Origin of the sequence: Rathayibacter sp. AY1A7 (assembly GCF_002930845.1) — a bacterium.
Classification (GTDB): Bacteria; Actinomycetota; Actinomycetes; order Actinomycetales; family Microbacteriaceae; genus Rathayibacter.
The window spans coordinates 113459-168451 of the sequence record NZ_PSTL01000003.1; the positions used below are offsets into that span (position 1 = coordinate 113459).

The following is a 54993-nucleotide window of genomic DNA, read 5'->3' on the forward strand; positions in this document are numbered from 1 at the left end:
TCCGGGTCGCTGCCGAGGAGGCGCTCCGCGAGCTCGAGCTGCAGCGCGATGACCTGGAGGTGGTGGCCCTGGAGGTCGTGCACGTCGCCGGCGAGCAGCAGGCGCTCCTGGGCGGCGGCGAGTCGGCCCTCGGCGGCGCGCGCCCGGTCGAGCTCGCGGACGATGTCCCACCACCACAGCGCGCTGACGACCGTCAGGGGCAGCAGCGTCGCGAACAGCAGGAGGGTCGAGAGCGCGGCCGACGCGTCCGGCGCCGCTCGCGTCTGCTCGAGCACCGCCGCGACCGCGAGGACGATCGTGCAGAGCACCATCACCCGGAGCCGCACCCCGCTCTGCCAGGGCAGCACGGCGACCAGGGTCGCGGCGAGCGAGAGCCCGAGCGCGAGGCTCCCGGCGGCCGTGCCGGTGAGCGCGGCGGCCGCCACTCCGAGGCAGAAGACCAGGGTCGGCACAGCCCGGAGGCGCACCGGGCCCTCGCGGTCGGCGCGCCGGTACGCGAGCGCGGTCGGCGAGAACACCGCGACCCAGGCGGCCGCGCCCAGGAAGTAGGCGCCCTTCCGCCACTCCTCGGCCTCGGCGCTCAGCACCGCCACGGACCAGACGGCCAGGACGATCACCACGAAGGAGGCGGCCGACGCGAGGGTGTACCACCAGGTCACGGCGACGCCGCGGCCCGCGCGCACGGGCGGATCCGCCTCGGTCGAGTTCACCATGCGGCCCAGGCTACGACCATGACACTTGTCACCCCTCGGGCCGCCGATCCTCCCGGGACGCGGTGACCCGGCGGCACTGCCGCGTCGGGCGCGGACACGGTCGGATGGAGGAGTCCCGAGAGCCGGGGCCACGAACCGGAAGGCACGACCATGACGATCATCAGCGACGCGATCCTCGGATTCCAGGACCTGATCGGCCGCGTTCCCGAGCTCGTGCAGCCCCTCGTCGTCGCCGCGGCCGGGGCCGTCCCCTTCATCGAGGGCGAGGGAGCGGCGAGCATCGGGATCATCGGCGGCATCCACCCGGTCGTCGCCGGGCTCGCCGGGGCGATCGGCAACTTCGTCTGCGTGGCGCTGCTCGTGCTGCTGGGCACCGGCGTCCGCTCGGCGATCACGGGCCGCTCGGAGGCGAAGCGGACGACTCCGCGGCGCGAGAAGTTCCAGCGGGCCTTCACCCGCTACGGCGTCCCGGGCGTGAGCCTGCTGGGGCCGCTGCTGCTCCCGACGCACTTCACCGCGGTGATGCTGGCGGGCGCCGGAGTCGGCCGCGGGCGGATCCTGCTCTGGCAGGGCGTCGCGATCGCACTGTGGACGACGGTGCTGACGGTGATCGTCGGGCTCGCGGTCTCGGGCGCGACGCGGGCGGGCTGAGCGGGCCGGACTCGGTCCTGAGGCGTGCGACCCCGGTGGCGCAGAGGCGTTCGCGCCATCGGTCAGTGCCGGATGCGCCGTCCCGGTCCGCCGTCCGGGTCCGTCGGCCCGGCGGACTGCAGGTGGGTGTGCAGGCGGATGAGGGTGTCGCGCAGCCGGGTCTTGACGGTGCCGAGCGGGATCGACAGCTCCTCCGCGATCTCGGAGTGGCTGTACCCGCGGACGTAGGCGAGGTAGAGGACGTCGTGGTGGATGGCGGCGAGCTGCCGGATCGCGCCGGCCGCGGGCGCCAGGGCGAGCCGGACGTCCGAGCGCTCCCACTCGCGATCGCGCGGCCGGTCGAGGACCGTGTACTGCAGCTCCCGGCGCCGCGCCGACCGGTCCGCACGGGCACGGTCCACGGCCCGGCGGTGCGCGACCTGGGCCAGGAAGGCGAGGACGGGACGTCCCGGGTCGAGCGAGCGCGCAGTGCGCCAGAGCTCGAGGTAGACCTCCTGCGCGACCTCCTCGGCGGCGGCGCGGTCGTCGAGCACGGCGTCCGCGACGGAGACGACCCTGCCCGCGGTGAGCGAGTAGAGCTGCCGGAAGGCGGTCCGGTCGCCCGCGCAGACCCGCAGCAGCAGGGCCGCTGACCGCGCAGGGCCGTCCCCGGGCTCACGCCGCTCGCCCGTCATCGTCGACACAGGGCTCAGCCTGGCACCGCGGACGCGCTCCTCCCGGGGTTACTCCCTGTGAGGTGGCCCCCGTTAGAGGCTCACTTTCACAGGAGTCCGCCGATGCGCGCCGCACGCCCGCCGATGCGCGGCCCCGGTCGCGCACGGGCCCGTGCGGCGGCGTCGACGGACTCGGCCGCCCGTCAGGCGGCGACGCGCGCGTTCGACTGCGCGAGGAGCGCGACCGAGCGCAGGCGCGCCTCCGTCTGCAGCGACGCGTGGGCGACGATGACCTCGTCGGCGTCGGCGGAGCGGGCGAAGTCGGCGGTGTAGTCGGCCACCTGGTCGCCGGTGCCGACACCGGTGTAGGTGGTCATGCTCGCGACGTGGGCGCCGATCGGGGCGCTGAGCAGGGCGTCGAGCTCCTCATCGTCGAAGGTCTGGCCGACGGGGATCTGTCCGCTCTGGCGCAGCAGCATCATCAGGCGGGCGCGCTTCATCTGCGCGAACTGCTCCTGCGCGTCCTCCTCGGTGTCGGAGGCGATGGCGTTCATCCCGGCGATCACGTAGGGCGCGTCGAGCTGCTCGGAGGGGCGGAAGCCGCGGCGGTACTCCGCGACGGCCTGGTGCAGCGCGTCCGGAGCGAAGTGCGAGGCGAACGCGTACGGCAGGCCCAGAGCGGCCGCGAGCTGCGCGCCGAAGAGCGAGGAGCCGAGGATGTAGAGGGGGACGCGGGTGCCGGCGCCCGGCGTCGCGCTCACTCCGGGGATGCGGGACTCGCCGGCGAGGAACGCCTGCAGCTCCAGCACGTCCTGCGGGAAGCGCTCGGAGGAGTCGGGGTCGCGGCGGAGCGCGCGGAAGGTCGCCTGGTCGCTGCCGGGGGCGCGGCCGAGTCCGAGGTCGATCCGTCCCGGGTGCAGCGTCTCGAGGGTGCCGAACTGCTCGGCGATGGTGAGCGGGGAGTGGTTCGGCAGCATGACGCCGCCGGAGCCGAGGCGGATCGTGGAGGTCTGCGAGGCGACGTGCGCGATGAGCACCGAGGTCGCGCTGGAGGCGATGCTCGCCATGTTGTGGTGCTCGGCGTACCAGACGCGGCGGTAGCCGTTCCGCTCGGCCTCCTGGGCCAGGGCGACGGAGGCGGCGAAGCTGTCGCGAGCGGTCTCACCGGGGGCGATGGGGGCGAGGTCGAGGATGGAGAGGGGAACGCTCATGGTGAGGGCAACGCCCGCGACGGCTCCGGTGTTCCCGTCGCGGGCGCCTTCCTCACGCCTCGGGGATGTCGCGGCCGTACGCCTCCAGCGTCACGGCCTCGGGCTCCGGTCCGCCGCGCACGCCGGCCTCGAGGGCGTCGATGCGGGCGAGCTCCGAGCCGGAGAGCGCGAAGTCGAACACGTCGATGTTCTCGGCGATGCGCTCGGGGCGGGTCGACTTCGGGATGACCTGGCGGCCCTCCTGCAGGTGCCAGCGCAGCATCACCTGCGCGGCCGTCTTCCCGTACTTGGCGCCGAGCTCGAGGAGCACCGGGTCGTCGAAGCTGCGGCGCGGGGAGTCGCGGTAGGCGGTGATGCCGCCGATCGGCGACCAGGCCTGGGTGAGGATGTCGTTCTCGCAGCCGAAGCGCTCGACCCGCCGCTGCTGGAAGTACGGGTGCACCTCGAGCTGGTTCACCGCGGGGACGACGTCGGTCTCGGCGAGCAGGCGGGTGAGGTGCTCGACCATGAAGTTGCTCACGCCGATCGCCCGCACCCTCCCGTCGGCGAGCAGCCGTTCGAGCGCCCGGTAGGCGTCGAGGGTGCGGTCGAAGGCCTCGGGCAGGGCCTGGTGCAGGATCAGCAGGTCGATCCGCTCGACGCCGAGCTTGCTCGCGCTCTTGTCGAAGGCGTGCAGCGTCTCGTCGTAGCCGTAGTCGCTGATCCACACCTTCGTCTCGAGGAAGACGTCGTCGCGGCCGGCGATCGCCTCGCCCACCTCGCGCTCGTTGCCGTAGGCCGCCGCCGTGTCGATGTGCCGGTACCCCGCGTCGAGCGCGGCGGCGACGGCGGCGCGGGTCTCGTCGGGCGGAGTCTGGAAGACGCCGAGTCCGAGGGCGGGGATCTCGACACCGTTGTGGAGAGTGAACGTGTTCATGAGCCCACGCTACGTCCGCAGACGCCGAGTCGCCCGAGAAGCCGCGCGCGACTCCTCAGGCGACCCCGTCGCTCCGGCCCTGCTCAGCCGTCGATCGGCAGCAGGATCCCCTTCACCGTCTCGTCCGTGGCGAGGAACTCCTGCACGGCCGGGTCCTGGAAGGCCTGGACGAGCTTCCTCACGTTCTCGGTGTCGCGGTACTTCGAGCCGATGGTGAGCTGCCCGGCGAAGTCGTCGGGGGCCTGCGGGGCGAAGATCTGCTGCTCGATCGGGATGCCGGCGGCGAGGTAGTACTCGGTGTAGCCGACGGCCGCGTCGAGGTCCGGCAGCGCGCGCGACTGGGCGGCGAAGTCGAGCAGCGTGAACTGCAGGTTCTTCGGGTTCTCGGCGATGTCGTCCTGGGTCGCGGTGCCCGGCTCCGTGCCCGGCTTCAGCGTGATCAGGCCGGCGTTCTGCAGCAGCCAGAGGCCCTGCGCCTCGTTGGCGGGGTCGGAGTAGAGCGAGACCGTGCCGCCGTCGGGGATCTGGGAGACGTCGGAGTACTTGTCGCTCCAGAGCCCGAAGCCCCAGCGGAAGACGGGGGTGGCCGCCTCCTCCTCGAAGTCGGGGTTGGCCTCGAGCACCTGTCCCAGCCAGAGCTTGTGCTGGTAGACCGTGGCCGCGACCTCGCCCTCGCTCACCGCGCGGTTGATGGTGTTGCTGTCCGAGAGCCCCTTGAAGGCGACGGTGATGCCGTAGCGCGGCGCCACCTCCTTCGCGACGAAGTCGACCAGGGCCTGCTCGGAGGCGTTGCCCTCGGCGGTCGCGACGTAGAGCGTCGCTCCCTCCTGCTCGTTGGCCGAGACGGCGGGGGAGAGGAGCGGGACGGCGATCGCGGAGGCGACGCCGACCACGACGACGGCCGCTCCGGCGATCCAGGGCCAGCGGCGCTTCTTCTTGAGATCGAATCCGAGGTCGTCGGGAGTGGACATGGCGGTGCCTTTCGAAGAGGGGGTGCGCGGGCGCGCGGGAGGGGCGCCCGAGGGCGCAGGAGGAGGAGTGGTGGTTCTAGACGGCGGCCGCGACCCGCGGCGCTCGCCGCGAGCGGGAGGCGCCGGGCGTGGTCGCGCGGACGAGGGCGTCGCCGGTGAGCTGCACGGTCGCGACGGTGGCGACCAGGATCACGATGGTGGCGAGCATGACGGTGGTGTCGAAGCGCTGGTAGCCGTAGGTCACCGCGACGTAGCCGATGCCGCCGGCGCCGATCGTGCCGGCGATCGCCGAGTACTCGATCATCGCGATCGTGTTGATCGTCAGGCCGCCGATGATCTGCGGCACCGCCTCGCTCAGCTGGGCGGTCCGCACCACCTGCAGCCGCGACGCTCCGGAGGCGCGGGCGACGCGGGTGAGCGAGAGCGGCACGCTGCGCAGCGCGTTCTCGACGATGCGGGTGAAGAAGGCGATCCCCGCGATCGACATCGGCACGACGGCGGCCGCGATCCCGATGTTGGTGCCGGTGATCAGGCGCGTGAACGGCATGATCGACGCCATCAGGATGAGGAACGGCAGCGAGCGGCCGACGCTGATGACGGCGCTGAGCACCTGGTGCGCGGCCCGGTTCTCGGCCAGCCCGCCCGGAGCGAGGTTGTGCACGAGAGCGCCCAGCGGCACGCCGACCAGCACCACGATCGCCATGACGATGCCGACCATGATCAGCGTCTCGCCGAGCGCCGGCAGCACCAGCGCGGGGATCTGCTCGAGCGGGACCTTGTTGTCGAGGTGGAGGATCACGCCGCCACCTCCTCGGCGAGGACGCGCACGCCGGCGGGCCGGACCGACAGGCCGAGCTCGGCCGCCGCACGGGTGAGCCGCGCCTCGTCGACCGGGCCGAGCCCGATCGTCGCGTGGCCGACCGCCTGCCCGTCCACCGTCTCGATCGCCGCGCCGAGCAGCGCGACCGGGCCGACCGCCTCCGCGAGCCGGGTGACCCAGTCGGTCGGCACTCCGGAGCGGGAGTAGCCCACCACCCATTCGCCCAGACCCGGGCCGGGCGCGACGGAGGGGCGCACCGGGTTGAGGGCGAGGCCGAGCGGGGACGCGGGGTCGCGCAGCAGGTCGACGAGGCGCCCCGACTCCACGATGCGGCCGTGGTCGAGGCGGGCGACGGAGTCGGCCACCTGGCGCACCGTCTCCATCTCGTGGGTGATGAAGAGGATCGAGAGGCCCAGGTCGTCGCGCAGCTCCTTCAGGAGCGTGGTGATCGCGGTGGTCGAGGCGGGGTCGAGGCCCGAGGTGGCCTCGTCCGAGAGCAGCACCGAGGGGCGGAGGGCGAGCGCGCGGGCGATGCCGACGCGCTGGCGCTGACCGCCGGAGAGCTGGTGCGGGTAGTAGCGCGCGCGGTCCGAGAGGCCGACGCGCTCGAGCAGCTCCGCGACGCGGCGCTTCGTCTCGGCGGCGGTGACGCCGAGGTACTCCAGCGGAAGGGCCACGTTCTGCTCGGCCGTGCGGCGGCTGAAGAGTCCGTCGGACTGGAAGACGGTGCCGATGCGGCGGCGGGCGACGCGCAGCCGCTCCTCCGAGAGCTGCGAGAGCGCCTCCCCGTTGACGACGACCGTGCCCGAGGTGGGCCGTTCCAGGAGGTTCACGCAGGCGGCGAGCGTGCTCTTGCCCGCACCGCTCGGGCCGACGACGGCGAAGATCTCGCCGGTCGCGACCGAGAAGTTTAGGCGGTCGAGCACGGTCGCCGGACCGTACGACTTGCTGAGCTGCTCGAGCCGGATCATCGCGTTCCTTCGGACGGGTCGGGCGGCCGCGGCCTCTCCGCGTCGTCCCGGACACGATGATGGAGCACCGCGGGCCCGCCCGTCCCGGCCCGCGTCGCCCGGCGTAACCCTTCGTCGCCGGGCGTAACAGTGCGCGGGGCGGAGGGGGTCGCGGCCGCGAGACGCGACAGGACCGCCGCGGCCGGCAGCACGCGGGCTACCGTGACCGGATGCAGCCGAAGTGGGAGTCGACGACCATCGAGCGCGCCTTCGACGAGGGGTGGTCGGACGAGCCGATGGGGACGAAGGAGAAGTTCTGGCTCGTCGCCGACGGCGATCTGTGGCTCTTCAAGTTCGCCCGCCAGCGAGGAGACGAGACCCGCGGTGAGGACTGGGCGGAGTGGGTGTCGTTCCATCTCGCGCGGATGCTCGACGTCCCGTGCGCGGAGATCCGACCTGCGACGGTGGGCGGTCGGCGCGGAATCATGTCGAGGAACGTCATCGAGCGCGAGCAGATGCAGAGCCTCGAGATCGGGAACAGCCTGCTGCGCCACTCCGATCGCCACTACGACCACGCTCGGAGGCGGCCAACGACCGCTACACCGTCGATGCGGTGAGACGTGCTCTCGACGGCGTCGACGCTCCTGCAGGCTTCGACGCCGTCGCCGGACTGAGCGGTTTCGACGTGTGGGCGGGCTACCTGCTGTTCGATGCCTGGGTAGCTGGACGGGATCGACACGACGAGAACTGGGCCGTCATCGCCGGACGCGGTCATCGGACCCTCTCGCCCTCGTTCGATCACGGCAACGCCCTCGGATTCCAGGAGACCGAGGAGAAGCGCGCCGCCTGCCTCGCCGATGAGGCTCTCTTCGACCGGTGGGTGCGGAGAGGAAGGAGTCACCATTTCGCCGGGAGACCGCTGCTGGTCGACCTCGCAGCGGAGGCCCTCGCGGCGGCCTCTCCGGAGGCGCAGGCGTTCTGGCCTGCTCGGCTCCGAGCGGTCGATCCCTCTGCGGTCCTCGAGGTCCTCGCGGCGGTTCCTCCGACCCTGATGTCGGAGACGTGCGCTAGTTTCACGGAAGGACTGCTGGCAGCGACACGGAGGAGGATCCTCGATGACTCTCCTCGTTGATCGACCGGCGCCGCGTCCGACCCCTGGTGTCCGCGAGCTGCTGCTCGTCTGGCAGAACCCTCGTACTCGCCGGTTCCTCCGCGCGGCGGTGCTGTCCGTCGGGGTCGACGGCTTCCTCTTCCGGTACGAGCCGGCGGCTGTCGCCGACGAGGACTTCTTCCCGCTCGCGGAGTTCCCCCGTGTGGACGCGGAGTACCGGAGCTCGTCCCTTCCGCCGTTCTTCGCCAACAGGGTGATGTCGTCCGAGCGCGGCTCGTACGAGGAGTACCTGGGGTGGCTCGGTCTCGAGGCGGCGTCCCCCGACCTGCCCGTCGAGATCATGGTCCGGACCGGCGCGGCGCGAGCGACCGACACCTTCCATGTCGTGGAGAAGCCTCTCCGCACCGCGCAGACCCTCATCAGTCGTTTCTTCGTGTCGGGAGTCCGCCATCGGGCCGAGCTCCCGCTTCCGGTGTTGCCTCTCGAGCAGGGCGACGGGCTGGTCCTCGTGCCCGACGCCTCGAACCTCCGCAACCCGGAGGCCTACGAGGTGGCCTCGGTGTCCGGCGAGCGGATCGGATGGGTGCCGGACTGGCTGTGCGGTGAGGTCGCCGCGCTCATGGCGTCCGGATGGGAGGTCGAGGCGATCGCCGAGAAGGTGAACCCCGAGGCCCCGTCCCACGTCCAGGTGCTCTGCCGGATCACCGCGACCCTGCGTCACTGAACCCGCTCCCGCTCAGCTCGCGGCGGCCGCCGCGCGGGGGCTCTCGGCGCTCGCCGCGCGGGGGGCTCTCGGCGCTCGCCTCGCGGTCGAAGCGCTCGCGGCTGAAGACCTGGTCGGCGGTCGTCAGAGCGAGGCCGATCACGCCCGCCAGCTCGCCCAGGTCCGACGTGTGGATGGTCAGGTGCCGCGTGGCGAGCGGGTGGGTGCGCAGGTAGACGCGCTCGCGCAGGCCCGACATCAGCACCTCGCCGCAGTCGCCGAGCTGGCCCGAGATCACGATGGTCCGCGGGTTGAGGATGTTGACGAGGTCGGCGACCGCCTCGCCGAGGACGCGGCCGGCCTGGCGCACCGCCTGGGTGGCGCGCATGTCGCCGCGGAGCACGCGGGCCGTGACGTCGGCGACGTGCTTGATCGAGGGGTCGTCGGCCGAGAGGTCGCGGACGAGGGCCCAGCCGCTCGCGTACGCCTCCACGCAGCCGGCGTTGCCGCAGCGGCAGGGCAGCGGATCCGCGTCGACCGTGCCCGTGACCGCGCGGGTGTGGCCGATGTCGCCGGCCGCGCCGACGGCTCCGCGGATCGTCGCTCCGTTGAAGACGAGGCCCGAGCCGATGCCGGTGCCGAGCTTCAGGCTGATCAGGTTGTCGGAGCCGTGGTGGCGCGACTCGGCGAGGGCGCGGGCGTTCGCGTCGTTCTCGATGACGACCTGCACGCCCTCGTACGGCTCGGCGAAGTAGCCGGCGATGTCGAAGTCGTCCCAGCCGGTCATGATCGGCGGGTTGCGCACGCGCCCGGCGGCGAACTCGACCGGCCCCGGGACTCCGACGCCGATGCCGGCGACCGCGTCGCCCTGCTGCAGCCGCTCGAACGCGGCGATCACGAGCGAGAGCACGGCGTCCGGTCCCTCCCAGACGTCGACGACGCCGCTCTCGTGCCGGAGGGGGGTGCCGCGCAGGTCGCAGGCGGCGGCGACGAACCCGCTCGCCCCGATGTCGGCGGTGAGGAACACCGTGCCGACGAGGTTCATCGCGAACATGCTCGAGGGGCGCCCGCCGGTCGACTCGCCGCCGGTGGTGGGGGCGATCAGGCCGAGCTCCACGAGGGTCGCCAGGCGCTGGTTGACGGTGGAGCGGGAGAGCCCCGTCTGCTCCATCACCGCGTTGCGCGAGACCTCGCCCTGCTCGCGGAACAGCGCGAGGACGTCGGCCACGTGCGAACCGGCCTCGCCGGTGGAGTACCCCGTCATCGCTCCCCCTCTTGTCACGGTCAGCGTACATGCCTGCCGACGGGAAACCTGAAGTTCCCCGACTTTCGTATTGCGGTAACGCGAAAGCCCCGGTAGTTTTCACACACCGGCACGCAGTGGTGCCACTGATCCTCAAGGATGACGATGAACCGCACAGCACGCCGCCTCCTCCCGGTTCTCGCACCGGTCGGCGCCCTCGCACTCCTCCTCACCGGCTGCGCCTCGGGTGGCGACACGGCCGCCGGCGGCTCCGGATCGACCAAGGTCGCCGCGGTCATCAAGGGCCTCGACAACCCCTTCTTCCAGGCGATGGAGAACGGCATCGAGGACACCGCGAAGGACGACTCCGTGGACGTCTCGGTGCAGGCCGCCGCCGACATCGGCGACACCACCGGCCAGGCCGACAAGCTCACCACCGTCGCCGGCCAGGACTTCGGCTGCCTCATCGTCAACCCGATCAGCGGCACGAACCTGGTGCAGGCCCTCGCCTCCGCCACCGGAAAGACGATCGTCAACATCGACAGCCCGCTCGACCCCGACGCGGTCGAGGCCGCGAACCTCGACGTCACCACCTACATCGGCACCGACAACGAGGCCGCGGGCGGCAAGGCCGGCGACTTCCTCCTGCAGCAGCTGCCCGCCGGCTCCGAGGTCGCCGTCATCGGCGGAGTCTCGGGAGACGTCACCAGCGCCGCCCGCGTCGACGGCTTCACCGCCGCGATCGGCTCCGACCTCACTGTCGTCCAGGAGGCCGCGGCCGATTGGAAGCGGGAGGTCGCGCTGACCAAGGCGACCGACATCCTCGCCGCGAACCCCGACGTGAAGGCGTTCTTCGCCGCGAACGACGACATGGGCCTCGGCATCGTCAAGGCCGTCGAGAACGCGGGCCTCACCGGCTCCGTCCAGGTGGTCAGCGTCGACGGCAACGAGGACGCGCTGCAGTCGGTGAAGGACGGCGGCCTCACCGCCACCGTCGCCCAGTACCCCTACGCGATCGGCCAGCTCGGCGTGCAGGCGTGCGAGGCCGTCGGCGTCGGCGAGGAGATCCCCGCCGAGATCGAGTCGCCCACCGCGCTCGTGACCTCCGAGACCGCGGAGCAGGCCCTCGGCGCCTTCCCCCAGCCGTTCGAGGAGTTCGACAACCCGCTCGCCGCGCTCGTCCCCGGCAAGTAGGACCTCCCGCCCATGGCAACCCAGGAAGCGACCATGACCTCAGTCACCGCCCGCCCCCCGGCCAGCGCCTCCCCGCTGCTGGCGAACCTCCGTCAGCTCAGCTTCTGGGCCGAGAACGCCGCACCGATCGGGCTCGTCGCCCTGGTGATCGTGTTCTCGATCGCGACGCCGACGTTCCTCAGCCTCGGCAACATCAAGGCGATGCTCGTCGCCGCCGCGATCCTGGTCATCCTCTCGATCGGCCAGTCCTTCGTCATCACCACCGGCGGCATCGACCTCTCGATCTCGGCGACGATGACCGTCGGAGCGGTCGGCTTCGGCATCGGCTGGAGCGCCGGCTGGGGCTTCTGGCTCTCGGCGCTCGCGGCCCTGCTCTTCGCGGGGCTGATCGGAGTGATCAACGGCTTCCTGATCGCGAAGGGCAAGGTCACCGACTTCATCGCGACACTGGGCACGCTCTCGGTGGCGACCGGCCTCGCGCTGATCGTCTCCGACGGCAAGCCGATCACGGTCGGCAGCCCCGAGCTGCTCCGCCTCACCACCGGCTCGATCTGGATCATCGGCTACCCGATCATCCTGGCCGCGGTCATCGGAGTCGTCGCCTGGGTCGTCATGTTCCGCACCCGCTTCGGCCTGCACGTGCAGGCGGTCGGCGGCAACGAGGAGAGCGCGGTCGCCAACGGCATCAAGGCCGGACGCGTGCGCATCGCGGTGTACATCATCGCCGCCGTCCTCGCAGGAGTCGGCTCGCTCCTCCTCGTCGCCCGCGTCGGCGCCGCGGAGCCGGCCATCAACACCCAGTACCTGCTCAACTCCATCGCGGCCGTCGTACTCGGCGGAGTGAGCCTCACCGGCGGCAAGGCCAAGATCGTCGGCCCGATCATCGGAGCGTTCCTCCTGACCGCGCTGACCAACGGCCTGACCCTGCTCGGCGTCTCGCAGTTCTACCAGCCCCTCGCCGTCGGCCTGGTGGTCGTGCTCGCCGCCCTCATCACCCGCTACCAGAAGAAGTGAGCCCAGCCATGACCAGCGACATCCTGCTCGAAGCGCGGGACATCAAGAAGTCCTTCGGCGGCGTCCACGCTCTCAAGGGAGCGTCGATGTCGATGCGCCGCGGCGAGATCACCGCCCTGATCGGCGACAACGGCGCGGGCAAGTCCACCCTCGTCCGCTGCCTCTCCGGGGTGCACCCCGCCGACTCCGGCACCATCACCCTCGACGGCGACGTGGTGCACTTCACCACTCCGCTCGGCGCGCGGGACGGCGGCATCGAGACGGTGCACCAGACCCTCGCCCTGGTCGAGGACCTGACCGTGTGGCAGAACTTCTTCCTCGGCCGCGAGCTCACCAAGGGCGTGCCCGGGGTGCGGTTCCTGGACCGGACGCAGATGAAGAAGACGGCCCAGGAGCTGCTCGGCGACCTCGCCGTGAACGTCCCGCCGGTCACCAGCAAGGTCCGCCGCCTCTCGGGCGGCCAGCGCCAGGCGGTCGCGATCGCCCGGGCCGCGGGCTGGGGCAGCAAGATCGTGATCATGGACGAGCCGACCGCGGCGCTCGGCGTCCAGGAGACGGCGCGCGTCGAGAAGATCATCCTCAAGCTGCGCGACGCCGGAGTGGCCGTGCTGCTGATCAGCCACAACTTCGACCAGGTGATGCGCCTGAGCGACCAGGTGTGGGTGATGCGCGCGGGCCTCGCCGTCGCCGGCCGCCGCACCGCCGAGACCAGCGGCGACGAGCTCGTCTCGCTGATCACGGGCGCGAAGGCCGCCTGATGCGCCCCGAGTTCCTGCACCGCGGGAGCACGGAGCGCTCGTCGCCGATCGGGGTCCACGCGGGCCTGCTCGTCGGCGACTGGACGCCGGAGTCGGGGCGCCGCGCGATCGGCGCCGCCGCCTCGATCGGCGCCGCCGCCTCGATCGGCTTCGACCTGATCGAGATCCCGGCTCCCGACGACCCCGACGCCTCCGCGTGGACCGCCGACCTGCTCGACGAGCACAGGACCGACGCGGTCGTCTCGCTCGCGCTGGACGCCGACTCCGACATCACCGACCAGGCCACGGCCGGCCGCGGCGAGGAGCGGCTCCTGGCGGCCGTGCGGTTCGCCGAGGCGATCGGCGCGCGGTACGTCGGCGGAGTCACCTACTCGGCCATGCGCAAGTACGAGCACGCGGCCGACATGGCTGCCCGCTCGCGCTCGCTCGACGTGCTGCGGAGGGTCGCCGCGGCCGCCGCTCCCGCCGGCGTCGTCGTCGGAGCGGAGTACGTGAACCGCTACGAGAGCAACCTGCTGAACACGGCCGCCCAGACCGCCGCGTTCCTCCGCGAGCTCGACGCGCCGAACGTGCTCCTGCATCTCGACACGTTCCACGCCCACCTCGAGGAGGTCGACCTCGCGAGCGCCGTCCGCGACGCCGGCGACCTGCTCGGCTACCTCCACGCCTCCGAGAACCACCGCGGAGAGCTGGGCACCGGGAGCACCGACTGGACCGGGCTCGCGGCGGCGCTCGCCGACTCCGGCTACCGCGGACCGCTGACCCTCGAGAGCTTCTCGCCCGCCGTCCAGCCCCCGGCCTCGGCCGAGGGCATGGGCCTCTGGCGCGAGCTCTGGCACGACCCCGTCGCCCTCGCGACCTCCGGCCACGCGTTCCTCGCGGACCTGCTCGACACCGACCCCGCGGCCCGACGCCGCCCCTGAACCTCTCGAACCAAGGAGCACCACCATGACCACGAACCCTCTCGGAGTGCACGCCCTCGTCTTCGCCGGCGGCACCACCCCCGACGAAGTGACCGCGACGATCGAGCAGACCAAGGCGGCCGGATTCGACCTGCTGGAGCTCTCGCTGCACGACGTGCAGAACCTCGACACCGCCTCCGCCCGCGCCGCACTCGAGGCGAACGACCTCGGCATCGTCTGCTCGCGCGGCCTCGCCTTCTCGGCCGACGTCTCCAGCGACGACCCGGAGGTGGTGGCCCGCGGCGCGAAGCTGCTCGCCGACTCCCTCGAGACCACCCACGCGCTCGGCGGCACCCACTTCACCGGCGCCCTCTACAGCGCGCTCGGGAAGTACAGCGCGCCCCTCTCGGCCGCGGGCCGCGCGAACGTCGTCTCGGTGCTGACCGACCTCGCCGCGGAGGCCGCGACGAAGGGCATGACCCTCGGCCTCGAGATCTGCAACCGCTACGAGACCAACGTCATCAACACCGCCGCGGACGCCCTGCGCCTCGCCGACGACATCGGCGCCGACAACGTCCTGATCCACCTGGACACGTACCACATGAACATCGAGGAGGACGACTTCTTCCGCCCGGTGCTGCTGGTCGGGGATCGTCTCGGGTATGTCCACATCGGCGAGAACCACCGCGGCTACCTCGGCAGCGGCCACCTCGACTTCACGACGTTCTTCCACGCCCTCGCCGCGATCGACTACCGCGGACCCATCACCTTCGAGTCGTTCTCGTCGGCCGTCGTCTCGCCGACCCTCTCGAACGACCTCGCCGTGTGGCGGAACCTCTGGAACGACGGCCCCGCGCTCGCCCGCCACGCCCACGGCTTCCTGGTGAACGCGTTGGAGAGCAGCCGTGGCGAGGCCTGAGACCGAGGTCGCGCCCGACGCGGTGCGGCCCGGCCTCGACGAGCTGGCCGGGCGCGCGCTCGCGCTGACCTCGCCGGGCCGCCGCGCGATCGTCGCGATCGCCGGCAGCCCCGGGGCCGGCAAGACCACGCTCGCCCGGGCCGTGGTCGCCCGCGCGAACGAGCTCGCGGGGGAGGGGACCGCCGCCTTCGTGCCGATGGACGGCTTCCACCTCGCCAACGCCACGCTCGACGAGCTCGGCCGCTACGACCGCAAGGGCGCCCTCGACACGTTCGACGGCTGGGGCTTCCTCGCCCTGGTGCGGAGGCTGCGCGCCGAGACCGACCACGTCGTCTACGCGCCCACCTTCGAGCGCACCGTCGACGAGGGAGTGGCCGGCGCGCTGGCCGTGCACCCCTCCGCGTCGCTCGTCGTGCTGGAGGGCAATTACCTCCTCGTCGACGAGGGCCCGTGGGCGCTGCTGCGCGCCGAGTTCGACGAGGCCTGGTTCTGCGCGACTCCCGAGACCGAGCGCTTCGAGCGCCTGGTCGACCGCCACGTCTCCTTCGGCCGCGCCCCCGAGGCGGCCTCCGCCTGGGCCTCCGAGGTCGACGGGCGGAACGCGCTGCTGATCGAGGCCACCCGCGACCGCGCCGACCTGATCGTGTCGGGGACGGCGGCGGGGGTGGTCTGACGCCCGATGTGGCGTAGGAGCGGTCCGCTTCGGGGCGCGACCTCGGCTCTCGGGCGGGTCCGGCCGGTCGATCGGTCGGACGACGGAGGACCCGTCGCCCGGCGGATGCGGTCTCGACGGGTCGGGCGCCAGGCTCGAGGGATGGACGACTCGACACGGAACTCCACGGAACAGCCCTCTCCCACCACCCCGCCGGCCGTTGCGCGCCCCGGAGCCGGGCAGCCGCCCCTCCCCGTCGCTCTCCTCCTCCTGCTGCGGCGGAGCGACGGGCGGCCCGCGGCTTCGTCGGGCGCTCTCGACACCGTCCTGGCCGCTTCCGTCCTCGCGGAGCTCTCCCTCCAGCGGCGCGTCGAGGTGGACGCCGGAGTCGTCGCCCTCGGGCCGGAGCGGTCGGCGCTCGGGGACGCCGTGCTCGACGGGGCACTCGGGTGGATCGCAGCGGAGCGAGCATCGCGCAGCGTCTCCTGGTGGATCGCCCGCCTCACTCGGAGGGAGCTGCATGCCGCCCTCCTCGAGCGGGTCGCCGCCGTGGAGCCGGCGGAGGACGAGCGGCTGCGGATCCGGGTCGCCGAGGTCCTCGCGGCTCGGACGGCGCCCCTTCCGTCGGACGCGGCGCTCATCGGCCTGCTCGACGCGGCCGGAGCGCTCTCGCCGAGGCCCGGCATCCCGGACCGGCAGGCGATCCGGTCGCTCGCGGCGCAGCACTGGGCAGGGCCGGCGGCCGCCGCCGTCCTCGCGGGAACCGCCGCGAGCGTCACGGGAGCCGCGGTGATCGCGGCGACGACGACGGTCACGATCACCGGCATGTGATCCGACGCGTGCGACTCGCTGAAGCCGCGCGCCCCTACTCCGCCGGGTAGTCGGGCGCGACGAAGACGCAGAACGAGTGGCCGGCCGGATCGGCGAGGACGTGGAGCGCCTCCTCCGGGTCGTCGCTCCTGTCCTCGATCAGCTCGGCGCCGAGGGCGAGCGCCCGGGTCTTCTGCCGGTCGAGCTCGTCGGCGTCCGCGACCATGAAGTCGAGGTGCAGCTGCTGCGGGACGGGCCCCTCCGGCCAGGTCGCGCGCGGCAGGGCGGCCACCCGCTGGAACGTGAGCTTCGCGCCGTCGGCGGTGACGATCGCGACCCACTCCGCCTCGTCGTCCGAGCCGTCCGCGGGCGGCTCGTCGCCGGGGCGGTACTCGCCGCCGAGCAGGGCGAGGTAGAAGGCGGAGAGGGCGCGGGCGTCCTCCGTGTCGAGGACGACCTGGCGCAGGCGCATGCGGGCAGGGTACCGCCGGACAAGCAGTGGAGGGGGGATCACGTGCTGTGCGGATCGGCTCCGGGAGCCGGGCGTCCGTGGGTAGCGGCCCGACGTCGGCTGAGAAGGGGGTCCCTGACCCGACACGGCAGGCAGGCCCCTCTCGGCCGAGGTCGTGCAGCTCTCCGACCGCGCCGCCCTGCCACTCCGCGCCCGCTTCCTCAACCCCTCCCGGCTCCCGGCCTCGCGCCAGGGCACGGCGCGTACTGTGGCCGCTGACTCACGACGGCTACGAGGGAGACACCATGACGGAGCAGATCGGAATCCCCGAGGCCGCGGCGCTGGGGAGCGAGCAGCGGAGCATCGCGATCCTCGGAGCGGGCGGCGACCTCACCGAGCGGCTGCTGCTGCCGGGCCTGGGCCGGGTGGCCGAGCTCGCGCGCGACCTCGAGCTCACGCTGATCGGCGCGGCGCGCACGCCGCAGACCGACGAGGAGTGGCAGGGCCTCGTCCGCCGCAGCCTCGAGGCGGCCGGAGTCGCCCCGCACACGGTCGAGGCGCTCGCGTCGCGCGCGCGCTTCGTCGCCACCGACGCCTCCGACCCGGAGCAGCTGAAGGCCCTCCTCGACGCCTGCCCGTCGACCCCGGTGCTCTACGTCGCCCTGCCGCCGACGATGGGGCACAAGGTCGCCGCCTCGCTCGCCGAGCTCGACCTCCCCGAGGAGCTGGTCGTCGCCATCGAGAAGCCGTTCGGCGAGGACCTCGACGACGCGATCGCCCTCAACGCCGCGTTCGCGAAGGTCCTCCCCGAGAGCCGCCTCTGGCGCATCGACCACTTCCTCGGCAACGCGACCGTGCTGGGGATGCTGGGCCTGCGCTTCGGCAACAGCCTGCTCGAGGCGAGCTGGAGCGCCGAGTGGATCGAGAAGGTCGAGATCGTCTACGACGAGACGCTCGGCATCGAGGGCCGCGCGGCCTTCTACGAGAAGACCGGCGCGCTGCGCGACATGCTGCAGAGCCACCTCCTGATGGTGCTCGCGCTGACCACGATGGAGCGCCCCGACGAGGTCGCGCCCGACGAGGTCCACGCGCGCATGGCCGAGGTGCTCGGCGCTGTGCGGCTCTGGCGCGACGACCCCTCCTCCGCCCGCCGCGCCCGCTACACCGAGGGCCGCGTCGACGGCCGCTTCTTCCCCTCCTACGTCGACGAGCCCGACGTCGACCCCGAGACCGGCACCGAGACTCTCGCCCAGCTGCTGCTCCAGGTCGACACCCCGCGCTGGGCGGGCGTCCCCTTCGTCCTCCGCTCCGGCAAGGCGATCGGCGACCCTCGCCGGGAGGTGGCGATCCACTTCCGCGCCGCCACGCCCCCGCGCGGCCTGCAGGCGGCCGAGGGCGACGCCGGGACGGTCCTCCGGATCGGCCTCAAGGGCGGCGACGTCAGCCTCGACCTGGTCGTGAACAGCGCCGACGAGCTGACCGATCTCGAGCGCACCACCCTGACGGCGCAGCCCGGCGCGGCTACGCTCGACCCCTACGCGCACGTCCTCGCCGGGATCCTGCAGGGCGACACCCTGCTCTCGGTCCCGGGCGACGTGGCCGAGCAGTGCTGGCGCATCATCACTCCGGTGCTCTCCGCCTGGGCCGCGGGCGACGCTCCGCTGGACGAGTACGAGGCAGGGAGCGCGGGGCCCGAGGGCTGGTGAGCTCGCGGTGAGGCGCGCGGGCTGAGGCGCCGGCGCGTGGCGTGATGCGGGGTCGGGTCCGCCGACGCCGGTCGCGTCGCCTCCGGCCCGGCTCCTGCGACCATTGCGGACGGCAGGGCGCGCAGCGCCTCGAGCCGATCCGTCACGTCCACCCCGTCGCGGCGCAGGACCGCGAGCGCGAGCAGCTGCAGCACGAGCTGCGTGCCCTGACCGGTCTGCGCGACGAAGGCGGTGTCGAGGGCGAGCGCGAGCGGTCCCTCCTGCTTGAGGGTCACTCCGACCACGGCGGCGCCGCGCTCCTGCGCCCACTCGCCGGCCCGCACGGTCTCGGGGGTCTCGCCGGTGCCCGAGAGCACGACGACGAGGGCGCCGGGGCCGACCGAGGCGGGCGCGCGGAAGAAGAACTCGTCCGAGTTGTAGGAGGCGGCGGGCGTGATCGCGGCCGTGTCGAGCAGGTACTGAGCGGCCTGGACGCCCATCAGCGATCCGCCCGCGCCGACCAGGAAGACGCGGTCGACCGCGGGGAGGGAGGCGACATGGTCGTCGATCCGGCTCCTCCCCTGCCGGCCATCGGCACGGCGGACGTCGCCGGGGAGCGGAACCTCTGCGCCACTGACCGCGTCGGGGCGACCGGATGGATCGCCGGCTGCGCGGGAGTGTCGCGGCGCTCTCGGTGCCGAGGTCAGACGGGGCTCGGCTCGACCGCGCCGACGTCGCGGTCGTATGGCGCCACTCCGGGCATACCCGTATGCTGTCACGCATGATAGATGGAGTCGGGGCACAGCTTCGAAAGGGCGTAGCCGAGTTCTGCATCCTGGGGCTGCTCGATACCGTTCCCATGTACGGGTGGGAGCTGTCCACGCGCTTGCAGGAGGTCGGTGTGATCGGGAGCATCGGCACCCTGTACCCGCTCCTGGGTCGGCTGCGGGACCGAGGCTCGATCACCGCAGTCGTCGTCCCGAGTGCGCAGGGTCCAGCTCGGAAGTACTACTCGTTGACCGACGTGGGGAAGGTCGAGCTCGGGCGGTTCAGGGCGGAGTGGCCGTCCTTCGTCGGGCAGGTGAACGAGACGATCGGAAGGGGAACGTCATGAGCACGACGACATCGCCGGCGGCGGCGCGCTACCTCGAGGAGCTGAGGATCGCATTGTCCGGCGTACCCGCCGACCTCCGGAGTGAGATCTGGAGCGGGATCGCGGAAGAGCTGGACGGCCTCGACGACGATGCCGCCCGTGAGCGGATCGATGAACTGGGAAGTCCCTCTCGGATCGCGCAGGCCGCCGGCGGATCGCTCGCTGGGGGCGGCGGGTCGATCTTCGACCGCCCCTGGTTCGCCGTCGTCGCCTCGCTGGTCTTCGCCTTCGGCTGGCTGGTGATTCCCGGATTCGGCTGGCTCCTCGGCGCCGTCGCGATTCTCCTCTGCTCGTCCTGGACCGTCTCGCAGAAGAGGAGGGCGCTGGTGATCCCCGTCGTCGCTGCCGTGGTGGTCGGCGGGGCGATCGGGCTCTACTACTGGCTGTCGGCGATGCCGAGTTCCGGTATGACGACGTGGACGGTCCTGGCTGGTGCGTGGCTGGTCGGGGGTGGCACCAGCCTTGTTCTCGGGACGCGACTGTGCGCCCGCTTCGTGAGGAGGCGGCGGGCGCACAGCGCGTTGGAGTGAGCCGGATGAGCTCTGCTCGTCAGCTCCAGCTCACCGTCGCGGCTCCTCCGGAGACCGTCAGGCGCAACTCGAAGGTCGTGTTGTAGGGGACGCCGCACATCTGCGCGTTGATGAGCATCTGCGCGCGGTTGGCGAGCGGTCGGCCGAGGTAGTTGAGCGACGAGCCACAGGCTCCCCCGATCGTCCAGGCCGGGCCCCACGGGTTGGCGGTCACCGTGTTGCTCGACAGGTTGTAGGAGGTGTAGAAGCTCATGCTCACCAGTCCGACCCAGGTGTCGATCTTGCAGCCGTTCCGCGCGGACCCGCTCACGGAGCACTCGCTGATGCCGCGCGTCTTCACGTCGGCGCCTTCTCCTCCGATGCGGACGACACTGACGGATCCGTCCTCATAGGTGGAGATCGTGTAATCGCCATCAGGACGCTTCTCCTCGACCACCTTCACGGTCGGGTTAGCGCTCGACAGCGAGTCCCACGCCTCGCCGGCGAGGTACGCCTCGACCAGGTCGTCCTGCGTCTCGGAGGGAACGCCGTACTCCGAGAGGAACTCGCGGGCGATGACGACCTCCGAGTGCTCGGCTTCCGTGCTCGCGCTCGCAGGCGCGGCTCCGGTGAGAGCGAGTGCGAGGACGGCGATCCCCGCCATCAGCTTGGATCTGAATCCAGACATGAGTGTCTCCGTTTCTTGTTCCGGGTGGAACATTGCGTGACAAGGTACTGATGGCGTGCACAGGCGGCCAAGGCTTCGGAGTACGGTGGCGCGTTCGCTGCGCCACAGACGCGATTCTCGCCGCGCCGTGTGCCGGCGCGCGGGGGTCCTGTGCCAGTTCGTGCCGCGGTCCCGTCCGTCTCCGTAGGCTCCGACGCATGTCTGATCAGGTCCAGGCCGGAGTTCAGCACGGAAATGTGCGGGGGATTCTCGCCCGTCGGTGGTTCGCGGTCGCGGCCTCCCTGGTCTTCGCCTTCGGCTGGCTGCTGATCCCCGGAATCGGCTGGCCGATCGGCGCCGTTCTGGTCCTGTGGAGCTCGTCGTGGACCGCCGCCGAGAAGAGCTCGGCGCTCACGATCCCACTGGTCGCGGCCGCGCTGGTCGGCAGCGGCGTGGGGCTCGTCTTCGGGCTGCGCGCCGTGCCGAGTTCGAGCATGACGATCTGGACCGCGGTGTGTGCCGGGCTGCTGGCGGGAGGCGTGACGAGCGTCGTTCTGGGGGTCCGGCTGTGCGCCCGGGCACTCCGCAGGCCTGCAGCGTCGGGCGACCGCTCGCTGTCCGGGGCGGCCCCTGCGCCTCGCGCGCACGACGTCAGCTGACGGGAGGGGGCGTCGGCTCCTGAGGGAGGCCGCCCTGTCTCAGCCGAGGTCGTGCGCACCCCGGCGGAGGCGAGCGCCTCGACGGCTCGAAGGGCGCAGGTCCGCCGGCGTTCTCGCGCGTCGGCAGGTCCCGCTCAGCGCCCGCCGGCCCCGCTCGCGTCGTAGCGGAGCCGCACCAGCTCAGAGCCCGGCAGAACCGTCGCGTCGAGGAGGCGCAGGCCGTGCTGCGGCGCCCCGGAGTAGAGCGGCGTCCCGCCGCCCGCGAGTCCGGCGCCGACGAGGACGATCAGTTCGTCCACCAGGCCCTGCGCGAGGAGCGGATTCCAGGTGGTGCCACTGCCGAACATCAGCAGGTCGCCCCCGTCGCCCTGCTTGAGCCGTCCGATCTCGGCCGGACCCTGCTCCCGTGGCACGATCCGCGTCGTGGCGGCCCACGGCGCCTCCGGATCGAAAGCCAGGGAGTCGCTGATCACCAGCGCGTCGAGCGACGTGACCAGCCGTGCGGTCTCGTGCTCCCGCTCGCCCGCCGTCCCGTCCGCGGCGACGGCGCTCCAGCTGTCCCAGTTGTCGCGGAACCAGCCGCCGCCGTAGACGAGCGTGCCCGCGCGGCGCAGCAGCTCGAGGTTGTGGTCGTTGAACGCGTCCTCGAACGGCAGCGCCGAGAGGTCGTGCCCGGGCCCCTCGAAGCGGCCGTCGAGCGAGGTGAGGACGGAGACGACGAGCCTGCTCATGCGGGGGATGCTACTCAGGCGGGGGTGCCGGGTGAAGGGGTGCGACCGTGCCCCGCACCCCTCCTCACATCGCCGCCCCCAGCGCGTCCCGCAGCGTCGCCCGCGCCCGCGCGTGCCGGCTCCGCACGGTCGCGGCGCGGAGGGACAGGATCTCGGCCGCCTCGGCGAGGGAGAAGCCGTCCCAGTAGACGAGGGAGATGATCTCCTGGTCGACGGGCTTCAGCTGCGCGATCGCGGCGCGGACGTCCTCGGCCGCGTCGTCGGCGGGTGCGGGTGGGGTGATGCGGAGCTCCTCCGCCAGCCGCTCGACGAGCGCGCTCCTCCGGGTCGCGGTGCGGCGCTGGCCCGAGAGCACCCGCCGTGCGACGCCGAACGCCCACATCCGCGCGCGCGTCTCGTCCTCGGGGATCGACCGCTCCTTCCGCCACAGGATCAGGAGGGTGTCGCTGAGGAGGTCCGCGGCGTCCTCGGGGCTCGCCGTCCGCCGCGCGAAGTAGCGGAGCAGGTCCGGCGCCTCCCGCTCGACCAGGGCCGTGATCTCGGCCTCGCGGTCACGCGCGGGGGAGCGGACGACGCTGCGGGCCAGGGACGGTGCCGCCTCGCCGGCGCTCATCACAGCTCTCCCGTGCAGTCGGTGCTGCCGCCCAGGCCGCCGTCGCCCTCGACGATCACGCCGTCGGGGATCGTGTCGAGGATGTGGTCGTCCGCCGCGGTGATCCAGGCGCGCCAGCGGATCGTCTCCTCCGAGAGGCCGGGGCCGTCGCTGTTCATGTCCGAGGCCAGCCAGGCGGGGTCGGTCGTGTAGGCGAGCGCGTCGTCGTGGATCCGCTGGCCGATGCCGTTCCAGTCCTGCGCGCGCAGGTAGTCGGTCGCGGAGGTGGTGACCTCGCGGTAGTCGATCTCGCCGTTGAAGTAGTCGATCGAGCACGACACCGCTGCGCCGGAGTCGGTGGTGTAGCTGATCGGGATCGTGAAGTCGGGGACCGAGCGGACGTCGGTGCCGGCGCTGGTCGCCAGCACGAGACCCGGGACGAGGAGGACGGGAGCCGCCAGCCACCACGCCCTCGACCGCGCGGGACGGCGGGGCGCGCGTTCGCGGGTCTCGGCGATCACGCTGTGCAGGGCGGTGCGGACACCGGGCGCCCGGTCGTCGGTCGCGGGGTCGCTGCGGGAGAGCAGGTCGTCGAGTGTGCGTCGCGTCATCGGGTCCATCCTTCGTCGGTCGGGCGTCTACCGAGTACGTGGCCGGGTGGGGCCCGAGCGTTGCACGGGACCTGACGGGAGGAGTGAGCCGAGCCGGTCGCGCGCGCTCACTTCTTAGAACTCCTTCGCGAGGACCCGTCAAAAGGCGCCATATTCGGCTTCACCCCGGTCCTTTTCTCATCGGTTATGGCCCCGACAAGGGGGGCTCACTTCTCTATGGCGAGAGGGAGGCCGACCTATACGTTCATCTTCGGAAGCCCGCGGGGAATGCGTGCTCCCCTCCGGAGTCTGGGGCCTCCGCACTCGCTGCGACATCCGTGTCGTTCGTCGTGTCGACGTTTCGCTCATCTCCACGATCGACAACACGACTGAGAAGCAGAACCATGGCTTTCACGACCCGGCGGCGCCGCCACTCACGGCACCGAGCGCCGTCGCGCCTCGGAATGCGGGCCGTCGTCTTCGCGACGATCGGCGCTCTCCTCGTCGGCTCGTGGGGGCTCGGCGACGTCTCCGCCTCGTCTCCCGCTCAGGCCGCGAACCAGGCGGATCCGGTCGCCGCCGACGCCCCCGCCCTTCTCCCGACGCCGGTCGCACCGACACCGCCGACAGCCCCCGAGGCCGATCCGGCACCCGCTCCGTCGGCACCCACTCCGTCAGCGTCCGCCCCGTCGACGTCCGCCCCGCCCGCACCCGCCGAGGCCGCGGAGTCGCCGAGTGCCACGGCGGAGGAGCCCGCTCAGGACGAGCCCGATCCCGCAGCGCCCCGCGGCGCCGCAGAGACGGAGCAGCCCGTCGAGCCGGCGCCGGCCGGGTCGGCGCCCGCTCCTCCGGCGGCCTCGGACGACGATCAGGAGTCGGACCGCGGCCCGCCCGCGACGGCGCGAGCAGCGGGAGGCTTCTCCACGCTCGCGGCCGGCGTCGCCGAGGCCCCGCGGCAGGTGTGGACGGAGACCTTCGAGCAGGGCCTGACCGCCACCCCGAGCGCGCTCACCGCCTACGCGAACGGCCGCTACACGGCCGCCACCGGCTGGTCGACCGCCACGAACTGCACCGGCGTCCTGGTCAACTACACGGCGCCCTACCCCAACTCCGCCTTCTGCCCGACCCGGCCCCTCCTCACCGTCGGCACGGGATCGTCGGCCGCACGCGAAACCCGCCGCATGGCGGACGTCCTCGGACAGGTGGCGGCCGGAGTGCCGGGGTCCACCTCCAGCACCGCACCGGCCAACGGCTCGAACACCGGCACGCAGGCGAACCACGCCCTGGTCGAGTACCCGTACGCCGCCGTCACCGGCGGCACGACCGTCGCCCAGAGCGCCGCGGGGATCGGCGTCTCCGCGCCCGCCGCCCGCTACTACGCCGTCGGCATGAACGCCGCCGGCGGGCAGTGCGGGACGAACAACGCGTCCCTCTCCCTCAACCTGGTCTCGGGCGGGTCCACCGTCCTCACCGGATTCGCGGCACCGGTCGTGCCCTGCGCCGCGACCGGCAGCGTGTTCTACACGTCCCCGACCCTCCCGCTGGTCGGCGGGCTCGGCGCGCTCGTGGATCCCGCGCTCCCCGCCTCCGCCCGCGCCGTCGCCTACACCGGCACGAGCACCGCGCTCCTCACTCCGGCGCAGATCGCCGCAGCCCAGGTGCAGCTCGTGAACACGGTCACCGGCACGGGAAGCGCCTTCGCCGTCGACGACCTCCGCGTGCTCGACGTCACCCCCGCTCTCGACGCGGCCTTCACGCAGGCCGTGCCGACCGCGACGGTGCCGACCACGCTGACCTACACGGTCACCAACACCAGCGACCTCCTCGCGAAGGCCGACTGGCGCTTCTCGACCGCTCTCCCGGCCGGCCTCGTCGTGGCGCCGACGCCGGCCGTCGGCGGGTCCTGCACCGACGTCACCGGAACGGCGTTCGCCGTGACCGCGGCCGCCGGATCCTCCTCCGTCTCGACCCTCGGCGGCGACCTCGCCGCGGGCGCGACCTCCTGCACGATCTCCGTGGACGTGGTGGCCGCCGCCGCCGGGACGTACAGCACCGGGACCACGACTCCCACCGGCCTCATCGCCTCCGCCCCCACCTCGGTGACGATCCAGGCCGCGACGACCCTCACCGTCCGGAAGAACCTGCCGGTGCGCAGCGCCACGGGTGACCAGTTCACGCTCTCGGTGCGCAGCGGCACGACCGTCCTCGCGTCGGCGACCACCACGGGCACCGCCACCGGGATCCAGGCCGCGCAGATCAGCCGCCTCACCGTGCAGTCCGGAGCGACGTACACGATCGCCGAGGCGCAGACCGCGGGCGCGGGCCTGGCGTACTCCAACAGCTACGAGTGCTCGCGCGGCGGCACGGTCATCGCCTCCGGAGCATCCGCCGCCGGGTCGATCACGATCCCCAGCGAGGCGGGAGCGGAGGTGCTCTGCACCTTCACGAACACGGTGCAGACGCCGCGCCTGTTCTGCGACACCGGCCGCTTCTACTCCCTCACGGCGGCCGGCGCCCTGCAGCAGGCCGACATCGTCACGGGATCCCTGACCTCGATCGGCAGCTGGTCGGGGACCGCCGAGGCCAACGCGCTCGGCGTCGGCGCGAACGGCGCCTTCGCCTACGCGCTGGACCGCTCGTCCGACGCGACGGACGTCGACGCCGTCCTCAAGTGGACGCCGGAGGCCGGCTTCCAGAGGATCGCGAACAGCGCGTACACGACCGTGGCCGGCGGAGCGCAGGTGACCGGCAGCATCGTCGCCGGCGCGGTCGACCTCCGGACGGGCCGGTACCTGTTCGGCAGCTTCGCGAGCGGCCAGTTCTACATCTGGAGCTTCACGGAGGCCAACCCCGTCGCCACCCGGTTCGCCCTCGTCGGCTCCTTCCCCACCTCCGGAACCCCCAACGGCAACGGCGACATGGCGTTCGACGCTCGCGGCAACCTCTACGTCGTCGGCGCGGGCTCGGTCAACAACGCCAGCAGCGCCGCGATCTTCACCGTGCCGGCCGACGCCCTGGCCGCGGCGACCGGCGGCACCCTCCCGGTGAACACCTCGATCGCGAAGGCCGTGACGGGGACCGACGCCGCCTTCGCCAACATCAACGGCATCGCCTTCTCGCCGCGTGGAACCGTCTACCTCGCCAACGGCGACGTCGCCGCCGCGAACGGTGTCCCGGCCATCCCCGGCAGCGCGTACGAGTTCGACGCCACCACGTGGACCCGCGTCAGCGGCACGCCGCGCGTGAGCGTCAACGCCGTCGACCTCTCCGGCTGCTCCTCGCCGGCCACGATCACCGTGCAGAAGAGCGTGGTGGGCCGCCTGGCCGCGGCGGACCAGTTCCAGCTCACGGCGGCCGCCGGCTCTCCGGCGTCGCCCTTCGCCACGGCCACCACCACCGGCGCCACCACCGGCCGCCAGACCGCGCAGATCGGCCCCTTCCCCACTCCGATCAACAGCACGGTGACGGTCTCGGAGGCGATGGCCGCGGGCTCCGCCTCCCCGATCACCGCCTACACGAGCATCTACGAGTGCTACGCGGACGGCGTGCGGGTGAGCACGGGCTCGAACCCGACCGGGACGGTCACCCTACCGAACCGGCTCGGCGTCAACGTCACCTGCACCTTCTTCAACTCCCCGCGCCCCGCCTCCACCGTGCGGATCACCAAGACGATCCGGGACGCCTCCGGCACCACCCGCCCCGGCGTGGACTGGACCGTGGGCACGACCGCGACGGCCACCGCCGGCACCGTCGCCCTGCTGCCGGAGCAGTCGCCCCGCCAGCAGACGGACGCCGCGGGTCAGGCCGCCTGGACCGTCCTGTTCGGCACGGAGGCGTCGCGGGCGACGCTCACCGTCTCGGAGGTGCAGCAGACGGGCTTCGCGTTCGTCAGCGGCGCCTGCACGGTCAACGGCGCCGCACGGTCGACCACGTTCTCGCAGTCGGGGACCGTCATCAGCGCGAGCCTCACCGGCATCGCCTCCGCGGCGGTCGTCGAGTGCTCGATCGTGAACCGGCCCACGGCGTCCCTCACGCTCGTGAAGACGGTGAGCTCCGGCAGCGCGCTGCCCAGTGACTTCACGCTCAGCGCCACCGGCCCGACCGGCGCCCTGCCCGGCCCGACCGGCCGCGCGGGCTCGGCGGGCGTGTCGGCTATCCCCGTCACCCCGGGTGTGGCCTACCGGCTCGCTGAGACCGGGGGCCCCGCCACCTCCGTGCAGACCGCACCCTGGCAGTGCCGCACCGACACCGGCGCCGCCCTCACCGTGAGCGCGGCCGGAGACGTGACCCCGACGAACGGCGCCGCCGTCACCTGCACCGTGGACAACGCCAGCGCGACGATCACCCTGGTCAAGCAGGTCCTGCGCCCCCAGACCGGCTTCCAGGCGGCCGACTGGCGCGTCACCGCGACGCCCGCCGCACTGGCCGGAGCGACGCTCCCGACGGAGACCCGGGCCGGCGCGGAGTACGTCGCCGCGGGCAACCCGGCGAGCACCTTCGAGGTGCGACCGGGTCACGGCTACACGCTGTCCGAGGCGGCGACGGATCCGACCCGCCGCCTCGCCTACCAGGAACTGCGTCTCGAGCGCCTGACCGGGACGACGTGGTCCCCGGTCGCCTCGCGGACGATCACGGCCCCTACGGCCGGTCAGACGGCGGTCTACCGCTTCGTCAACGCCCCCGTGGACCCCACACGCCTGCCGCTGACCGGTGGCGCCAGCACCGACGCGTTCCTCCTGGGCGGGGGGTCGGTGCTCACTCTCGCACTCGGCCTCCTCCTCTGGGAGCGGCGCCGGAGGCTGCGAGGCCCCTCCCGGTGACGCCCCGACCGAGAGCCCCGGCGCTCTCCCGCAGACCCCTTCCCGCACACCTTCGACTCCACGACACCAGCACTCACGACCTCAGTAGGAGAGATCTCATGTCCCGCTCACTCACCAGGCGGCTCGCCGCCGCAGCCGGCGTCCTCGCGCTGAGCGCTGCGGCGGTCTTCACCGCCGTCGCGCCGGCGTCAGCGGTCACGCTGCCCGGCAACATCGACCCGACCATCAGCCGCACCCTCACCGTGCACAAGCTCGCGCTGGGATCCAACAACGGCCAGGCGATCGGCACCGGCCAGGAGATCACGGTCCCCGGCGATGCGCTGCCCGGAGCCGTGTTCACCGCCGCGCGCGTCCAGGGCGTCGACCTCACCACGCCCGACGGCTGGAACCAGGTCGCGAACCTGACCCCGGGCACCGCGGCGACCCGCGTCACCGCCGCCGACACCTTCACCGCCACCAGCGGCACGGACGGCGAGGCCGTGTTCAACAACGGCGCGAGCATGCCGCTCGGCCTCTACCTCGTGACCGAGACCCAGCTCCCCGCCGGAGCCACCAACGGCGCGGCGCCGTTCCTCGTCACCCTGCCGTTCCCGACGGGCCCGACCGGTGCGCCGGCGAACCAGTGGATCTACGACGTCCACGTCTACCCCAAGAACGCGGTCACGGAGCTCACCAAGACGCGCGTCCCCGCGGCGGCGAACTCGGTCGAGGCGCGCAACCCCGACCTCATCCGCTGGGCCATCGCCTCGGACGTCCCGGTGCTCGCCGCCGGTGACACGCTGGACGCGTTCACCCTCACCGACACGCTCCCCGCCGAGCTGACCTACCTGCCGACCGGACCGGCCGGCGTCGCGCCCACCGGCATCACGGTGACCAGCGCCGCGGGCACCGCGCCCGCACCGGCGTTCATCGCGAACACGGACTACACGCTCGGCTACGACGCCGCGACCCGGAACGTGACGCTGAACTTCTTGCAGTCCGGCCTCACCAAGCTCCAGGGTCTGCAGGGCGGCGTCGTCACCCTCACGGTGCTCACCCGCGCCACCGCCATCCCGGCCAACGGCATCATCACCAACTCGGCGACGAGCGTCGTGAACGGTGCCACGGAGACGGTCACCGGCAGCACCCCGATCGGTCAGCTGACCGTGTACGCCTACCAGAACAACGGCGCCAACCGCGTGCCGCTCGCGGGTGCGGTCTATCAGGTGTTCCTCACCGAGAACGATGCCAACCTCGGCCAGAACCCGGTGTTCATCAACGGCAACCAGAACTGGACGACCGGAGCGAACGGCATCGTCGAGATCCCGATCATCACGCCGGGCAACTACTACGTCCGCGAGCTGACCCCGCCCGCCGGATTCCGCCTGCCCACCCCGGCCCAGGTGCTGACGCAGGTCGTCGCCGGACCGAGCTCGGCCACCGCGCCGATCCAGAACTACGTCGAGTTCCTCCACACCCAGGTGCCGGCGTTCGCCCTGCCCCTCACCGGTGGCGGCGCGCAGTGGTTCACCCTCGGTGGAGGCGCGCTCCTCGCCCTCGCGATCGGTTCGGGCCTGATCGCCTCGCGCCGTCGCACCGCGCTGGCTGCTCAGACCGCGGAGTAACGTCACACCATGACGAAGTCGAATGCGGGGCACCCGTCGGGTGCCCCGCATTCCTCTGTCTCCAGCCCTTTTCCTCCGCGGAGGCAGCTCCACCGCCGGCCGCGCTGGCGGCTCCCGATCGCCCCGCTGGTCATCGCGCTCATCAGCCTCTCGGGGGTGGCGCTGCTGCTGTACCCCGTCGCCGCCAGCTGGCTCAGCGCCGTCGAGCAGGCGCGCGAGATCGACTCCCTCACGCAGGACATCACCGACCTCGGCGCCGAGACCCTCCGGCAGAACCTCGTCGAGGCCCGCGCCTACAACCAGAGCCTCAGCGGAGGCGGCGCGGCCGTCGCCGCGAACGAGCGCCTCCCCCTGGCCGACGACGAGCAGGTCGCCGACCGCGAGCGCTACTCCTCCCTCCTGCGCGGCGACGCCGAGGGGCTGATGGCCCGGATCCGGATCCCCGCCATCGACGTGGACCTGCCGATCTTCCACGGCACGAGCGACGCCGTCCTCGAGCGCGGCGTCGGCCACCTCGAGGGCACCGCCCTGCCGGTCGGCGGCCCCTCCACTCACTCGGTGCTCACCGGCCACCGCGGCCTCGCCTCGGCCGAGCTCTTCACCCACCTCGACGGCGTCGACGTCGGCGACACCTTCACCATCGAGGTCTACGGCGAGGTGGTCACCTACCGCGTGCGCGAGACACTGGTCGTCGAGCCGGAGGACACGCAGAGCCTCCTCGTGCAGCCCGGCCAGGACCTCCTGACCCTCGTCACCTGCACCCCGCTCGGCATCAACACCCACCGCATCCTCGTCACCGGCGAGCGGGTGATCCCGACGCCGCAGTCGGACGTGGACGCAGCGGGGGAGTCGCCCGACGTCGCCGGGTTCCCGTGGTGGGCGATCGCGGCCGGAGGCGCCGTGGTTGCCGCCGGGGTGTACGTGTGGTGGGCGGGGCGGCCGGCGCGCGGCGCGTGGGTGCCGGTGGTGGTCGCCGAGGAGCGGGACAGGGTTCCTGCGGGTCGGTGAGGCGAGGGCGCGGATCTCCGCAGCCCTGCCCCGGACGCCTCGGCGCCGTGCTGTCCCCGTCACCGGGATCGCGGCTGTGCCGGCCTCGTCAGGCGGGGCGCCACTCCTCGAGGAACTCGGCGACCGTCTTCGTCTCGAGGTCGAGCTCGACCTGCCCGAGGAGGTAATGGGGATCGGTGAGGTCGGCCTTCACGCGGATGATCTCGGCGCCGGTGTCGAGGCGGACGACGACGAGGTCGTAGGGCGCGAGGAATCCGCTGCCCAGCGCCATGTCGACGGTGAGGCGGAGCCGCCCGAAGCGCCGCAGCTGCAGCTCGGCGCGGAGGTGCTCGGCGGCGACCTCGGGGGTGTCGGGAGTGGAGTCGGGCATGGGGGAGACGGTACCGAAGCGGGGGGCCAGACTCCTGGTCACCCACGGCATGGCGGAGTCGCGTCGTAAGGCGCCGTGACGCGGTCAGTCCCGCAGGCCGACCGTCACCGCCCGGCTCTCCGGGGCCTCGATCAGGTTCTTCGCCACCGCGGCGGAGAGGTAGGACGTCGCGTCGTGCCGTCGCAGGGTGACGACCGAGGCGACGGCTCGCACCGCCAGGACGATCGGAGCGAAGCTCGGCCCTGAGGTCAACCAGTCTCCGACCGCGACGCCGACCTCGGTCATCGGGATCAGCAGAGTCATCGGATCGAGTCGCCCTGCGTCTCTTCGCCTAGTCGCGGAGTCATTTCTGCCGCCTATGTGGAGGCGGTTCGGCTGGATACGGTCAACGCTCGTGGCTTCGAAAGTAGCGCCCGCCAGCGCCGTTCGCTAGCGACCCGCGAGGCCGGACCCGCCACCATCCCTGTCCAGATCGCGGAGAGCGACGAGACGACTGCGGTCCGGATCGTCCAGCGGACCAGCGAGAATGATCAGTTCCCCGATCTAGCGTCCGCGAACCACACCGCTCCGCGCAGCGCGCCCTCGACGAGCGAGCTTGCGCACAGGCCAAGGCCCCTGCGGAGGCCGAGCTGGCCGCCCGTGGATTCGCGATCCTCGACAGCGAGGTCTACTACGGCTACACCAGCCACACCAGCATCCGCGACCTCCGCATGGAGGACGGCTCCCGCGTGGACGCCGCCGATATCGAGAACGTCGAGGGACGCGCCTCATATGTGCGGGTCGTGTTCACCGGCAAGAGCGCCGATCTCAGCTACTACCTCTCCGACCCGCGAGCTGCGGGCTTCCGCAAGGAGGGCGGCACCACCGCAGGCCCGATGACCGACGAGCAGAAGGCCGAGCGTCGCATCCTCGTCGCCAACAACGAGGGGTGGGGTGCGGCCGAGACGGTGCGCCGCGAGTGGATCGCGTCGTTCCTCTCCCGCAAGACCCTCCCGAAGGACGCGGACCGGGTGATCGCCCTGGGCCTCACCGTGCACCGCTTCTCGGTGTCCTCCGGAATGAGCAGCGGCAACGCTCTCGCGCACACCCTCCTCGGGATCACGCAGCCCTCCGGCTACCACGCCGACGCTCTCGGCGCGCTGGTCGAGGCCAACCCCGCGAAGGCCCGGCTCGTCGCGCTGGCCGTCGTTCTCGGAGGCGAGGAGGCGAACACGAGCAAGGAGTCGTGGCGCCGGGGCGATGAGCGTGCCGCCGCTCACTTTCGCCAGCTCGCCGCGTGGGGCTACGCGCTCTCCCCGGTCGAGCAGGTCATCACCGGCGACCCCACCGCCGCCGACGCGGGCCTCAACTAGCCCGCTCCGCGGGGACCAGCAGCCGCCGTTCCCCGCCCTCCCGCCTCGACTCCTGCAGAGAGGCCCACCATGACCACCACCACGACTCCCGCCGTCGACGTCGACGTGTGGGGACACACCCCAGCGCTGCGCGACGCGCAAACGGCCGTCGATACCGCCACCGCCTCCGGCGACCGGGCCGCGATCGCTGCGGCCGCGCGAGCGCTCATCGTCGCCGCGGCCGCGCACGGCTGGCCCACCGCGACCGCTCTCGTGTTCAAGTACGAGACGACCGGCCCCATCGCCGGAGTCTGGGGACTCTGGCGAGTCCTCGACGCCGACCGGACCGTGCTGCGCTCCTGGGACGACGACCCCGACCCGATGACGGACGAGTCCGAGGAGGAGATGGTCGCCCTCGACCTCATCAGCAACCGCCGCGCGACCCAGGACTACACCGACTTCGGAACCCCCATCGGCTCCACCGTCTTCATGCTCCACACGCTCGCGCTCTGAGCGCGTGTGCGGGCCGACCCGAAACGGGCCGGCGCGCACAAGGGAGAGAACCCCCTCGACCCCCCCCGGCCACGCCGGTGGAACGGCCACCTGCGCTCGAGCGGTGATCAGCGGCGGGGACGCCGCTTGTACGTCTTCCCCGCCCGAATGTTCCGGTTCTCGATCACACCCACGACGGCCAGACCCACGGCCACGGCCAGGATCAGCGCCCAGCCGAGGACGTTGAACCACTCACCGGTGGATGCCGCGTAGGTCTGCTCGCCGGCGAGGCCGAAGAACATCACCGACGCCCCGAACCACACCATGCCGTTCGCAAACAGGGCGGTTCGCGCCAGAGGAGAGCGGTGAGCGGTCATACCGTCAGCGTCCCACGACCGGCCGAGGGCTGTCTTCCCGCCCTCTAAACTCCGGGCATGGTCTCGCCACTCGTCCGCAAGATCGTCAACAAGCACGAGCGCGACATCCGCCTGATGCAACGCACCCTCTTCACCGACGCCGGAGAATGAATCACGTCACAGCCCGGGCTCACCGACGCCCAGCTGCACGAGCTCGCACACGCTCGCGCACGGCAACTCCCACGCCTGCGCGGACGATCCCTGACCAACCGCCGCGCCGAGGTCTCCGTCCTCATGGACCGCGGACCCGCCGCAGAACTCGAACCCGATTCCGGCGCCGACCCGACGCTCTCCCTGGTGAGCGTGTCCGTGAAGGGCCTCAACTTCCTCGTCGGCAACTCCGAGATCCTCGAACCCGACGAGTACACCGCCTGGGCACAGGCCGTGGTGGGGGAGCAGTGGACGACGCGCCTCTACGCGGTCGGCGCGCTGTCGGGCAGCATGTCACTGCCGCCCAAGCCTTCCAGGAACTTCCCCTCGCGCTGGATGCCGATGACGAGATCGTCGATGGGGAGTACGGGCAGCTTGCCGCAGAGGTGCCGCCGGGGCAGAACTACCTGTGGCACACCAGCCGCTACGGCGGCCAAGACCGGTTCGAGTGGCGCAGCCGCTACTGGACCTTTCTTCTGTGCCTAGACCCCAGCAGGCCCTCCTCTACCGTGCAGGCACAACCCGGTCCTTGGGTCGGCCCATTCCACTGGGAAAACGTCAACCTCGAGAATGGGACCGAACGTGCCCGCCGTCTTCGTGTCGGAGAAATGCTTCGCCTAATGTCCTTCCCTGACGAATTCCAGCTTGTCGGCACCCGGGCAGACGCGCAACGCCAGCTTGGCAATGCCGTCCCCGTCGAACTGGGCAAAGCGGTGTCGCGTGCGCTTCTGACGCAAATGGGCTACATTCCTGCTGCTTCTCGTCGGGCTATTTATGCCTAGTGAATTAACGAAGCGGACTCATACAGCCTTCGTACTAAGAATATTGACGCCCGCCAGCGGTGAGTAAACGCCTTTTCATGGCGAAGCAGATATCGCCAGTGTGCTATTAGCGTATAGGTCATCGAGCTCACAAATTACATTGTAGTAATGTATACCTGTTCCAGCCACGTACTCGCGCTCCACATTCAATAAATAGTCACTATCTGCTGACGCCGTGAGCTTTTTTAATGCGAGGATGCGAATCTCGGGTAGGGGACTTCTCAGCAAAGACTTTAACTGTGCGTTTGATGGCATTCGATCGCGTTGCTCAAGCTCAAGTAAAGCGAGACGCGCAAGTCTTTCATCCCGACCGAAGCAATACTCCCTAAGGCGCTTCAGGCTTGCTCTCCGTAATAGCTGAGCAGTAATATTTTCCGGATCCTCGAAGTCGTAGGAGTGCTCGAAAATAAGATCTAGATCCTGGTCATTAGCAAACGGAGCAAGCAATCGAGCGGCCTGACGGCTGAATAGCGAGTCTTGGTCACGAGCAAGTGCTCGTATCCAGTTCAGTAGCTTTGATTGCTGATTGTCCGCAGGCAGAGACGTCAAATATGTCAAAGCAGATAGATCTATGCGTTCCTTGACAAATCTTCGCACACGAGGCTTCCAATTAAGTGTATCCATAGATTCCAGGAACACCTTATACGCATTATCGGTTCTATTCAAAACTCCTAGCGCCTGCGGACGCATGCTGGGATTCCCATGCAAGCGCAATAAACGCCATCTAAAGTTTTCCGGCTCAAACACGCCATCTAAGTCGGTTAGAGTGAAAGCTGCGCTGACCTCAGGATTCTTACGGGCAAGGATAGCTACTACATCGCCATTTCGCTCTCGCTCCTCACTACCCGGCCCTCCGCTGCTAAGTGTTCCGAGCGCAGCGGTGATAGACCTTGTGAAATTGGGACCAACTTCTCGATCTAACAGGATTTCGTCTGAGACTCGCCGCCAACGCGGTTCCAGTGGACGACCGAATAAGCCGAGGATCATCGCATCCGGCACGACGTCACGCTCAGCCAATTCCCGTAGTGCCGATGCGCGCAATGGGTATGAGAGGTAGGAGCGATCCGCCAACTTGGCAAGTTCCGTATCTGATAGTCCCTGCATTGCAGAACCTGCTGAGAAAAGGGACTCAACCAGTGGATCGAGGAGGATGAGAGGGTCGATCTTTAGTAATTCGCCTGCTTGAGGCGCAGGATTTAGCAATTCGACGAGGCATCGACCCACGTCGCCGAGGGCTTCCTCACGGGTTGCTAGCAGCTCGGCCCGTTCGACGTCTCTCTTTTTGCGCACGGACAGCCAATAGAGTACGAGTTCTCCCCTGCTCGCCTCTGCAAGTGAGTTCCAGATGTCCGCTAGATCCGACGCAGTGGTACCAGCTGACCACCGGGGCCAAAAGTTCCTTGGCCGAATATGGAGGCGCCTCATAAGCCGCATAACACCGATCTGCAAATTGGCGTCATCCACTGCTACGAACTCAAGCGCATACTCCTCCAGGGTTTCGGAAATCCACGCAAATCCCGCCACCGACGCAAATGGGATGACGCGTTGTTCCGTATTTGCACTTCGACCCAAATCGCGACAATACTCTTTGAGCCATACAAGAAGTTCCGCCCTGATGAATCTCAGCTCCTGGCGACGCGTGAATAAGCGGTTCGCAAGATGCGTGGGAACTCGGTCGGAGTCTCGCGAAACGGAAAGGCCGAATAGCTCGAAGCGGTCAACATCGAGCTTATTGCCCGTTGGACGACCTGCTAAAGCTTCGGCGAAAGCCGACACGACTTCTGCGAGTTCGGTGGAAATTGGTTCTCGTCCTGCGGGCGGTTCTTCAAGCCCCCTTCCTGCAGGTAAGGCCCCCTGTCCCTCTGGTGCTACGGTCACAGCGGCGAGTCGTGCAAGTTCTTCAGCGATCAGCGACGTAACCAGTCCTTGAAGTTCAGGTGCTGACGTGAAGGAGTTGTAGAAAGCTACATGTTGTTCTTCAATTTCTCGCTTGAAGTTAAGTACCTTTTGTAGCTGTTCGCCTGGGTCCCTGATGCTCTCTGCGTCGACCTCTTTGAAGAAAAGGCCAATTCTTGGTGCTCCAGATTGCTGCCATCTGCGGAGGGCGCGAGAGAATTCCTCGTTGAAGCCAGAATCGAACCCGTTACCAGTGTCTGAACCCCACCGGCGATGCACAATTCCAATGAACACATCCGAGTCGTCTGCGTGAGTATTTATCTGCTCTTGAGGATTGCCTACGTTTCCTATCAAATGTTCGTATCGTCGAACGTTAATATTGATATTCTGTATCCGGCCAATTGATGAGTTCAGTCTCGCTGCTACGGCTTCTACTGCATCTCTTTCCTCTGACACGCCGCCTGGGGATGCAACAAAAATGCTCAATACGCGCATGTCTCGTGGCAACATTTTCTCCTGTGTATTAGGCGTGTCAAAGTTCAACGCGAACCACATGCGTGAATGACGTGACGGGCTGGTCCTGTAGCTCATCATCTTAGGGATGAGATCCACCGGTGATCGGTTCCCACTTCCCGCTAGCTGTCGGCAAGAAGTGAGGGGTGCTCAATGCGTCGGCTTGTGTAGCTAGTGCGGGGTATCGCGTCGGGTATTGTTGCCGTCGGTCGCGTCTTAAGAACCATTAGCTTCCTGGGACTCGCGATCGCCTCACGGGCGAAGCCCGAGCGCTCGTCGGATCTCGGGCGCACGTCTGTCTCGGCAAGGCGTCTCGTGGCGGGACGTCTCGCTTTGGGTTCGCGAGGGGGTTTCTGAGGCGGAGCCGCACCACAGTTGCTTGGCCTCGGGCGCACGTCCGATAGATCGTTGCGCTCGGCTGCACCTCGACGCGCCCGTCGCTGCTGGGATCCAACAGCTGCAAGCTCTGCGTCGTGGGCCCGGGGAGCAAGGTCGTAGTCGAGCGCTCTGGATGAGGATGCGCCTCGAGTGAGCCGAGGGGCAAGTCGGTGCCTTCGCGTGTTGCATCAGCCGATTCAGCCGGATCGTGATCGCTCTACTCCCGCCGCCACCCTGCTGAGGGAGCGCGGGTCACCCGACCGTCCTTTGTGCTGCGTCGGGAGCGTCAGTGTGCCCTTTCGCGAGGGAGGGAGCCCGTCGCGTCGCGCGCCGTCACCCTTCTACTTCCGCCGGTTCAGCACCTTCGTCCCGACCCCCGCGATCGCCGCGCCCACGATCGGCGCGACCAGGAAGACCCACACTTGCCCCAGCGCATCCGGCCCCGCGAACACCGCGGCAGCGATCGACCGAGCCGGGTTCACCGACGTGTTGCTCACCGGGATGCTGATCAGGTGCACGAGGGTCAGCGTGAAGCCGATGGCGAGCGGCGCGACGGCCTTGTACTCGCTCTTGGCGGTGACGGAGAGGATGACGGCGACGAAGACGGCGGTCAGGACGATCTCGGTCAGCATGACTGCACCGAGGCCGAAGCCGCCGGGGGAGGCGGCGCCGTAGCCGTTGGAGGCGAAGCCGGAGTCGCGGGCGGCGGCGAGGTAGCCGGCCGGGCCGTCGGCAGCGACGAGGAAGACCATTCCGGCTCCGATGAGCCCGCCGAGGATCTGGCTGATGATGTAGCCGGGGATGTGCTTCCACTCGGTGCGGCCGGCGATGGCGAGGCCGATGCTGACGGCGGGATTGAAGTGGCCGCCGGAGATGTGGCCGACGGCGTAGATGCCGGCCATCACGGTGAGGCCGAAGGCGAGGGCGACGCCGAGGAAGCCGACTCCGAGCGCGTTGCCGGAGTCGGGGAAGGCGGAGGCGAACACCGCGGTGCCGACGCCGCCGGCGACCAGGAGGAAGGTGCCGAACGCCTCCGACGCGTAGCGCGCTCCGGCCGAGTACTGCTCGGCGTGCTCGGTGCGCTGCTCGCTCGTGGTGCGGCTGGCGGTGTGGGGGCGGGCCATGATCGTTCTCTCTCTCGGGTCGGGGGAGCGCCTGCGGGGTCACCGGGCACCGGGACACTCCAGCACCAGGCGGACGCGCCGGAGCCGGGACGCGGAGGGCTCTCAGATTCCGCCATACGACGGTTCCGTGAGCGGCCTGGAGCCACTCGCTCGGCGGCCATCCCGGGTGCCCCTGCACAGGCGTCCGACACCGTAGCGACCGGCCGACGCGTGCACGTCCCAGCACCGGGGACAGGCGGGAAACAGGCTCCAGGTGGCACGTGCACCGCCTCCTCCACCTCCCTCTTCTCCTCCGCCCGCCTCCCTGCTACGGCGCTCTGAACCGGTTTACAAAACCGGTTCAGACGCGGCGACGAGCGAAGGAGCTCCCATGGCGGGCAGACCGACGATCCTCGACGTCGCGCGCGAGGCCGGCGTGAGCAAGGCGCTCGTCTCGTTCGCGCTCAACGACCGGCCGGGCGTCTCGCCCGACTCCCGCGAGCGGATCCTCCGCGTCGCCGCCGAGCTCGGCTACCGGCCCAGCCTCACCGCCCGCTCCCTCTCCACCAGCGTCTCCTTCGCGGTGGGCCTCGTCGTGGCGCGCGACCCGGCGGTCATCGCGGCGGACCCGTTCTTCCCCTCCTTCATCTCGGGGGTCGAGCGGGTGCTCGCCGAGCGCGGCCGCGTGCTGGTGCTCAGCGTGGTCGATCCGGGCGCCTCCGAGGAGGCCGTCTACCGCACGCTCGCGGCCGACCGCCGCGTCGACGGCGTGTTCCTCACCGACCTCCGGCAGGACGACTCCCGGCCGGCGCTGCTCGCCGAGCTGCAGATCCCGGCCGTCACGCTCGGGCGGCTGGAGGGCTCCTCCTCACCCGCCGTCGTGATGGACGACTCCGCGGGCATCGCCGACGCCGTCCGGCACCTGGCGGAGCTCGGTCACCGCCGCATCGCCCACGTCGCCGGGCCGGACCACCTGCTCCACTCCTCCCGCCGCCGCGAGGCCTTCACGCGGGCCTGCACCGACGTCGGGCTCGAGCCCACCGCGCTCGTCGCCACCGACTTCAGCGCGGAGCAGGGCGCGGCGGCCACGGAGCGGCTCCTCGACAGCCCGACCCCGCCCACCGCGATCGTCTTCGGCAACGACCCCATGGCCATCGCCGGACTCGGCGTCGCGCACGCCCGCGGGCTCCGGCTCCCCGACGACCTCTCGATCACGGGCTTCGACGACTCCGAGATCGCCGCCCACGTCTACCCGTCGCTGACCTCGGCCCGCACGCGCCCCGCGCGCTGGGGCGAGGAGGCCGCCCGCACGCTGCTCGACCTCATCGAGTCCGGCAGCGCCCCCGACGTCGACCTCGAGCCCGCCGGGCTCGTGGTGCGCCACTCGACCGCTCCTCCGCGGCCGTCGACCCACTGAAGACGCGTGCGCACCGTCGCGCACGCCGGACAAGGAGAACACCATGGCCCCCTCGACGACGAGACGCTGGCTGACCGGGATCGCCACCGCCTCCCTCGCGACCCTCGCCCTCACCGCGTGCAGCGGTGGTGGCGGAGCGTCGACCGACCTCACCGCCACCGGCCCGATCACCATCTGGTACTCGAACAACGAGCAGGAGGTGCAGTGGGGCAAGGCGATGGTCGACGCCTGGAACGCGGACCACCCGGACGAGGAGATCACCGGGCAGGAGATCCCCGCGGGCAAGAGCAGCGAGGAGGTCATCGGAGCCGCGATCACGGCCGGCAATGCGCCGTGCCTCGTCTTCAACACGGCCCCCAGCGCGGTCGGCCAGTTCGAACGCCAGGGCGGACTCGTCGACCTCTCGAAATTCGACGGCGGTGCCGACTACATCGAGACCCGCAGCGGCGACCTCGCCGAGCAGTACCAGAACGCCGACGGCGAGTACTTCCAGATGCCGTGGAAGAGCAACCCGGTCGTCATCTTCTACAACAAGGACCTCTTCGCGAGGGCGGGTCTGGACCCCGAGAACCCGTCGCTGTCGACCTACGACGACTTCCTCGCCACCTCGAAGACGCTGGTCGAGTCGGGAGCCGCTCCCGCCGCCATCCAGCCCGCACCGACCAGCGAGTTCTTCCAGACGCAGTTCGACTTCATGCCGCTCTACGCCGCGGCCACCGGAGGGACGAGCCTCGTCGAGGACGGCAAGGCCACCTTCGCCGATGACGAGGGCTACGAGGTCGCCGACTTCTGGAAGAGCCTCTACGACCAGGGCCTCGCCGGCCGCGAGCAGTACCAGGGCGACGCGTTCGCCGACGGCCAGGCCGCGATGTCGATCGTCGGCCCGTGGGCGGTCTCGGTCTACGACGACCTGAACTGGGGCTCCGTCTCGGTGCCCACCCCCGACGGCACGCCCGCCGAGGACACCTGGACCTTCAGCGACGCGAAGAACGTCGGCCTCTACTCCGCCTGCGCCAACAAGGGCACCGCCTGGGAGGTGCTGAAGTTCGCGACCAGCGAGGAGCAGGACCGCTCGCTCCTCGAGACCACCGGCCAGATGCCGCTCCGCACCGACCTGCAGACCACCTACGCCGACTACTTCGAGGCGAACCCGGCCTACCAGCGCTTCGGCGACCAGGCGAGCCGCACCATCGAGGTGCCGCCGGGACCGAACACCGTGCAGATGCTGCAGGCGATCCGCGACGCGTGGGGCAAGACGGTCATCTTCGGCGAGGGCGACGTGAAGACGGCGCTCGACGGAGCGGCCGAGACCGTCACCGGGCTCGCCGGCCAGCAGTGACCCGGCCGTGACCACCCTCACCCGCCGGCCCGCGCCGGCCGGGGCGCCGGGGAAGCGGAGCCTCCTGCACCGCGTCCTCGGGCCCCAGCCCCTCGGGCTGCTGTTCGGCAGCCCCTACCTCCTCTTCGTGCTCGCGGTCTTCGCGTTCCCGGTCGTCTACTCGGTCTGGATCGCGTTCCACGACTTCTTCTTCGCAGCTCCCGGCGTGCAGGTGGAGCGGCCGTTCGTCGGCCTCGACAACTTCGTCACGGCGTTCTCGAGCCCGCAGGTCATCCGCTCGTTCGGCAACATCGGGATCTTCCTGGTGATCAACGTGCCGCTGACGGTCGTGCTCTCGCTCCTGCTCGCCGCGGCGCTCGACAAGGTCGTGCACCTGAGGACGTTCCTCCGCGTCAGCTTCTACGTGCCCTACGTCACGGCGAGCGTCGCGGTCGTCGGCGTGTGGCTGTTCCTCTTCAACGGGAACGGACTGGTCAACAGCCTCCTCGGGCCGCTCGCGCCGAACCCGTCGTGGCTGATCAACGAGCAGCTCGCGATGCCGATCATCGCGCTCTACGTCACCTGGAAGCAGCTCGGGTTCTACATCCTGCTGTACCTGGCGGCGCTGCAGAACGTGCCGAAGGAGCTCTACGAGTCGGCCTCGACCGACGGCGCCGGACGCATCCGCCAGTTCTGGTCGGTGACCGTGCCGAGCGTGCGGCCGGCGACCCTCCTGGTGCTGCTGGTGTCGACTGTCACGGGAGCGAACCTCTTCACCGAGCCCTACCTCCTCACCGGCGGAGGCGGCCCCAACGGCGCGTCCGCCTCGCCCGTGCTGCTGATGTACCAGCTCGGGATCCAGCAGGGGCAGCCCGACGTGGCCTCGGCCATCGGCGTGGTCCTGGTGCTGCTGGTGCTGGTCATCGCCTATCTGCAGAACCGCTTCGCGGGGGAGAGGAACTCATGAGCACCCTGTCCAGTGCCGGAGGCGCCGCCTCGGCAGTGCCCGCCGCCGCCGCCCCGGAGAAGGCCCCGCGGAGGCGCCCCGTCGGCTCCAGCCGCGGAGCCGTGATCCTGCGCGGAGTCGTGCTCGCGATCGGCGCGATCGTCTTCCTCTTCCCCTTCTACTACATGATCGTCGGCTCCCTGCAGACGGATCCGGACCCCACGTTGGCGGGAGCGATCCCGGAGCCGGGCAACCTCACGCTCGACAACTACGTCAACGTGAACGAGCGGATCAGCCTGCTCACCGGACTGGTCAACTCCGGGATCTTCACCGGCGGCGTCCTGCTGTGCACGGTGTTCTTCGGCGTCCTCGCCGGATACGCGCTCGCGATGCTGCAGTGGCGGGGGCGCAACGCGGTGTTCGCGCTCGCCCTGCTGGTGCAGGTCATCCCGTTCCAGCTGCTGCAGATCCCGCTCTACGTGCTGATCGCGCGCGACTACGGCCTCGCGGACAGTCACCTCGGGATGATCCTGCCGTTCGCCATCAACTCGACGGCGGTGATCATCTTCCGGCAGTACTTCCTGCAGCTCCCCAAGGAGCTGTTCGAGGCGGCCCGGATCGACGGCGCCGGCGAGCTGAAGCTGCTGTGGACCATCGCGCTCCCGCTGGTGCGGCCCGCGCTGGTGACCGCCGTGCTGCTGACCTTCATCGGCCCCTGGAACGAGTTCCTCTGGCCGTTCCTCATCACCAAGGACGCGTCGCTGCAGCCGCTCGCCGTGTCCCTGGCCAACTACATCTCGAACGTGGCGTCGTCGACCGACAACCCGTTCGGGGCGATCCTCGCGGGAGCCGTCGTGCTCGCCGCCCCCGTCGTGGTGCTGTTCATCGTGTTCCAGCGCTACTTCGTCTCGACCGATCTCGGATCCGGAGTGAAAGGCTGACCATGTCTCCCACCCTCACCACTGTCCCCTACCGTCTCGAGCGCGTCGGCGTCGTGATGGAGCCCGCCCCGGGCGACGCCCTCGAATCCGAAGGGGTGCTCAACCCCGGCAGCGGCCGCGGACCCGACGGCGAGCTCTACCTCCTGCCCCGGATGGTCGCCGCCGGCAACGTCTCCCGCGTGGGCCTCGCCCGCGTGATCGTCGAGGGCGGCGTGCCCGTCGGAGTCGAGCGCGAGGGCGTCGTGCTCGCGCCCGACCGCGGCTTCGAGCGCGGCGCGCACAACGCCGGCGTGGAGGATCCGCGGATCACCTTCATCGAGGCGCTCGGCCTGCACGTGATGACGTACGTCGCCTACGGGCCGCTCGGGCCCCGGACGGCGCTCGCCGTGTCCGAGGACCTCCGCGACTGGCGGCGCCTGGGCCCGGTGACCTTCGCCTACGACGACGCGCTCGACATCGACCTGGGCCTGTTCCACAACAAGGACTGCGTGTTCTTCCCCGAGATCGTCGCCGCTCCGGACGGCACTCGCTCGTTCGCGGTGCTGCACCGGCCGATGTGGGACCTCGGCGAGACGCGGCCGGGCGAGGGCGTGCGCCTCCCGGCCGGGATCGAGGACCCGCGGCAGAGCATCTGGATCAGCTACGTGCCGGTGGACGAGGTCGACCGCGACCTGGCGAGCCTCACGCGCTGGACGCGGCACCGGTTCCTCGCCGGCCCGGAGTTCCCGTTCGAGGAGCTGAAGGTCGGCGGCGGACCCGCGCCGCTGCGCGTGCCCGAGGGGTGGCTGCTCATCCACCACGGGGTGACCGGAGTGATCGACAGCGCCTTCGCGCAGCAGCAGCACGTGAACTACTCGGCCGGAGCAATCCTCCTCGACGGCGACGACCCGTCGCGGGTGATCGCGCGTACCGCCGAGCCGCTGCTCGAGGCCGAGACGGAGGAGGAGCGCAGCGGGATCGTCCCGAACGTCGTCTTCCCGACGGCGATCGAGGAGATCGACGGACAGCACTACGTCTTCTACGGCATGGCCGACTCGAAGATCGGCGCGGCCCGCCTCGTCCGCACGGACGGCTGACGCCGCTGATCGAGTCCGCCCGCGCCTCGTGCTGATCGAGTAGCCGCGCATCGCGTATCGAGATCCGCCCCCGCATCCCCCACCCGAGGAGAGTTCGATGACGAACACGCTCACCAGATCGGCGGCCGTCCTGGCCGCCGCCGCCCTCACCGTCGGGGGCCTCGCCCTCGGCGCGACCCCCGCGCAGGCGGCCGAGCCGCTGACGAACACGGCGCACCTCGACTTCCTCCTCGACACCGCCACTCCGGTGCCCGAGCCCGGCCACACCACCTACCGGCTCGACGAGGAGCCGACCCTGGTGATGCCGTGGACCTACGCCGACGCCCGCGACGGCGGCGCCTTCGAGCGCGTGGGCGGCGGCCGCCTCGATCCGGCGACCGGCGACTACGAGCAGGGCGCGTTCAACACCGACGACATCTCGCGCGCCGCGGTCGTCTACCTCCGCCACTGGCAGCAGACCGGATCGACCGAGAGCCGCGAGAAGGCTTTCGAGACGCTCCGCGCTCTCGCCTACTTCCAGACCACCGAGGGTGACGACGCCGGGAACGTGGTGCTCTGGATGCAGACCGACGGGGAGCTGAACGCGAGCGCCGAGCCGGTCGAGCTGCCGGATCCCAGCGACTCCGAGGACAGCTACTGGCTCGCCCGCACCCTCTGGGCGCTCGGCGAGGGCTACGCGGCGTTCCGCGACACGGATCCGGAGTTCGCCGCCTTCCTGCAGGAGCGGCTGCGCCTCGGCGTCGCCGCGGTCGACCGCGAGGTGCTCACACGCTACGGCGAGTACGCGCAGGCCGACGGCGTCCAGGTACCGGCCTGGCTGATCGTCGACGGGGCGGACGCCACCTCGGAGGCGCTGCTCGGCCTGTCCGCCTACCTCGAGGCCGCTCCCGACGACTCCGCGGTGCGCACGAGCACGGCCGAGCTCGCCGAGGGCGTCGCCGCCTACGCCCGCACCACGACCACGGAGGCGGACACCACCGCCTGGCCGTACGGCGCGATCCTGCCGTGGACGAAGTCGCGCACGCTCTGGCGCTCCTGGTCGTCGCAGATGGCCGGCGGCCTGGCGGCGTCGTCCGCGGCGCTCGACGACTCCTCCCTCCTCGAGCCCGCGCTCGTCGACGGCGCCCGCTTCGCCCCGGAGCTGCTCACCGCCGGCGGCCCCGACAACGGCTGGAACCCCACTCCGACCGACCGCGTGCAGATCGCGTACGGAGCCGACTCCCGCCTGCAGAACTCGCTCGCCCTGGCCGACGCCACCGGCTCCAGCGCCTTCACCGACCTCGCGGGCGTGCAGGGCGCCTGGTTCTTCGGCCTGAACCGCAGCCGCGCTCCGGTGTACGACCCGGCCACCGGAGTCGTCTTCGACGGAGTCCAGGCCGACGGCACCGTCAACCGCAATAGCGGCGCCGAGAGCACCATCCACGGTTTGCTGGCGATGCTGGCGCTCGACGCACACCCGGACGTCGCCGACCGTGCCCGCTCTGTCGCCACCGAGCGCTCGCGCGACGGGCTGACGCTGGTCGAGGCCGAGAGCGCGCGCAGCGGCACCGTCGTGACGCCCGAGTCGTCCTGGACTGGGGAGGCCGGCTGGAGCGGCTCGTACCTCTCGCTGACCGACCCGCGCCGCGCGGTGTCGATCCCGATCGGCTCGTCCACGCAGGACCGCGTGGTGGAGGCCGTCATCGACCAGCCGCAGCGCGGCACGGAGCGCACGCCGCTGAGCGTCTGGACGTCCGGCAAGCGCCCGCTCGACCTGCTCCGCTCGACCGTCGGGTCGCAGGGGGTGACGGAGGCGTCGGGCGCGCTGCTCCCGGAGAAGCTCCGCCGCACCGTGCCGGCCGGCTCGTCGAGCGTCGAGGTCCGCCCGCTGAGCGGCGAGACGCGCCTCGACGCGCTGCTGGTGCGCCCGCTGGTGACGCGCCTCGTGGTCGGAGGAGAGGGCGGCCGCACCGAACTGATCCGCAACTCCACCGACGGGGTGCGCACCACGGCGATCGGCGTCTCGGGCGGCTCCGGCACCCTGCGCGTCTACTCGCAGGACGGCGCGCTCGTGAGCGAGACGTCGCCGTCCGGAGCCGTCTCCGTGCAGCTGCCCGCGCAGGGCTTCGCGGTGCTGGTGGGCTGAGGTCGGCCTGCTGGTCGAGTAGCCGCTACTCGATCGGCAGGGGGCGGTGAGTCCATGGAAGTCGCGGTACTCGCGTTCGAGTACCGCGACTTCTGCGTTCTCGTGGGGCGAGGGCGGCGGGGAGGCGCGCGGCTGGGCGCGGACCATCAAATCGATGAGAGCGCTCTCTCGAAAACGCTTGACCTCTCCGCGGGGGCGTGCGTAAGCTCGCCGCACACCTCGTGAGAGCGCTCTCACATACGCGGAACAGCACGCGTGAGAGCGCTCCCAGGGGTGCCCCACCACCATCACGAAGGAGTGACCGTGCCCTATTCACGACGCACCAGGATCGCCGCGGCGATCGCCGGCGCCTCGGCCCTCGCCCTGATCGTCACCGGATGCTCGTCGGGATCCGACGCCTCCGAGGGCGGCGAGATCGAGCTGACCGTCACCACGTTCAACGCCATGGGCTTCGACGAGCTCTACGGCGAGTACGAGGACGCCAACCCGGGGATCACCATCGTCCCGAACAACATCGACACCGGCGGCAACGCGCGGACCGACGCGTTCACCAAGCTCGCCGCCGGGTCCGGACTCGCCGACGTCGTCGCCATCGAGGAGGGCTGGCTCGGCTCCGTCATGGAGGTCTCGGACCAGTTCGTCGACCTGCGCGACCACGGCATCGAGGACCGCAAGGCCGACTGGGTCGACTGGAAGTACGAGCAGGCGACCGACCCCGAGGGACGCGTCATCGGCTACGGCACCGACATCGGACCCGAGGGCCTCTGCTACAACACCGCCGCCTTCGAGGCAGCGGGCATGCCCACCGACCGCGCCGCAGTCGCCGAGATGCTCGGCGGACCGGACGCGACCTGGGACGACTACTTCGCCGCCGGCCAGAAGTACCACGACGCGACCGGCAAGGCCTGGTTCGACCACTCCGGATTCGTCTGGAACGCCATGGTCAACCAGCTGCCCGAGGGGTACTACACCTCCGACGGCGAGCTGAACGTCGAGGGCAACCCGGAGCTCGAGGAGCGCTGGGGCCAGCTGACCGACGCCACCGCCTCCGGCCTCTCGGCCGCGCAGAAGGCGTGGGACTGGAACAAGGGCAAGTCGTTCACCGACCAGACCTTCGCCACCTTCGTCTGCCCGGGCTGGATGTTCGGCACGCTGAAGAGCAACGTCGAGGCCGGCGGCGGGAAGGCCGAGGCCACCGGCTGGGACTTCGCCGACGTCTTCCCCGGCGGCCCCGCCAACTGGGGCGGCTCGTTCCTCTCGGTTCCGACCCAGTCGAAGCACCCCGCCGAGGCCGCCGCGCTGGCGTCGTGGCTCAGTGAGCCGGAGCAGCAGCTGAAGGCGTTCGAGGCGGCCGGACCGTTCCCGAGCACCCTCGACGCGCAGAAGGAGCTCGCCTCGGCGGCCGCTCCCGACCCCGGCATGAACGACTCCCCGACCGGCGCGATCCTCGCGCAGCGCGCCGAGGGCGTCGTCGCCCAGTACAAGGGCCCGGACGACTCGCTGATCCAGGAGAACGTCTTCGGACCGGTCCTGCAGAAGGTCGACCGCGGCGAGATCGACGGCAAGGAGGGCTGGAACGAGGCGCTCCAGCTCCTCGGTGAGCTCGTCGACTGATCCTTTCGGGCCGACGCCCGGGGGCTGACGCCTCCGGGCCGACGCCCGGGGGCTGACGCCTCCGGGCCGACGCCCACCCGATCCGGGAGGTCCGGTCGCCACCGGACCTCCCGGTCCCCGTGCGGCCGGGCCGTCCGCATCCCGGGCCACCTCGCCGCCGGGAGAAACGCTGCCGCCCGCCGGCCGAGGCCTCTCCGGCCCCGCTGCCCGCGACTCCTCCCGGCCGGCCCCGCCGCACGAGAGACTCCGGCCCCGCCGCATCCCCTCCGACTCCGACTCGACCTCGAAGAGAGCGCCATGACGAGCACACTCACCCCGCCGACCACGGCGACGCCCCCCGCGGGGAAGCGGCGCCCGGCGCCCCGACTCCCGCTGACCTTCCGCCAGCGCGCGAGCCGCTTCGACGTGAAGGCCTCGCCCTACCTCTACATCTCGCCGTTCTTCCTGCTCTTCGCGCTCACCGGAGCGTTCCCGCTGGTTTACACGCTCGTCGTGTCGCTCTACGACTGGCAGCTGCTGCAGGGCCAGGGCGACTTCGTCGGGTTCGCGAACTTCGCGGCCGTGCTCGGCGACCGCTTCTTCTGGAACTCGATCGTCAACACGCTGAGCATCTTCCTGCTCTCCACGATCCCGCAGCTCGCCGTCGCGCTGCTGCTCGCGGCCGCCCTCGACCAGGCGCTGCGGGCCAGCACCTTCTGGCGGATGAGCGTCCTGCTGCCGTACATCGTCTCGCCGGTCGCGGTCGCGCTGATCTTCTCGAGCGTGTTCAGCGACCAGGAGGGCCTGATCAACAACCTGATCGGCCTGGTGGGCATCAGCCCGATCGAGTGGACGAACGACCGCCTCGCCAGCCACGTCGCGATCGCGACGATGGTCAACTGGCGCTGGACCGGCTACAACGCCCTCATCCTCCTCGCCGCCATGCAGGCCGTGCCGCGCGAGCTGCACGAGTCGGCCGCGATCGACGGAGCGAACGCGTTCCGCCGCTTCCGCTCGATCACGATCCCCAGCATCCGGCCGACCCTGATCTTCGTGATCATCACCGCCACCATCGGCGGCCTGCAGATCTTCGCGGAGCCGCGCCTGTTCGACGTGTCGAACGCGGGCGGCATCGGCGGCTCGGACCGGCAGTTCCAGACCACCGTCCTCTACCTCTGGGAGATGGCGTTCTTCCGCCAGAACTTCGGTGAGGCGGCCGCGATCGCGTGGCTGCTGTTCCTCCTGATCGTGCTGATCGGCCTGCTGAACTTCGCGATCTCGCGGCGGATCGCCTCCGTCGAGAACCGGATCTCGCAGCGCTCGAAGCGGCGCTCCGCCCGCCCCGCGACCGCCGACGAGATCGCCGCCGCGGACCCCCTGCTCACCACCACCGGCCTCGGCCAGAACGAGAGCGAGCGATGACCACCTCCGCCGCCTTCCCGGTGCGCCGCGTCCGCGCCTCCCGCGCCGGCCGCGTCGACCGGCCCGGCTTCCTCACGTACGGGCTGCTGAGCGCCTTCATCCTCGGCTCGACCTATCCGCTGTGGTGGTCGTTCGTCGTGGCGAGCGGCTCGAACGCGACCCGCAGCGAGACCCTGCCGCTCGTCCCCGGCGGCAACTTCCTCGCCAACGCCTCGCAGGTGCTGACGGCGATCCCGTTCTGGACGGCGCTGCTGAACAGCGTCATCGTCTCGGGGATCATCACGCTGTCGGTCGTGTCGTTCTCGACGCTCGCCGGCTACGCCTTCGCGAAGCTGCGGTTCCGCGGGCGCGACGGCCTGATGATCGGAGTGGTCGCGACCATGGCGATCCCGACGCAGCTGGGCATCATCCCGCTGTTCATCCTGATGCGGCAGCTCGGCTGGACGGGCTCGCTCGGCGCCGTGATCGTGCCGACGCTGGTCACCGCGTTCGGCGTGTTCTTCATGCGGCAGTACCTGGTCGACGTGATCCCGGACGAGCTGATCGAGGCGGCGCGCGTGGACGGAGCGAACCAGTTCCGGACGTTCCTCACCGTCGCCGTCCCGGCGGCACGACCGGCGATGGCGATCCTCGGGCTCTTCACGTTCATGATGGCGTGGACCGACTTCCTCTGGCCGCTGATCGTCCTCAGCCCCACGAATCCGACCCTGCAGACGGCGCTCGCGCAGCTGCAGTCGGGCTACTACGTCGACTACTCGATCGTGCTGGCCGGCGCCGTGCTCTCGGTGATCCCGCTGCTGGTGCTGTTCCTGCTCGCCGGACGCCAGCTCATCGCGGGCATCATGAGCGGAGCGGTGAAGGGCTGAGGCCCGGAGACTCCCGCGGGACCGGGTCGGGGGACATCGGACCGCGGGACGGGGGCCTCGGGCCCGGGGCCGTGGTGCTCCGGGTCCGGGGGTCGGGAGCTGCGGGGAGGGATCGGGCCGTGGACTGAGCGGTCGGCGGGTTCTCGACCCGGCCGGTCGTCGTGCTCGGAGCATCCCGACCACTGCCGCGCAGGATTCCGCCGATCACGCCCCGTTCGGGCCTCCTGGCCCGACCTGCCGCCACCTAGGCTGGCGCGGAGGAGGCGACATGGAGCCGAAGGACCGGCGCGACGAGGACCCCTCGAGCGGGCCGTCGGAGCCGCGTCCGGGGGACGGGCCGACGCCGTCGGAGCAGGCGCTGCGCGCCATCCGCGATGTCGCGAACGGGGCGGACCCGACGAACGAGGCGTTCCGGCTGTCGAACGACTTCACCGACCGGCAGGCCGAGCGGCTCCGGAGCCTCCTCGCGCGCTTTAGCCGCGGGCGCTGACCGTCACGGGGGCGGCCTGCTGCCGGTGGCGGGCGATCGATCGCTGCGCGCCGGTCGTGTCGGCCATCGCCGAGGCGGCGCCCCCGACCGCCCGGCGTCACCCCGGACGGTCGCTATCCGAGCCCTCGCACGCCGCGGACTCGCTCCGCCGGCCCGGTCCGCCGCCCCGCATCACCCCCGAATGGCCGCGATCCGCGCCCCTTCACGCCGCGGACGCCCCGCACGAGCCCGCTCCTCCGGCGCTCGGCTAGCCTCGGAGGCACCCGCGAGGAAGGCCTGCATGACCCACGACACCGCCTCGGCCGCCCCGACCCTCGAAGCCGTCGCCGCGCTGGCCGGAGTCTCCCGCGCCACGGTCAGCCGGGTCGTCAACGACTCCCCGCGCGTGAAGGACGGCGCCCGGACGGCCGTGCTCGCCGCGATCGAGCAGCTCGGCTACGTGCCCAACCGCGCCGCGCGCTCCCTCGCCAGCCGCCGCACGCAGACCGTCGCGCTCGTGGTGCCGGAGTCGGCGGCGAAGGTGTTCGCGGATCCGTTCCTCGCCTCGGTCGTGCAGGGCGCCGCGATGGCCTTCGCCGGCACCGAGTACACGCTCACCATCGTGATCGCGTCGGAGGCGGCGCCCGAGAAGACGCGGCGCTACCTGCTCGGCGGCAACGTCGACGGCGCGCTCGTCGTCTCGCACCACAGCGGCGACCACTCCTACGCGCAGCTCGGCGCCTCGCTCCCCGTGGTCTTCGGCGGGCGGCCGCTGACGGAGGAGGGCGGCAGCTACTTCGTCGACGTCGACAACACCGGAGCGGCGCGCACGGTCACCGAGCACCTCCTGGGCCTCGGCCGCACGGCCCCCGCGATGATCGCGAGCCGCCAGGACATGCCCGCCGCGATCGACCGCCTGTCCGGCTGGCGCTCGGCCGTCACCGCCGCGGGCCTCGACGACTCGCTCGTCGAGTACGGCGACTACTCGCCCGAGGACGGCGCGACCGCGATGCGCCGCCTGCTCGACTCCGGCCGGCCGATCGACGCGGTCTTCGCCTCCAACGACCAGATGGCGTCGGGCGCCCTGACGGCGCTGCGCGAGCGCGGCCTCACGGTGCCGGGCGACATCGCGCTCGCGGGATTCGACGGCGACTACTTCGCCGAGGCGAGCGAGCCGCGCCTCACCACGGTGCGCCAGCCCTCCACGGGCCTCGGCGAGGCGATGGCGGACGTGCTGGTGCGCCTCCTGGCCGGCGAGGAGGTGCAGCGCGTGACGCTGCTGCCGACCGAGCTGCTGGTGCGCGGCTCCACGGTCGCGGGCGCCTGAACCCGGGCCGAGTGCGCTGACCCGTTCGCTGAGTCACGCGGATCGGCTCCCCGCTGCGGTGTGTCGCGAGCCGATCCGGGCGACTCAGCGCGGGACGGGGTCGTCGGGGATCTCGAGCAGGTGGAAGGGGCCCCGGGGGAGCGGGCCTGTGCTCCACAGCGCGACGACGGCCCAGCCGAGGTCGGCGTGCGCGACGGCGCCCTCGGGCAGAGTCCGGGTGAACAGGGCGTAGTCGATCCCGTCGAGGGGGAGGGCGCTCACGTCCCACGCGGGCCGGTCGGCGGCCAGCTCCTGGGCCCGCGCCTCCGCCGCCACCATCGCCGCTCGCGTCCGGTCCCCGGGCAGGCCGGCGGGGATGGCCGAGAGGAGGAGCGAGCCGATCGCCAGCGCGGCCGTCGCGACCGGGTCGGTGACCACTCCGTGCACCGAGCCGCGCGGCCCGAGGCGGACACCGGTCAGCCGCAGCGTGCGGACCGAGTACGAGCGGCCGTCCCGCTCAGCGCGGACCGAGAGGTCATCGACCGGCCCGTCGTCCGTCCGCCCGCTCCCGTCGACGGACCACGGATCGGAGACGGGGACCAGCGCGCGCACGCCCTCATCCGACTCCCTGCTGCGCCGCCGGTCAAGAGGCGCAGCTGGAATGCGGCCCCGGCAGGCCAGCCGGTCGGTGGGGACGCGTCAGGCGCGGAGCGCTCGCAGGACCCGGTCGACGTGCCGCTCGACCCACGTGCCGGTGAAGGGGCCGCTCCGCAGGAGCCATCGGTGGAGGATCGGGCCGAGCAGGAGCTCCGCCGCGCCGGAGGGGTCGGCCGCTCCTCCACTCGCGAGACGCGCGGCGATCGCGCTCAGCTGGGGCTCGAGCAGCAGGGTGCGGTACTGCGCGGCGAGCTCGGTGTCGGTCTGGATCGCAGCGGTCACCGCGCGCAGGAGCGGCTCGGCCACTGGGTCGCTCAGCTCGGCGGCAGTGCCGGTGACCAGGAGGAGCAGGTCGGCGCGCAGATCTCCGGAGTCCGGGACGGCGACGGCCCCGTCAGGAGTCAGGCTCCGCGCGAGGAGTGCGTCGAAGAGGATCGCACCGGTGGAGGGCCAGCTGCGGTAGAGGGTCTGCTTCCCGACTCCGGCGCGGGCGGCGACGCCCTCCATCGTCAGGCGCGGAAGCCCCTCGGTCCCGACGAGGTCGAGCACGGCGGCGTGCACGCGCTGCCGTGTCCTGCTGGTGGCCATTCTCCGATCCTACTGCGAAACGAGACGGAGCGTCTTGTTCGGAGTAGCGTGCAGGCATGACCACTCGACAGACCTGGCTGATCACCGGAGCCTCCCGCGGGCTGGGGCGTGCGCTCGTCCTCGCGGCGCTCGCCGAGGGCCACTGCGTCCTGGCCGCGGTCCGGGGCGCGCACTCCCTGCCCGAGCACGAGCGGCTGCAGGTCCACCGGCTCGACGTCGCGGACTCCTCCGCAGCCGCCGGCGCCGTCGACGCGGCCACGGCGATCGAGGGGCGCCTCGACGTCCTCGTCGACAACGCGGGCTACGGGCTCATCGGCACGGCGGAGGAGGTGGGCGAGGACGAGGTGAGGGAGCTGCTGGACGTCGACCTGCTCGGTCCGCTCTGGCTCTGCCGGGCCGCGCTGCCTGTGATGCGGCGGCAGGGGTCCGGACACATCGTGCAGATCTCGACCGTCGGCGCGGTGGGGACGATGCCGACGCTCGGGGTCTACAACGCGGCGAAGTGGGGCCTCGAGGGCTGGACGGAGGCGATGGCCGCAGAGGTCGCCCCCTTCGGCGTCCGCGTGACGCTCGTGCAGCCCGGGGAGATCGCCACCGACTGGGCCGGCGGCAGCATGCGGTTCGCGGCGCCGATGCCGGAGTACGACGACCTGCGGCGGGAGCTCTTCGGAGCGGCCGAGGTCCCCTGGCCGACCGACGGTCCGCAGGGAGGCACGCCTCCGGCCGAGGTGGCGGCGGAGATCCTCGCGCACGTCGCTGATCGGAGCGACGCCCGGTTCCGTCTGCTCGTGGGCGACGACGCTCCCGGTCAGGTGCGCGCCGCGCTCGAGAAGCGCCTCGCGGACTACGCCCTCGACCCGCGCTGGGCTGCGTCCGCGCTCTGAGGGACGGCCGCTGAGGTGCCGGATCGGCTGGCCGCTCCGGCGTGTCGTGAGCAGATCCGGGCACCTCAGTGCGGAGGCGTGAAGGCCCGCAGGCGCGGCTCAGAACTCCTCGTAGTTGTAGGGCTCCGGGTCCTCGTCGATCACGGGGCGCGCGATCGTGGCGCGGTTGCTCTTGATGCGGGAGCGGATGTCCTCGACGGCGGCCTCGACGGCGCCGGTGGTCGACTCCTCGTCCTTGATGGAGACCTCGACGGGGACGGCGACGAGCTCGCTGCTCGCGTCGAGCGTCATCTTCGCCTCGATGAGCTCGCCGTCCTCGGTGAACGCCGGGACCGTGACCGCCTCGGAGTGCTCCTGGCGGTCGATCGCGGTCACCAGGTCGAGGAGGGCCTCGGTCACGGCGTCGGTCGTCACGAAGCTCTTGGAGGCGTAGGTCAGCTGCTGCATGCCTCCACTCTCCCGAACGGGAGCGCCCCTCGCGCGGGGTTGCGCCTCGTCGGCCCAGCCCGTAGCGGAGGGGCAGCACGACCGGCGCGGGCGCGAGGAGTCAACCCTCTAGGCCGCGATCCGGGCGTCCGCTTCCCTGGTGGCGGGGCCTCGGGAGGAGGCGCGGGGGTCTCGGGATCCCGGGGCCCCGGCACTCGATCGGGAGGGGACCGGATGCGGCGTCGGGGACTCCGCGGCGACCGGGCGTTCCAGGGCGGCCTCCTGATCGGAGTCGGCCTCATGGCGGCCGTCGACGAGATCGTCTTCCACCAGATCCTCGCCTGGCACCACTTCTACGACCGCTCCACTCCGGCGATCGGCCTGCTCTCGGACGGGCTGCTGCACGCGGCCGAGATCCTCGCGCTCGTCGGCGGCGGCTTCCTGCTCGCCGACGCCCGGCGCCGATCCGCTCTGCGTCCGCGCACGGCGTGGGCCGCGGGGCTCACGGGGGCGGGGCTGTTCCAGCTGTGGGACGGAGTCGTCGACCACAAGCTGCTCCGGGTGCACCAGGTCCGCTACGACGTCGACCTGCTGCTCTACGACTCCGCCTGGATCGCCTCGGGAGCGGTGCTGCTCGCGGCGGGGCTCCTCCTCCTGCCTCGGCGACGGCGCGCGACGGCGTGACCCCGCACGCCGACCACTCCCTGCTCGACCCGGGCCTGCTGCTCCTGGTCCCGCTGGCCGCGGTGGCGGCGCTCGGAGGGGGCGCCGCGGCCCTCGAGCGGCGGCGCGGACGGCCGTGGCCGCTGCACCGGACCGCCCTGCTCCT

At 71.2% G+C, this 54993-nt stretch carries 56 protein-coding genes and 1 pseudogene (2 of these 57 only partly in view); 35 read left to right on the plus strand and 22 right to left on the minus strand.

Translation table 11 applies throughout. From position 1 onward, the window contains the following. Nucleotides 1–713 carry the 5' portion of a sensor histidine kinase gene (locus C5B95_RS04200; protein WP_104348546.1) on the minus strand. Its footprint begins 466 nt before the window's first position, so only the first 713 of its 1179 coding nucleotides appear in the window; its start codon is at nt 711–713; its stop codon lies beyond the left edge, outside the window. Nucleotides 714–863: 150 nt separating this feature from the next. Here C5B95_RS04200 and C5B95_RS04205 point away from each other — a divergent pair, with 150 nt between their 5' ends. Further along, nucleotides 864–1364: a small multidrug efflux protein gene (locus C5B95_RS04205; protein WP_104348547.1), complete on the plus strand. Its 501-nt coding sequence runs from the start codon at nt 864–866 to the stop codon at nt 1362–1364. Between the two features lie 62 nt (nt 1365–1426). Here the strand turns inward: C5B95_RS04205 and C5B95_RS04210 are convergent, their stop codons facing one another. From C5B95_RS04210 to C5B95_RS04235, 6 genes are all read right to left on the minus strand, one after another. Then, complete coding sequence (locus C5B95_RS04210; RefSeq protein ID WP_258059816.1) at nt 1427–2038, minus strand: sigma-70 family RNA polymerase sigma factor; 612 nt, start codon at nt 2036–2038, stop codon at nt 1427–1429. Between the two features lie 182 nt (nt 2039–2220). Next, complete coding sequence (locus tag C5B95_RS04215; RefSeq protein WP_104237741.1) at nt 2221–3228, minus strand: LLM class flavin-dependent oxidoreductase; 1008 nt, start codon at nt 3226–3228, stop codon at nt 2221–2223. A 52-nt stretch (nt 3229–3280) separates the two neighbouring features. Further along, nucleotides 3281–4144 (minus strand): aldo/keto reductase, encoded by an 864-nt coding sequence (locus C5B95_RS04220; RefSeq protein ID WP_104348549.1) that lies wholly within the window; start codon nt 4142–4144, stop codon nt 3281–3283. 83 nt (nt 4145–4227) lie between these two features. Continuing rightward, nucleotides 4228–5115 (minus strand): MetQ/NlpA family ABC transporter substrate-binding protein, encoded by an 888-nt coding sequence (locus tag C5B95_RS04225; protein ID WP_104232971.1) that lies wholly within the window; start codon nt 5113–5115, stop codon nt 4228–4230. Between the two features lie 76 nt (nt 5116–5191). Continuing rightward, nucleotides 5192–5914, minus strand: coding sequence for a methionine ABC transporter permease (locus tag C5B95_RS04230; RefSeq protein WP_104222708.1), 723 nt, complete (start codon nt 5912–5914; stop codon nt 5192–5194). After that, the gene (locus C5B95_RS04235) at nt 5911–6906 is read right to left on the minus strand and encodes a methionine ABC transporter ATP-binding protein (protein ID WP_104348550.1); all 996 of its coding nucleotides are present in this window, start codon (nt 6904–6906) and stop codon (nt 5911–5913) included. The genes C5B95_RS04230 and C5B95_RS04235 overlap by 4 nt, the downstream gene beginning before the upstream one ends. A gap of 209 nt (nt 6907–7115) precedes the next feature. On the opposite strand from C5B95_RS04235, the gene C5B95_RS04240 reads away from it, so the two are divergent. Genes C5B95_RS04240 through C5B95_RS04250 form a run of 3 tightly spaced genes read left to right on the plus strand, consistent with a single transcriptional unit; the run spans nt 7116 to nt 8720 of the window. Continuing rightward, the gene (locus C5B95_RS04240) at nt 7116–7502 is read left to right on the plus strand and encodes a hypothetical protein (RefSeq protein ID WP_104348551.1); all 387 of its coding nucleotides are present in this window, start codon (nt 7116–7118) and stop codon (nt 7500–7502) included. Beyond that, nucleotides 7499–8017 carry a hypothetical protein gene (locus tag C5B95_RS04245; RefSeq protein WP_104348552.1) on the plus strand — a complete coding sequence of 173 codons (519 nt, stop codon included), beginning with the start codon at nt 7499–7501 and terminating at the stop codon, nt 8015–8017. The genes C5B95_RS04240 and C5B95_RS04245 overlap by 4 nt, the downstream gene beginning before the upstream one ends. Then, nucleotides 8001–8720: an HIRAN domain-containing protein gene (locus C5B95_RS04250; RefSeq protein WP_146076482.1), complete on the plus strand. Its 720-nt coding sequence runs from the start codon at nt 8001–8003 to the stop codon at nt 8718–8720. The genes C5B95_RS04245 and C5B95_RS04250 overlap by 17 nt, the downstream gene beginning before the upstream one ends. Here the strand turns inward: C5B95_RS04250 and C5B95_RS04255 are convergent. Further along, on the minus strand, nt 8698–9963 hold the full coding sequence (locus C5B95_RS04255; protein ID WP_104348554.1) for an ROK family transcriptional regulator: 1266 nt from the start codon (nt 9961–9963) through the stop codon (nt 8698–8700). The two genes, C5B95_RS04250 and C5B95_RS04255, sit on opposite strands and share 23 nt — an antisense overlap. Before the next feature lie 144 nt (nt 9964–10107). Here C5B95_RS04255 and C5B95_RS04260 point away from each other — a divergent pair, with 144 nt between their 5' ends. The 7 genes from C5B95_RS04260 to C5B95_RS04290 all read left to right on the plus strand — a co-directional run bounded on the left by C5B95_RS04260 (nt 10108) and on the right by C5B95_RS04290 (nt 16212). After that, nucleotides 10108–11136 (plus strand): substrate-binding domain-containing protein, encoded by a 1029-nt coding sequence (locus C5B95_RS04260; protein ID WP_104348555.1) that lies wholly within the window; start codon nt 10108–10110, stop codon nt 11134–11136. A 33-nt stretch (nt 11137–11169) separates the two neighbouring features. Then, nucleotides 11170–12150, plus strand: coding sequence for an ABC transporter permease (locus C5B95_RS04265; protein WP_104348556.1), 981 nt, complete (start codon nt 11170–11172; stop codon nt 12148–12150). A gap of 8 nt (nt 12151–12158) precedes the next feature. After that, nucleotides 12159–12908: an ATP-binding cassette domain-containing protein gene (locus C5B95_RS04270; RefSeq protein ID WP_104222715.1), complete on the plus strand. Its 750-nt coding sequence runs from the start codon at nt 12159–12161 to the stop codon at nt 12906–12908. Beyond that, complete coding sequence (locus C5B95_RS04275) at nt 12908–13831, plus strand: sugar phosphate isomerase/epimerase (protein WP_104348557.1); 924 nt, start codon at nt 12908–12910, stop codon at nt 13829–13831. The genes C5B95_RS04270 and C5B95_RS04275 overlap by 1 nt, the downstream gene beginning before the upstream one ends. Before the next feature lie 25 nt (nt 13832–13856). Further along, a complete protein-coding gene (locus tag C5B95_RS04280) occupies nt 13857–14729 on the plus strand; it encodes a sugar phosphate isomerase/epimerase (protein WP_104222717.1) in 873 nt (290 codons plus the stop codon). After that, nucleotides 14716–15402 carry a nucleoside/nucleotide kinase family protein gene (locus C5B95_RS04285; protein ID WP_219813814.1) on the plus strand — a complete coding sequence of 229 codons (687 nt, stop codon included), beginning with the start codon at nt 14716–14718 and terminating at the stop codon, nt 15400–15402. Before C5B95_RS04280 ends, C5B95_RS04285 begins: the two co-directional genes overlap by 14 nt. 141 nt (nt 15403–15543) lie before the next feature. Beyond that, complete coding sequence (locus tag C5B95_RS04290) at nt 15544–16212, plus strand: GPP34 family phosphoprotein (protein WP_181067994.1); 669 nt, start codon at nt 15544–15546, stop codon at nt 16210–16212. A gap of 34 nt (nt 16213–16246) precedes the next feature. Here C5B95_RS04290 and C5B95_RS04295 read toward each other — a convergent pair whose 3' ends face one another. Continuing rightward, nucleotides 16247–16663, minus strand: coding sequence for a VOC family protein (locus tag C5B95_RS04295; protein WP_104348559.1), 417 nt, complete (start codon nt 16661–16663; stop codon nt 16247–16249). Between the two features lie 284 nt (nt 16664–16947). Here C5B95_RS04295 and C5B95_RS04300 point away from each other — a divergent pair, with 284 nt between their 5' ends. Further along, nucleotides 16948–18348 (plus strand): glucose-6-phosphate dehydrogenase, encoded by a 1401-nt coding sequence (locus C5B95_RS04300; protein ID WP_104348560.1) that lies wholly within the window; start codon nt 16948–16950, stop codon nt 18346–18348. Between the two features lie 185 nt (nt 18349–18533). Here the strand turns inward: C5B95_RS04300 and C5B95_RS17815 are convergent. Continuing rightward, a pseudogene (locus C5B95_RS17815) lies at nt 18534–19130 on the minus strand (SIS domain-containing protein); the annotation flags it as partial. On the opposite strand from C5B95_RS17815, the gene C5B95_RS04310 reads away from it, so the two are divergent. Continuing rightward, the gene (locus C5B95_RS04310) at nt 19109–19441 is read left to right on the plus strand and encodes a PadR family transcriptional regulator (protein WP_104250299.1); all 333 of its coding nucleotides are present in this window, start codon (nt 19109–19111) and stop codon (nt 19439–19441) included. The pseudogene C5B95_RS17815 and the gene C5B95_RS04310 overlap by 22 nt on opposite strands. Continuing rightward, complete coding sequence (locus tag C5B95_RS04315; protein WP_104346885.1) at nt 19438–20010, plus strand: hypothetical protein; 573 nt, start codon at nt 19438–19440, stop codon at nt 20008–20010. Before C5B95_RS04310 ends, C5B95_RS04315 begins: the two co-directional genes overlap by 4 nt. A 19-nt stretch (nt 20011–20029) precedes the next feature. Here C5B95_RS04315 and C5B95_RS04320 read toward each other — a convergent pair whose 3' ends face one another. Beyond that, nucleotides 20030–20677, minus strand: coding sequence for a hypothetical protein (locus C5B95_RS04320; RefSeq protein ID WP_146076483.1), 648 nt, complete (start codon nt 20675–20677; stop codon nt 20030–20032). A 197-nt stretch (nt 20678–20874) separates the two neighbouring features. Between C5B95_RS04320 and C5B95_RS04325 the strand changes: the two genes are divergently transcribed. After that, nucleotides 20875–21315, plus strand: coding sequence for a hypothetical protein (locus C5B95_RS04325; protein WP_146076484.1), 441 nt, complete (start codon nt 20875–20877; stop codon nt 21313–21315). Between the two features lie 134 nt (nt 21316–21449). Here C5B95_RS04325 and C5B95_RS04330 read toward each other — a convergent pair whose 3' ends face one another. The 3 genes from C5B95_RS04330 to C5B95_RS04340 all read right to left on the minus strand — a co-directional run bounded on the left by C5B95_RS04330 (nt 21450) and on the right by C5B95_RS04340 (nt 23249). Next, on the minus strand, nt 21450–22046 hold the full coding sequence (locus C5B95_RS04330) for a dihydrofolate reductase family protein (protein ID WP_104250225.1): 597 nt from the start codon (nt 22044–22046) through the stop codon (nt 21450–21452). Between the two features lie 64 nt (nt 22047–22110). Then, a complete protein-coding gene (locus C5B95_RS04335) occupies nt 22111–22659 on the minus strand; it encodes an RNA polymerase sigma factor (RefSeq protein ID WP_104348563.1) in 549 nt (182 codons plus the stop codon). Beyond that, nucleotides 22659–23249: a hypothetical protein gene (locus tag C5B95_RS04340; protein WP_104348564.1), complete on the minus strand. Its 591-nt coding sequence runs from the start codon at nt 23247–23249 to the stop codon at nt 22659–22661. The genes C5B95_RS04335 and C5B95_RS04340 overlap by 1 nt, the downstream gene beginning before the upstream one ends. A 383-nt stretch (nt 23250–23632) precedes the next feature. Here C5B95_RS04340 and C5B95_RS04345 point away from each other — a divergent pair, with 383 nt between their 5' ends. The 3 genes from C5B95_RS04345 (at nt 23633) to C5B95_RS04355 (ending at nt 30660) form a co-directional block, all read left to right on the plus strand. Continuing rightward, nucleotides 23633–28048, plus strand: a complete 4416-nt coding sequence (locus C5B95_RS04345) for an LPXTG cell wall anchor domain-containing protein (protein WP_146076485.1) — start codon at nt 23633–23635, stop codon at nt 28046–28048. 98 nt (nt 28049–28146) lie between these two features. Further along, the gene (locus C5B95_RS04350; RefSeq protein ID WP_104263422.1) at nt 28147–29652 is read left to right on the plus strand and encodes a SpaH/EbpB family LPXTG-anchored major pilin; all 1506 of its coding nucleotides are present in this window, start codon (nt 28147–28149) and stop codon (nt 29650–29652) included. A gap of 9 nt (nt 29653–29661) precedes the next feature. Continuing rightward, nucleotides 29662–30660, plus strand: a complete 999-nt coding sequence (locus C5B95_RS04355; RefSeq protein ID WP_104348566.1) for a class C sortase — start codon at nt 29662–29664, stop codon at nt 30658–30660. 88 nt (nt 30661–30748) lie between these two features. Here the strand turns inward: C5B95_RS04355 and C5B95_RS04360 are convergent, their stop codons facing one another. Beyond that, nucleotides 30749–31030 carry a hypothetical protein gene (locus tag C5B95_RS04360; protein ID WP_104348567.1) on the minus strand — a complete coding sequence of 94 codons (282 nt, stop codon included), beginning with the start codon at nt 31028–31030 and terminating at the stop codon, nt 30749–30751. Nucleotides 31031–31114: 84 nt separating this feature from the next. Further along, on the minus strand, nt 31115–31333 hold the full coding sequence (locus C5B95_RS04365) for a hypothetical protein (protein WP_104323814.1): 219 nt from the start codon (nt 31331–31333) through the stop codon (nt 31115–31117). Nucleotides 31334–31758: 425 nt separating this feature from the next. On the opposite strand from C5B95_RS04365, the gene C5B95_RS04370 reads away from it, so the two are divergent. Together C5B95_RS04370 and C5B95_RS04375 are read left to right on the plus strand one after the other, a co-directional pair. After that, nucleotides 31759–32382: a hypothetical protein gene (locus C5B95_RS04370; protein WP_146076486.1), complete on the plus strand. Its 624-nt coding sequence runs from the start codon at nt 31759–31761 to the stop codon at nt 32380–32382. 69 nt (nt 32383–32451) lie between these two features. Then, nucleotides 32452–32874 (plus strand): hypothetical protein, encoded by a 423-nt coding sequence (locus C5B95_RS04375; protein ID WP_104348569.1) that lies wholly within the window; start codon nt 32452–32454, stop codon nt 32872–32874. Nucleotides 32875–32981: 107 nt separating this feature from the next. On the opposite strand, the gene C5B95_RS17390 is transcribed toward C5B95_RS04375, so the two are convergent. Further along, nucleotides 32982–33230, minus strand: a complete 249-nt coding sequence (locus tag C5B95_RS17390; RefSeq protein ID WP_181068002.1) for a hypothetical protein — start codon at nt 33228–33230, stop codon at nt 32982–32984. A gap of 437 nt (nt 33231–33667) precedes the next feature. Here C5B95_RS17390 and C5B95_RS17695 point away from each other — a divergent pair, with 437 nt between their 5' ends. Next, nucleotides 33668–34201 (plus strand): DNA cytosine methyltransferase, encoded by a 534-nt coding sequence (locus C5B95_RS17695; protein WP_219813815.1) that lies wholly within the window; start codon nt 33668–33670, stop codon nt 34199–34201. A 75-nt stretch (nt 34202–34276) separates the two neighbouring features. Here C5B95_RS17695 and C5B95_RS17050 read toward each other — a convergent pair whose 3' ends face one another. Beyond that, the gene (locus C5B95_RS17050; RefSeq protein ID WP_146076487.1) at nt 34277–36748 is read right to left on the minus strand and encodes a hypothetical protein; all 2472 of its coding nucleotides are present in this window, start codon (nt 36746–36748) and stop codon (nt 34277–34279) included. A 620-nt stretch (nt 36749–37368) separates the two neighbouring features. After that, nucleotides 37369–38151: an aquaporin Z gene (gene aqpZ, locus C5B95_RS04390; RefSeq protein ID WP_104348571.1), complete on the minus strand. Its 783-nt coding sequence runs from the start codon at nt 38149–38151 to the stop codon at nt 37369–37371. 370 nt (nt 38152–38521) lie between these two features. On the opposite strand from aqpZ, the gene C5B95_RS04395 reads away from it, so the two are divergent. From C5B95_RS04395 to C5B95_RS04445, 11 genes are all read left to right on the plus strand, one after another. After that, nucleotides 38522–39547 carry a LacI family DNA-binding transcriptional regulator gene (locus tag C5B95_RS04395; RefSeq protein WP_104348572.1) on the plus strand — a complete coding sequence of 342 codons (1026 nt, stop codon included), beginning with the start codon at nt 38522–38524 and terminating at the stop codon, nt 39545–39547. A gap of 43 nt (nt 39548–39590) precedes the next feature. Then, complete coding sequence (locus C5B95_RS04400; RefSeq protein WP_104348573.1) at nt 39591–40886, plus strand: extracellular solute-binding protein; 1296 nt, start codon at nt 39591–39593, stop codon at nt 40884–40886. A 7-nt stretch (nt 40887–40893) separates the two neighbouring features. Next, complete coding sequence (locus tag C5B95_RS04405; RefSeq protein WP_104223956.1) at nt 40894–41832, plus strand: carbohydrate ABC transporter permease; 939 nt, start codon at nt 40894–40896, stop codon at nt 41830–41832. Then, complete coding sequence (locus C5B95_RS04410) at nt 41829–42752, plus strand: carbohydrate ABC transporter permease (RefSeq protein ID WP_104315265.1); 924 nt, start codon at nt 41829–41831, stop codon at nt 42750–42752. Before C5B95_RS04405 ends, C5B95_RS04410 begins: the two co-directional genes overlap by 4 nt. Before the next feature lie 2 nt (nt 42753–42754). Then, entirely contained in the window at nt 42755–43828 is a 1074-nt protein-coding gene (locus C5B95_RS04415) for a glycosidase (protein WP_104348574.1), read from the plus strand. A gap of 97 nt (nt 43829–43925) precedes the next feature. Further along, a complete protein-coding gene (locus C5B95_RS04420) occupies nt 43926–45953 on the plus strand; it encodes a hypothetical protein (RefSeq protein ID WP_104348575.1) in 2028 nt (675 codons plus the stop codon). A gap of 303 nt (nt 45954–46256) precedes the next feature. Next, complete coding sequence (locus tag C5B95_RS04425; RefSeq protein WP_104291903.1) at nt 46257–47567, plus strand: ABC transporter substrate-binding protein; 1311 nt, start codon at nt 46257–46259, stop codon at nt 47565–47567. Nucleotides 47568–47864: 297 nt separating this feature from the next. Continuing rightward, nucleotides 47865–48968, plus strand: coding sequence for a carbohydrate ABC transporter permease (locus C5B95_RS04430; RefSeq protein ID WP_104247219.1), 1104 nt, complete (start codon nt 47865–47867; stop codon nt 48966–48968). Beyond that, a complete protein-coding gene (locus C5B95_RS04435; protein WP_104291902.1) occupies nt 48965–49834 on the plus strand; it encodes a carbohydrate ABC transporter permease in 870 nt (289 codons plus the stop codon). The genes C5B95_RS04430 and C5B95_RS04435 overlap by 4 nt, the downstream gene beginning before the upstream one ends. 268 nt (nt 49835–50102) lie before the next feature. Beyond that, a complete protein-coding gene (locus tag C5B95_RS04440) occupies nt 50103–50324 on the plus strand; it encodes a hypothetical protein (RefSeq protein ID WP_104291901.1) in 222 nt (73 codons plus the stop codon). A gap of 280 nt (nt 50325–50604) precedes the next feature. Further along, complete coding sequence (locus C5B95_RS04445) at nt 50605–51630, plus strand: LacI family DNA-binding transcriptional regulator (RefSeq protein WP_104250504.1); 1026 nt, start codon at nt 50605–50607, stop codon at nt 51628–51630. An 84-nt stretch (nt 51631–51714) separates the two neighbouring features. Here the strand turns inward: C5B95_RS04445 and C5B95_RS04450 are convergent, their stop codons facing one another. Continuing rightward, nucleotides 51715–52221 (minus strand): hypothetical protein, encoded by a 507-nt coding sequence (locus C5B95_RS04450; protein WP_104291900.1) that lies wholly within the window; start codon nt 52219–52221, stop codon nt 51715–51717. A gap of 87 nt (nt 52222–52308) precedes the next feature. Beyond that, complete coding sequence (locus tag C5B95_RS04455; protein WP_104232939.1) at nt 52309–52854, minus strand: TetR/AcrR family transcriptional regulator; 546 nt, start codon at nt 52852–52854, stop codon at nt 52309–52311. A 56-nt stretch (nt 52855–52910) separates the two neighbouring features. Between C5B95_RS04455 and C5B95_RS04460 the strand changes: the two genes are divergently transcribed. After that, nucleotides 52911–53738: an SDR family NAD(P)-dependent oxidoreductase gene (locus tag C5B95_RS04460; protein ID WP_258059797.1), complete on the plus strand. Its 828-nt coding sequence runs from the start codon at nt 52911–52913 to the stop codon at nt 53736–53738. Between the two features lie 99 nt (nt 53739–53837). Here the strand turns inward: C5B95_RS04460 and C5B95_RS04465 are convergent, their stop codons facing one another. Continuing rightward, nucleotides 53838–54185 carry a hypothetical protein gene (locus tag C5B95_RS04465; RefSeq protein WP_104223965.1) on the minus strand — a complete coding sequence of 116 codons (348 nt, stop codon included), beginning with the start codon at nt 54183–54185 and terminating at the stop codon, nt 53838–53840. 213 nt (nt 54186–54398) lie between these two features. Between C5B95_RS04465 and C5B95_RS04470 the strand changes: the two genes are divergently transcribed. After that, the gene (locus C5B95_RS04470) at nt 54399–54848 is read left to right on the plus strand and encodes a DUF2243 domain-containing protein (RefSeq protein ID WP_104268776.1); all 450 of its coding nucleotides are present in this window, start codon (nt 54399–54401) and stop codon (nt 54846–54848) included. Then, a protein-coding gene (locus C5B95_RS04475) for a cytochrome c oxidase assembly protein (RefSeq protein ID WP_181067995.1) crosses the window boundary here: on the plus strand, nt 54845–54993 show its beginning. The gene runs 784 nt beyond the window's last position; the window shows 149 of its 933 coding nt (coding positions 1–149); its start codon is at nt 54845–54847; the stop codon falls past the right edge of the window. Before C5B95_RS04470 ends, C5B95_RS04475 begins: the two co-directional genes overlap by 4 nt.

Excerpts from the sequence above, each read along its gene's own strand:
- C5B95_RS04205 (WP_104348547.1), top strand. The coding sequence starts at position 864 with ATGACGATCATCAGCGACGCGATCCTCGGATTCCAGGACCTGATCGGC.
- C5B95_RS04210 (WP_258059816.1), bottom strand. The coding sequence starts at position 2,038 with ATGACGGGCGAGCGGCGTGAGCCCGGGGACGGCCCTGCGCGGTCAGCG.
- C5B95_RS04215 (WP_104237741.1), bottom strand. The coding sequence starts at position 3,228 with ATGAGCGTTCCCCTCTCCATCCTCGACCTCGCCCCCATCGCCCCCGGT.
- C5B95_RS04220 (WP_104348549.1), bottom strand. The coding sequence starts at position 4,144 with ATGAACACGTTCACTCTCCACAACGGTGTCGAGATCCCCGCCCTCGGA.
- C5B95_RS04225 (WP_104232971.1), bottom strand. The coding sequence starts at position 5,115 with ATGTCCACTCCCGACGACCTCGGATTCGATCTCAAGAAGAAGCGCCGC.
- C5B95_RS04235 (WP_104348550.1), bottom strand. The coding sequence starts at position 6,906 with ATGATCCGGCTCGAGCAGCTCAGCAAGTCGTACGGTCCGGCGACCGTG.
- C5B95_RS04240 (WP_104348551.1), top strand. The coding sequence starts at position 7,116 with ATGCAGCCGAAGTGGGAGTCGACGACCATCGAGCGCGCCTTCGACGAG.
- C5B95_RS04250 (WP_146076482.1), top strand. The coding sequence starts at position 8,001 with ATGACTCTCCTCGTTGATCGACCGGCGCCGCGTCCGACCCCTGGTGTC.
- C5B95_RS04255 (WP_104348554.1), bottom strand. The coding sequence starts at position 9,963 with ATGACGGGGTACTCCACCGGCGAGGCCGGTTCGCACGTGGCCGACGTC.
- C5B95_RS04260 (WP_104348555.1), top strand. The coding sequence starts at position 10,108 with ATGAACCGCACAGCACGCCGCCTCCTCCCGGTTCTCGCACCGGTCGGC.
- C5B95_RS04265 (WP_104348556.1), top strand. The coding sequence starts at position 11,170 with ATGACCTCAGTCACCGCCCGCCCCCCGGCCAGCGCCTCCCCGCTGCTG.
- C5B95_RS04270 (WP_104222715.1), top strand. The coding sequence starts at position 12,159 with ATGACCAGCGACATCCTGCTCGAAGCGCGGGACATCAAGAAGTCCTTC.
- C5B95_RS04275 (WP_104348557.1), top strand. The coding sequence starts at position 12,908 with ATGCGCCCCGAGTTCCTGCACCGCGGGAGCACGGAGCGCTCGTCGCCG.
- C5B95_RS04280 (WP_104222717.1), top strand. The coding sequence starts at position 13,857 with ATGACCACGAACCCTCTCGGAGTGCACGCCCTCGTCTTCGCCGGCGGC.
- C5B95_RS04290 (WP_181067994.1), top strand. The coding sequence starts at position 15,544 with ATGGACGACTCGACACGGAACTCCACGGAACAGCCCTCTCCCACCACC.
- C5B95_RS04295 (WP_104348559.1), bottom strand. The coding sequence starts at position 16,663 with ATGCGCCTGCGCCAGGTCGTCCTCGACACGGAGGACGCCCGCGCCCTC.
- C5B95_RS04300 (WP_104348560.1), top strand. The coding sequence starts at position 16,948 with ATGACGGAGCAGATCGGAATCCCCGAGGCCGCGGCGCTGGGGAGCGAG.
- C5B95_RS04310 (WP_104250299.1), top strand. The coding sequence starts at position 19,109 with ATGATAGATGGAGTCGGGGCACAGCTTCGAAAGGGCGTAGCCGAGTTC.
- C5B95_RS04315 (WP_104346885.1), top strand. The coding sequence starts at position 19,438 with ATGAGCACGACGACATCGCCGGCGGCGGCGCGCTACCTCGAGGAGCTG.
- C5B95_RS04320 (WP_146076483.1), bottom strand. The coding sequence starts at position 20,677 with ATGTCTGGATTCAGATCCAAGCTGATGGCGGGGATCGCCGTCCTCGCA.
- C5B95_RS04325 (WP_146076484.1), top strand. The coding sequence starts at position 20,875 with ATGTCTGATCAGGTCCAGGCCGGAGTTCAGCACGGAAATGTGCGGGGG.
- C5B95_RS04330 (WP_104250225.1), bottom strand. The coding sequence starts at position 22,046 with ATGAGCAGGCTCGTCGTCTCCGTCCTCACCTCGCTCGACGGCCGCTTC.
- C5B95_RS04335 (WP_104348563.1), bottom strand. The coding sequence starts at position 22,659 with ATGAGCGCCGGCGAGGCGGCACCGTCCCTGGCCCGCAGCGTCGTCCGC.
- C5B95_RS04340 (WP_104348564.1), bottom strand. The coding sequence starts at position 23,249 with ATGACGCGACGCACACTCGACGACCTGCTCTCCCGCAGCGACCCCGCG.
- C5B95_RS04345 (WP_146076485.1), top strand. The coding sequence starts at position 23,633 with ATGGCTTTCACGACCCGGCGGCGCCGCCACTCACGGCACCGAGCGCCG.
- C5B95_RS04350 (WP_104263422.1), top strand. The coding sequence starts at position 28,147 with ATGTCCCGCTCACTCACCAGGCGGCTCGCCGCCGCAGCCGGCGTCCTC.
- C5B95_RS04355 (WP_104348566.1), top strand. The coding sequence starts at position 29,662 with ATGACGAAGTCGAATGCGGGGCACCCGTCGGGTGCCCCGCATTCCTCT.
- C5B95_RS04360 (WP_104348567.1), bottom strand. The coding sequence starts at position 31,030 with ATGCCCGACTCCACTCCCGACACCCCCGAGGTCGCCGCCGAGCACCTC.
- C5B95_RS04365 (WP_104323814.1), bottom strand. The coding sequence starts at position 31,333 with ATGACTCTGCTGATCCCGATGACCGAGGTCGGCGTCGCGGTCGGAGAC.
- C5B95_RS04375 (WP_104348569.1), top strand. The coding sequence starts at position 32,452 with ATGACCACCACCACGACTCCCGCCGTCGACGTCGACGTGTGGGGACAC.
- C5B95_RS17390 (WP_181068002.1), bottom strand. The coding sequence starts at position 33,230 with ATGACCGCTCACCGCTCTCCTCTGGCGCGAACCGCCCTGTTTGCGAAC.
- aqpZ (WP_104348571.1), bottom strand. The coding sequence starts at position 38,151 with ATGGCCCGCCCCCACACCGCCAGCCGCACCACGAGCGAGCAGCGCACC.
- C5B95_RS04395 (WP_104348572.1), top strand. The coding sequence starts at position 38,522 with ATGGCGGGCAGACCGACGATCCTCGACGTCGCGCGCGAGGCCGGCGTG.
- C5B95_RS04400 (WP_104348573.1), top strand. The coding sequence starts at position 39,591 with ATGGCCCCCTCGACGACGAGACGCTGGCTGACCGGGATCGCCACCGCC.
- C5B95_RS04410 (WP_104315265.1), top strand. The coding sequence starts at position 41,829 with ATGAGCACCCTGTCCAGTGCCGGAGGCGCCGCCTCGGCAGTGCCCGCC.
- C5B95_RS04415 (WP_104348574.1), top strand. The coding sequence starts at position 42,755 with ATGTCTCCCACCCTCACCACTGTCCCCTACCGTCTCGAGCGCGTCGGC.
- C5B95_RS04420 (WP_104348575.1), top strand. The coding sequence starts at position 43,926 with ATGACGAACACGCTCACCAGATCGGCGGCCGTCCTGGCCGCCGCCGCC.
- C5B95_RS04430 (WP_104247219.1), top strand. The coding sequence starts at position 47,865 with ATGACGAGCACACTCACCCCGCCGACCACGGCGACGCCCCCCGCGGGG.
- C5B95_RS04435 (WP_104291902.1), top strand. The coding sequence starts at position 48,965 with ATGACCACCTCCGCCGCCTTCCCGGTGCGCCGCGTCCGCGCCTCCCGC.
- C5B95_RS04440 (WP_104291901.1), top strand. The coding sequence starts at position 50,103 with ATGGAGCCGAAGGACCGGCGCGACGAGGACCCCTCGAGCGGGCCGTCG.
- C5B95_RS04445 (WP_104250504.1), top strand. The coding sequence starts at position 50,605 with ATGACCCACGACACCGCCTCGGCCGCCCCGACCCTCGAAGCCGTCGCC.
- C5B95_RS04455 (WP_104232939.1), bottom strand. The coding sequence starts at position 52,854 with ATGGCCACCAGCAGGACACGGCAGCGCGTGCACGCCGCCGTGCTCGAC.
- C5B95_RS04460 (WP_258059797.1), top strand. The coding sequence starts at position 52,911 with ATGACCACTCGACAGACCTGGCTGATCACCGGAGCCTCCCGCGGGCTG.
- C5B95_RS04465 (WP_104223965.1), bottom strand. The coding sequence starts at position 54,185 with ATGCAGCAGCTGACCTACGCCTCCAAGAGCTTCGTGACGACCGACGCC.
- C5B95_RS04470 (WP_104268776.1), top strand. The coding sequence starts at position 54,399 with ATGCGGCGTCGGGGACTCCGCGGCGACCGGGCGTTCCAGGGCGGCCTC.